53 protein-coding genes and 1 pseudogene (1 of these 54 cut by a window edge) are annotated in these 55708 nt (G+C 67.8%); 13 read left to right on the plus strand and 41 right to left on the minus strand.

Annotated elements, in window-relative coordinates:
• The 3 genes and pseudogenes from HHL15_RS20590 to HHL15_RS20600 all read left to right on the plus strand — a co-directional run.
• A pseudogene (locus tag HHL15_RS20590) lies at positions 1-145 on the plus strand (IS5/IS1182 family transposase); the annotation flags it as partial.
• Between the two features lie 360 nt (positions 146-505).
• Entirely contained in the window at positions 506-1636 is a 1131-nt protein-coding gene (locus HHL15_RS20595) for a hypothetical protein (protein WP_169147695.1), read from the plus strand.
• 201 nt (positions 1637-1837) lie between these two features.
• Positions 1838-2461, plus strand: a complete 624-nt coding sequence (locus HHL15_RS20600; protein WP_169147696.1) for a hypothetical protein — start codon at positions 1838-1840, stop codon at positions 2459-2461.
• A 275-nt stretch (positions 2462-2736) separates the two neighbouring features.
• Here the strand turns inward: HHL15_RS20600 and HHL15_RS20605 are convergent, their stop codons facing one another.
• From HHL15_RS20605 to HHL15_RS20620, 4 genes are all read right to left on the minus strand, one after another.
• Positions 2737-4377, minus strand: coding sequence for a DUF1302 domain-containing protein (locus tag HHL15_RS20605; protein ID WP_169147697.1), 1641 nt, complete (start codon positions 4375-4377; stop codon positions 2737-2739).
• Between the two features lie 28 nt (positions 4378-4405).
• Entirely contained in the window at positions 4406-5791 is a 1386-nt protein-coding gene (locus HHL15_RS20610; protein WP_169147698.1) for a DUF1329 domain-containing protein, read from the minus strand.
• 186 nt (positions 5792-5977) lie between these two features.
• Entirely contained in the window at positions 5978-7678 is a 1701-nt protein-coding gene (locus HHL15_RS20615; protein ID WP_169147699.1) for a class I adenylate-forming enzyme family protein, read from the minus strand.
• 77 nt (positions 7679-7755) lie between these two features.
• Entirely contained in the window at positions 7756-8841 is a 1086-nt protein-coding gene (locus HHL15_RS20620; protein ID WP_169147700.1) for an MBL fold metallo-hydrolase, read from the minus strand.
• Positions 8842-8968: 127 nt separating this feature from the next.
• Between HHL15_RS20620 and HHL15_RS20625 the strand changes: the two genes are divergently transcribed.
• Positions 8969-10312, plus strand: coding sequence for a spinster family MFS transporter (locus tag HHL15_RS20625; protein ID WP_169147701.1), 1344 nt, complete (start codon positions 8969-8971; stop codon positions 10310-10312).
• Between the two features lie 96 nt (positions 10313-10408).
• Positions 10409-11518, plus strand: a complete 1110-nt coding sequence (locus HHL15_RS20630; protein ID WP_169147702.1) for a Rieske 2Fe-2S domain-containing protein — start codon at positions 10409-10411, stop codon at positions 11516-11518.
• Positions 11519-11614: 96 nt separating this feature from the next.
• Here the strand turns inward: HHL15_RS20630 and HHL15_RS20635 are convergent, their stop codons facing one another.
• The 18 genes from HHL15_RS20635 to HHL15_RS20720 form a co-directional block, all read right to left on the minus strand.
• Positions 11615-12457 carry an OST-HTH/LOTUS domain-containing protein gene (locus tag HHL15_RS20635; protein WP_169147703.1) on the minus strand — a complete coding sequence of 281 codons (843 nt, stop codon included), beginning with the start codon at positions 12455-12457 and terminating at the stop codon, positions 11615-11617.
• 1317 nt (positions 12458-13774) lie between these two features.
• On the minus strand, positions 13775-14032 hold the full coding sequence (gene infA / locus HHL15_RS20640) for a translation initiation factor IF-1 (protein ID WP_169147704.1): 258 nt from the start codon (positions 14030-14032) through the stop codon (positions 13775-13777).
• Positions 14033-14092: 60 nt separating this feature from the next.
• Positions 14093-14455, minus strand: a complete 363-nt coding sequence (locus tag HHL15_RS20645; protein ID WP_169147705.1) for a hypothetical protein — start codon at positions 14453-14455, stop codon at positions 14093-14095.
• 350 nt (positions 14456-14805) lie between these two features.
• Positions 14806-15009: a cold-shock protein gene (locus tag HHL15_RS20650; RefSeq protein ID WP_169147706.1), complete on the minus strand. Its 204-nt coding sequence runs from the start codon at positions 15007-15009 to the stop codon at positions 14806-14808.
• 264 nt (positions 15010-15273) lie between these two features.
• A complete protein-coding gene (locus tag HHL15_RS20655; RefSeq protein ID WP_169147707.1) occupies positions 15274-16476 on the minus strand; it encodes an acetyl-CoA C-acyltransferase in 1203 nt (400 codons plus the stop codon).
• A gap of 10 nt (positions 16477-16486) precedes the next feature.
• The gene (locus tag HHL15_RS20660) at positions 16487-16966 is read right to left on the minus strand and encodes a MaoC family dehydratase (protein ID WP_169147708.1); all 480 of its coding nucleotides are present in this window, start codon (positions 16964-16966) and stop codon (positions 16487-16489) included.
• Between the two features lie 10 nt (positions 16967-16976).
• Positions 16977-17762, minus strand: a complete 786-nt coding sequence (locus HHL15_RS20665; RefSeq protein ID WP_169147709.1) for an SDR family oxidoreductase — start codon at positions 17760-17762, stop codon at positions 16977-16979.
• Between the two features lie 38 nt (positions 17763-17800).
• Positions 17801-19345, minus strand: coding sequence for an amidase (locus tag HHL15_RS20670; RefSeq protein ID WP_169147710.1), 1545 nt, complete (start codon positions 19343-19345; stop codon positions 17801-17803).
• A 2-nt stretch (positions 19346-19347) separates the two neighbouring features.
• Entirely contained in the window at positions 19348-20223 is an 876-nt protein-coding gene (locus tag HHL15_RS20675; protein ID WP_169147711.1) for an SDR family oxidoreductase, read from the minus strand.
• Between the two features lie 145 nt (positions 20224-20368).
• A complete protein-coding gene (locus HHL15_RS20680; protein WP_169147712.1) occupies positions 20369-21550 on the minus strand; it encodes an acetyl-CoA C-acetyltransferase in 1182 nt (393 codons plus the stop codon).
• Positions 21547-22611 (minus strand): acyl-CoA dehydrogenase family protein, encoded by a 1065-nt coding sequence (locus HHL15_RS20685; protein ID WP_169147713.1) that lies wholly within the window; start codon positions 22609-22611, stop codon positions 21547-21549. Before HHL15_RS20685 ends, HHL15_RS20680 begins: the two co-directional genes overlap by 4 nt.
• A gap of 8 nt (positions 22612-22619) precedes the next feature.
• A complete protein-coding gene (locus HHL15_RS20690) occupies positions 22620-23795 on the minus strand; it encodes an acyl-CoA dehydrogenase family protein (RefSeq protein WP_169147714.1) in 1176 nt (391 codons plus the stop codon).
• A 9-nt stretch (positions 23796-23804) separates the two neighbouring features.
• Positions 23805-24557 carry an enoyl-CoA hydratase family protein gene (locus tag HHL15_RS20695; RefSeq protein WP_169147715.1) on the minus strand — a complete coding sequence of 251 codons (753 nt, stop codon included), beginning with the start codon at positions 24555-24557 and terminating at the stop codon, positions 23805-23807.
• Positions 24554-25690 (minus strand): NAD(P)H-dependent flavin oxidoreductase, encoded by a 1137-nt coding sequence (locus tag HHL15_RS20700; RefSeq protein ID WP_169147716.1) that lies wholly within the window; start codon positions 25688-25690, stop codon positions 24554-24556. Before HHL15_RS20700 ends, HHL15_RS20695 begins: the two co-directional genes overlap by 4 nt.
• 8 nt (positions 25691-25698) lie before the next feature.
• Entirely contained in the window at positions 25699-26616 is a 918-nt protein-coding gene (locus tag HHL15_RS20705; protein ID WP_169147717.1) for an enoyl-CoA hydratase, read from the minus strand.
• 24 nt (positions 26617-26640) lie between these two features.
• Positions 26641-27441 (minus strand): CoA-transferase subunit beta, encoded by an 801-nt coding sequence (locus tag HHL15_RS20710; RefSeq protein ID WP_169147718.1) that lies wholly within the window; start codon positions 27439-27441, stop codon positions 26641-26643.
• Between the two features lie 11 nt (positions 27442-27452).
• Positions 27453-28328, minus strand: a complete 876-nt coding sequence (locus tag HHL15_RS20715; protein WP_169147719.1) for a CoA transferase subunit A — start codon at positions 28326-28328, stop codon at positions 27453-27455.
• A 31-nt stretch (positions 28329-28359) separates the two neighbouring features.
• On the minus strand, positions 28360-29259 hold the full coding sequence (locus tag HHL15_RS20720) for a VOC family protein (protein WP_169147720.1): 900 nt from the start codon (positions 29257-29259) through the stop codon (positions 28360-28362).
• Between the two features lie 185 nt (positions 29260-29444).
• Between HHL15_RS20720 and HHL15_RS26605 the strand changes: the two genes are divergently transcribed.
• Together HHL15_RS26605 and HHL15_RS20730 are read left to right on the plus strand one after the other, a co-directional pair.
• Positions 29445-30008 carry a GNAT family N-acetyltransferase gene (locus tag HHL15_RS26605; RefSeq protein WP_206198890.1) on the plus strand — a complete coding sequence of 188 codons (564 nt, stop codon included), beginning with the start codon at positions 29445-29447 and terminating at the stop codon, positions 30006-30008.
• 15 nt (positions 30009-30023) lie between these two features.
• Positions 30024-30515, plus strand: a complete 492-nt coding sequence (locus HHL15_RS20730) for a hypothetical protein (RefSeq protein ID WP_169147721.1) — start codon at positions 30024-30026, stop codon at positions 30513-30515.
• Between the two features lie 191 nt (positions 30516-30706).
• Here the strand turns inward: HHL15_RS20730 and HHL15_RS20735 are convergent, their stop codons facing one another.
• From HHL15_RS20735 to HHL15_RS20750, 4 genes are all read right to left on the minus strand, one after another.
• A complete protein-coding gene (locus HHL15_RS20735; RefSeq protein ID WP_169147722.1) occupies positions 30707-31648 on the minus strand; it encodes a bifunctional OB-fold nucleic acid binding domain-containing protein/MaoC family dehydratase in 942 nt (313 codons plus the stop codon).
• A gap of 3 nt (positions 31649-31651) precedes the next feature.
• The gene (locus HHL15_RS20740) at positions 31652-32863 is read right to left on the minus strand and encodes a thiolase family protein (protein ID WP_169147723.1); all 1212 of its coding nucleotides are present in this window, start codon (positions 32861-32863) and stop codon (positions 31652-31654) included.
• A 197-nt stretch (positions 32864-33060) separates the two neighbouring features.
• Positions 33061-33234 (minus strand): hypothetical protein, encoded by a 174-nt coding sequence (locus HHL15_RS20745; protein WP_169147724.1) that lies wholly within the window; start codon positions 33232-33234, stop codon positions 33061-33063.
• Positions 33235-33370: 136 nt separating this feature from the next.
• Complete coding sequence (locus HHL15_RS20750; RefSeq protein WP_169147725.1) at positions 33371-35233, minus strand: long-chain-acyl-CoA synthetase; 1863 nt, start codon at positions 35231-35233, stop codon at positions 33371-33373.
• A gap of 247 nt (positions 35234-35480) precedes the next feature.
• Between HHL15_RS20750 and HHL15_RS20755 the strand changes: the two genes are divergently transcribed.
• The 4 genes from HHL15_RS20755 (at position 35481) to HHL15_RS20770 (ending at position 40108) form a co-directional block, all read left to right on the plus strand.
• Entirely contained in the window at positions 35481-36311 is an 831-nt protein-coding gene (locus HHL15_RS20755; RefSeq protein WP_169147726.1) for an alpha/beta fold hydrolase, read from the plus strand.
• 5 nt (positions 36312-36316) lie between these two features.
• Positions 36317-38449 carry an oxidoreductase gene (locus HHL15_RS20760; RefSeq protein WP_169147727.1) on the plus strand — a complete coding sequence of 711 codons (2133 nt, stop codon included), beginning with the start codon at positions 36317-36319 and terminating at the stop codon, positions 38447-38449.
• A gap of 165 nt (positions 38450-38614) precedes the next feature.
• Positions 38615-38848 (plus strand): ribbon-helix-helix domain-containing protein, encoded by a 234-nt coding sequence (locus HHL15_RS20765; protein ID WP_235943552.1) that lies wholly within the window; start codon positions 38615-38617, stop codon positions 38846-38848.
• Positions 38849-39589: 741 nt separating this feature from the next.
• Positions 39590-40108 (plus strand): O-acetyl-ADP-ribose deacetylase, encoded by a 519-nt coding sequence (locus HHL15_RS20770; RefSeq protein ID WP_169147729.1) that lies wholly within the window; start codon positions 39590-39592, stop codon positions 40106-40108.
• A gap of 29 nt (positions 40109-40137) precedes the next feature.
• On the opposite strand, the gene HHL15_RS20775 is transcribed toward HHL15_RS20770, so the two are convergent.
• From HHL15_RS20775 to HHL15_RS20815, 9 genes are all read right to left on the minus strand, one after another.
• Positions 40138-41559, minus strand: coding sequence for a DHA2 family efflux MFS transporter permease subunit (locus tag HHL15_RS20775; RefSeq protein ID WP_169147730.1), 1422 nt, complete (start codon positions 41557-41559; stop codon positions 40138-40140).
• Between the two features lie 57 nt (positions 41560-41616).
• Positions 41617-42768 (minus strand): acyl-CoA dehydrogenase family protein, encoded by a 1152-nt coding sequence (locus HHL15_RS20780; RefSeq protein WP_169147731.1) that lies wholly within the window; start codon positions 42766-42768, stop codon positions 41617-41619.
• A 13-nt stretch (positions 42769-42781) separates the two neighbouring features.
• Complete coding sequence (locus HHL15_RS20785; RefSeq protein WP_169147732.1) at positions 42782-44011, minus strand: acyl-CoA dehydrogenase family protein; 1230 nt, start codon at positions 44009-44011, stop codon at positions 42782-42784.
• 24 nt (positions 44012-44035) lie between these two features.
• Positions 44036-45202, minus strand: coding sequence for an acyl-CoA dehydrogenase family protein (locus tag HHL15_RS20790; protein WP_169147733.1), 1167 nt, complete (start codon positions 45200-45202; stop codon positions 44036-44038).
• A 10-nt stretch (positions 45203-45212) separates the two neighbouring features.
• Complete coding sequence (locus HHL15_RS20795; RefSeq protein WP_169147734.1) at positions 45213-46391, minus strand: lipid-transfer protein; 1179 nt, start codon at positions 46389-46391, stop codon at positions 45213-45215.
• 16 nt (positions 46392-46407) lie between these two features.
• The gene (locus HHL15_RS20800; RefSeq protein WP_169147735.1) at positions 46408-46827 is read right to left on the minus strand and encodes a MaoC family dehydratase; all 420 of its coding nucleotides are present in this window, start codon (positions 46825-46827) and stop codon (positions 46408-46410) included.
• Entirely contained in the window at positions 46799-47932 is a 1134-nt protein-coding gene (locus HHL15_RS20805; RefSeq protein WP_169147736.1) for an acyl-CoA dehydrogenase family protein, read from the minus strand. Before HHL15_RS20805 ends, HHL15_RS20800 begins: the two co-directional genes overlap by 29 nt.
• A 10-nt stretch (positions 47933-47942) precedes the next feature.
• On the minus strand, positions 47943-48929 hold the full coding sequence (locus HHL15_RS20810; protein WP_235943554.1) for a bifunctional MaoC family dehydratase N-terminal/OB-fold nucleic acid binding domain-containing protein: 987 nt from the start codon (positions 48927-48929) through the stop codon (positions 47943-47945).
• Between the two features lie 76 nt (positions 48930-49005).
• Positions 49006-49797 (minus strand): SDR family oxidoreductase, encoded by a 792-nt coding sequence (locus HHL15_RS20815; protein WP_169147737.1) that lies wholly within the window; start codon positions 49795-49797, stop codon positions 49006-49008.
• Between the two features lie 185 nt (positions 49798-49982).
• On the opposite strand from HHL15_RS20815, the gene HHL15_RS20820 reads away from it, so the two are divergent.
• Together HHL15_RS20820 and HHL15_RS20825 are read left to right on the plus strand one after the other, a co-directional pair.
• Entirely contained in the window at positions 49983-50819 is an 837-nt protein-coding gene (locus HHL15_RS20820) for an SDR family NAD(P)-dependent oxidoreductase (protein ID WP_169147738.1), read from the plus strand.
• A 207-nt stretch (positions 50820-51026) separates the two neighbouring features.
• A complete protein-coding gene (locus HHL15_RS20825) occupies positions 51027-51530 on the plus strand; it encodes a hypothetical protein (protein WP_169147739.1) in 504 nt (167 codons plus the stop codon).
• A 16-nt stretch (positions 51531-51546) separates the two neighbouring features.
• Here the strand turns inward: HHL15_RS20825 and HHL15_RS20830 are convergent, their stop codons facing one another.
• From HHL15_RS20830 to HHL15_RS20855, 6 genes are all read right to left on the minus strand, one after another.
• On the minus strand, positions 51547-52608 hold the full coding sequence (locus HHL15_RS20830; RefSeq protein WP_169147740.1) for an alkene reductase: 1062 nt from the start codon (positions 52606-52608) through the stop codon (positions 51547-51549).
• Positions 52609-52621: 13 nt separating this feature from the next.
• Positions 52622-53389, minus strand: coding sequence for an SDR family NAD(P)-dependent oxidoreductase (locus tag HHL15_RS20835; RefSeq protein ID WP_169147741.1), 768 nt, complete (start codon positions 53387-53389; stop codon positions 52622-52624).
• Between the two features lie 47 nt (positions 53390-53436).
• Positions 53437-54132, minus strand: coding sequence for an EthD domain-containing protein (locus tag HHL15_RS20840; RefSeq protein ID WP_169147742.1), 696 nt, complete (start codon positions 54130-54132; stop codon positions 53437-53439).
• Positions 54132-54761, minus strand: coding sequence for a nuclear transport factor 2 family protein (locus HHL15_RS20845; RefSeq protein ID WP_169147743.1), 630 nt, complete (start codon positions 54759-54761; stop codon positions 54132-54134). The genes HHL15_RS20840 and HHL15_RS20845 overlap by 1 nt, the downstream gene beginning before the upstream one ends.
• 11 nt (positions 54762-54772) lie before the next feature.
• Entirely contained in the window at positions 54773-55507 is a 735-nt protein-coding gene (locus tag HHL15_RS20850; RefSeq protein ID WP_169147744.1) for an SDR family NAD(P)-dependent oxidoreductase, read from the minus strand.
• Positions 55508-55691: 184 nt separating this feature from the next.
• Positions 55692-55708, minus strand: the 3' end of a protein-coding gene (locus HHL15_RS20855) for a DUF1329 domain-containing protein (protein ID WP_169147745.1). Its footprint extends 1351 nt past the window's final position; 17 of the gene's 1368 nt are visible here — the last part of the coding sequence; its start codon lies off the right edge, out of view; it ends in the stop codon at positions 55692-55694.

Here is a 55708-nt window from a genome sequence, read left to right on the forward strand (position 1 = left end):
CTTCGGGTGGCTGAAGACAGTGGGCGGAATGAGAAAGACCCGCTTCATCGGAGAAGCCCGAACCCAGATCGCCGCCTACCTGTCGGCGGCGGCGTACAACCTGCTGCGAATTGCGAAATTGCAGAGCGCGGGGAGTGCGGCATGAAGCGGCTCCCGGAATTGGGCGGAAGCCCATTCCCCGGCCCATTCGACGGGCATCAAAACGGGATTGGGAATCCAACTCCGGGAATGAAGTCATGAGAAATCAAATAGCGAGAGGTACGGTTGGCGCGGTTTCTCGGCGTTTTTGCATCGGCCTGCTAACAATTCCGTCGAGAGGGACCGCCCGCAAACTGCGTTCGCGGGTTCCCCTCGCGGCCTCGGCGGCCCCTCACGTCAAACGTTGAACGACAGCTTTCCTCAACGCTCAACGGCGGCATTGGGTCGATAGCAGCCCCCAATTTCCTGAACCCGATTCCCCTCCACATTCGCCCCCACCAAGCCTCCGACCCGAACGAGCAACCCCATGCGTACCAAGCACCTGAGAAAATGGATCACCACCACGGCCATCGCCGCGCTGATGCCGCCTCTCGCCGCCCAGGCGTTCCAGGTGCTGCCACGGATCAGCGACGTCGATCGCAAGCTCAGCAGCCTGGGCAGCCACAGCATTCTGGATGGCATCGGCCAGTGGTTTGTCGGCAACGCGCTCCCGATGATCAAGAACCCGGTGCATGAGGCCATCACCCTCAACGCCCTGGCGTGCAGCGCACCGACAGGCTCCGAGCATGAATGCGTCACGACGGATGCCGTGCGCGAGCATCAGGTGATGCTCTATGGGGTCCGCTGGCCGGATGATCCGCCTTTCGCCCTGAACCGCGCCTCACCGCCCCGTCTCTCCGACTGCGATGTCAGGGTCACGCTGCGTTCGACCGCTCAGCCGAAGTGCTGGCAAGGGCTCTTCGCCGATGCGGCAAAGACCGCGAAGCAAAAGACGGCCAGCAAGCCTTCCGAGCCGGCCTTCGGCCCCGGCGACTACCTGCTCTACCGATCCCATTTCGGCGATCTGCAGTTCTTTCACGCGATGGCGACCCACGACGGAGAAGCCGCTGCGGATACCGCGCTGCGCATGAAGATGTGGGCACAGTTCCTGTGGGGGGTGGCCACCCGCAGCATTCCCACAGACCGCTTCATCCGCAAGCTGGAGCCCGCGGAACTCGGGCGTTACTTCCCCGGCGACATGACCGCCACCAATCTGCTGGCGACCGGCATCGTGGAGGTCCGCAAGGATCTGGACAAGGTCGCCCTCGGCGCCCTGCTGCACATGCTCCAGGACAGCTTCTCCCAAGCCCATGCAGACCGCCTTCCGGAGAGCGGCGCATCGTGCGAGAACATTCCCCGCTTCCCGCAACCAGGCAAGATCACTCAGTTCTACAGCTACGCAGGTCAGGTCGGCAAACTGCACGACCACGAGGACACGTTCGACGCCCTGGGCTTGCAGACGCTGCAAGGCAGCCCCAACGTCGTCGATGCGAGCCGGGCCTTCCTGAGCCTCTGGAAGGAAGGCGCGTCGTGGTCGGAGGCGGAAAAGTATTTCGATTGCGCATTTGCGCTGCAAGACCCGGAAGCGAAGGCGGGGCCGGGGCCGTTCACCGAGTAGCTCCGTGCCCCCGCGCTTCCAGACTTCAGCGCATTCAAATCAACTTTCTAGCTCTGCAAGAAATCCACGGGAGCCTCCATCTTTGTCGGATGAATCCTTTGGGCATCTTGTTCGCCGCCAGAATTGATTAATTTTGTGACAACCCCTAATTTTTATTCATAAAGGATTACTCTATAGGCATACACTTGGCAAGGAGCAGGTATGCCTTATATTTTCTCAAAATATCTAAAAGGAAGTAACAGGAGTCTGCTCCTGCTGGTTCTATCCATGTTCTTTTTTTCTGGCTGCGCAGGAATTGCGCGGACAGACTCCGCAGGAAATGAAAAACACCCGGACATGAGATCCGCAAAGCTGGCCTCCAAGCCCATCGGGCGGATTGAATATGATAGCTTCAGGAGCTTGAAAATAAGTACTGAATCGCCATACCTGGAGAGTGAATCACTGAAGGGACGGTATGAGATCGTCAGCATTCAGGGCAAGAAAGGGCAGCAATTCTTGATAACGACCACGGGAATCTGTGACTGCCTCGGATTCAGAAAGTGGTCAGTTGTTCCTTTTTCCTATTTGCTTGATGGCGATGGAGGTATCGTTCTGGCGGGGAAGTCGACTACTCCAATGGCCCAAACTCTGGCCGGTGCATTTCCAGAAGATGGCGATTATTATCTGATGATCGTTGCAGACAGCACGAGTGCAGGAAAGAGAATCGGCGTGATCAGTGGAGGCCTGGCTGTTCCTGGGCGGCCTTACGTACCCGATATCATCACATTGCCAATGACCTCCCACCCGACCGGTCTTGTGCAAGTTCATTACCACAAGAGTGAATAATGCACGGCACCAAAGCACAGCAAAGCCAAGTAGGTCGGGTTAGCGCAGCGTAACCCGACATTACTGTCCAGAATCAACGCGCTATCACCCTCGGTGGTGCTATTGCGAATCTTGTACAGATCGTTGCCGACGTGTTTGAGCATGAGCGGGGCAGATCATGCGCTGTCGGGTTACGCTCCGCTAACCCGACCTACACCGGCTCTCCCTTCCCGGCCTCGTCAACGCAAAAAACGCCCGGCAAGCCGGGCGCTCCTTATCTCATCAAACCGCTTCGCTCAGAACGAATACTTCATCACCAGCGACAGCTGGTCCCGGTCCGTCAGCGGGCGGAATTCCCGCATGCTGGCCACTTCCGCGTTGCCGAAATAGCCCATGTAGGTCAGCCCCACCTGGAAGTTGCGCTGGTAGGTGAAGGTGGCGCCGATGCTGGCGCGCATGTCGCCTTCGCCGCCGACGCCGCCGGTGATGGTGCGGCCCTTGAGCTGGCGGGAGAAGCTGATGGGGACGCTGAGGTCCCAGCCTTCGATGATGCCCGGGTAGCCCAGGCTGAGGGTGCCGGAGGCGGCGAGGCCGTAGTTGGCGCCGAAGAACAGCTCCTTGCTCTTGGGGAAGACGGTGGCGCTGGCGGCGCCCGGGGCGTTGATCTCGTCGACGCTGCCGATGGTTACGTAGGCGACTTCGGCGGTGAGGGTGGTCTGGTCGGCCAGGGCGGTGCGTTCGAGGTTCCAGATGGTGTTGAGGTTGGCCTGGAAGATGTCGCCGCGGGTGGGCGTGGGCAGGTAGCTGCTGGCAGCCTGCGGAGCACGCGGGTTGACCAGGGTCTTCACCAGCACCGGGGCGCCCTGCTTGTACGACAGTTCGCCGGCGATGGAGGCGGCGCCCACCGAGGTGCTGAAGGTGGCGCCGATCAGCTTGATGTTGTCGAAGTAGCGGACGTTGTAGGCGCCGCCGCCCAGGGCGCCGGAGCTGGCGCTGAAGGCGTTGATGACGGGCAGCGGGGAGCGGTCGTGGTAATTGAGGTAGTACAGGCCGACTTCGGTCTCCTCGGTGAGGCGGTAGCGGCTGCCCACGCCCCACTGCGGGGTGTTGCCGGGGTCGATGTCGCGGCCGCGCTGGCCGTAGGAGCACACGGAGCGCCCGCCGACCGTGCGGTAGGGCTGCAGGCAGGTGCCGCCAGGGCCGGTGGAATCGGCGCTGCTCAGGTAGGAGCCCGGTGCGGGGGCGATGGTGGAGTGGAAGCCGAACTGCAGGTGGCCGAGCAGAGACCAGCGGGGCGACATCTCGATCTGGGTCGAGACCTGGTCTTCGGGCAGCAGCTGGTCCTTGGTCTCGGTGCCGACGATGCCGGTCTTGGTGCCGTCGGCAGGGCCCTGGGCCAGGGAGATGCTGGGGAAGAACAGGCCTTCGCCCCACGATACGACGTGGCGGCCGAGGCGCACGTTGGCGCGGCGGCCGTTGCCCAGGTCGTAGGTGTCGAAGACGTAGGCATCCAGCAGGCGGGTGTAGCCGCCATGGAAGCGGCGGGCGTCGCGGGTGAATTCATCCACCGCGCCCGGCTTGTTCACCGGCCCGGCGTTGTCGTTGCTCTGGCGATAGACGTCGTCGTAGAAGGTGGAGGCCGACAGCACCAGGCCATTGACGCCATTGGTGTAGCTGGTGTCGAGCAGCAGGCTGAGGCGGTTGGCGGTGAGGCTGCCCTTGTCGAAGTTGTTGTTGCCGTCGTTGCCGCCGGAGTAGGCGGCGATCTTCGGGTCGCGGTTCTCCATGCGGGTGGAGAGGGTGTAGGTGGAATTCACGCGCCAGTCGAGCTTGTAGCCGTTGTCGAACTCGATGGCTTCGCCGGCAAAGGCCGGCGCGGCAAGACCGGCGCCCAACAGGGCAATGGCCAGCGGGCGCAGCGTGGTGTGCAGTGTCATTGTGCTTGTCTCCCTGAGCTGAGCGAGGTCAGTTGCCGGCGGAGCGCAGGGCGGCCGGGGTGAATTGGTCTGCGTTCATGTCGCCCTTGTTGAGGACGGGGCCGATGTCCCGCTCCTGGAACAGGTTGTAGGCCACGTAGCTGCCGGAGTTGAGGTCGTGGTAGAAGCTGGTGCCGGCGTGCCACGCGTTCATGTCGAAGGCGTAGTAGTAATTGATGACGGCGTGCTGCCAGAGCTGGCCACGGGTGTCGTAGTAGTCGCCGGCGACGGCGTGCCAGGTGTCTTCGTCGATGAACATGACGCGCTTGCCGAAGGGGTGGCGGTAGCCGTCCTTGAGCTTGCCTTCGAGCACCCACACGCGGCGCAGCTCGTAGCGCTGCAGATCGGGGTTGGGGTGGCCGGGCTTGAGGAGGTCGGGGTACTTGACGCTCTTGTCATGCACTTTGTAGGCGTTGGCGGGGATGTACATCTCGCGCTTGCCGTGCAGGATCCATTCGTAGCGGTCGGGCGCGCCGTTCATCAGGCGGTCCTGGTCGATGGTGAGCTTGCCGCCGGAACCGGCCAGCGGGGTGTCGTAGCCGTACTGCGGCAGCTGGCGGACGCGGCGGGTGCCGGGGTCGTAGTTCCAGGCGAGGCGCTTGCCCTTGGCAAAGTTGACCGGCTCGATGGAGGTTGTCATGGTGCCCTTGTCACGCTCGGGCAGCAGGGTGCCGGTCATGGCGTAGGCCATGGCGCCTTCCATGGGCTTGCCGAGGTTCTCGGGGGTGGTGACGACGTTCATGTTGCGGTTGAACTGCCGGCCCCAGGTGATGACGCCCTTGGAGTTGACGTCGGCGATGTCGCGGCCGCGGTTGTCTTCGGTGTAGGCGCGGTAGGGGAAGTTGTGGTTGGCCAGCACTTCCATGGCCTGCTTGGGGATGGGGAAGGGAATGGCGCCCATCACCCCGGTGAAGCCGAAGCCGTTGTCGATGAGTTCGGCTTCGCGGGCGTTCTTCCTGGCCAGTTCGCAGATCTTGTCGGGGTAGCGGAATTCGCGGCGGCCCTGGTAGACCGGGATCTTGTACGAATTGGGGAAGCGCGCCAGCAGCGCCTTCTGGCCGTCGCTGAGGCGGTTGGCGTACTGCGCCACGTTGGCCTGGGTGATGACGAAGAGCGGCTTGTCGGCAGCGTAGGGGTCGACCGGATGCTGGCCGACGTGGGGGGTGTACTTGATGCCGGGCGGCGTGCCCAGCCACTTGCCGGAGAAGGCCGGAATGCTGCCGTCCTTGTTGGGGCCGGCTTCGGCGCCGACACAGGTCAGCTCCTTGCCGAGCCTGGCGGCTTCATCCTCGGGCACCTTGGCGCTGACGTTCGCGGCGGCGAGCGACAGGGCGATGGTGGTCAATGCGGGGACCCATGGCTGGGTTTTTTTCATTTGGGTGTCTCCTTCCGGGTGCGAATGGCTTCTTGAGCGGAACGGTGGGTGTGCAGATGAAATGCCGCTGGCGGCGGGGTGTGCCCCCTTGTTTCATCTGGAACCATTCTTCGTGGAAGCGGAAGGCGGAACATCGTCCGAGAGGACTAGCCGCCCCCGTTGCAGGGGCGGCAGAGACTGCGGGCTTTAACCGGTGTGCTTCAGATACTCGCGCTTGAGGTCGGCCTTGAGCAGCTTGCCGGCGGGGTTGCGCGGCAGGGCGTCGTGGCGGATGAAGATGCGGGCCGGCACCTTGTAGCCGGCCAGGTGGGCGGCCACGTGGGTCTGCAGGTCGGCTTCGGTGAGGCGGCTGCCTTCCCGCAGCACCACGGCGGCGGCCACGGCTTCGCCGGTGCCCTCGTCGGGCATCGCAAACACCGCGGCCTCGCTCAGGTCAGGGTGCTGCAGCAGGCAGGATTCCACCTCGGCGGCGGCGATCTTCTCGCCCGAGCGGTTGATCACGTCCTTGATGCGGTCCACCACGAAGAGCAGCCCTTCGTCGCTCACGTAGCCCACGTCGCCGGTGTGGAACCAGCCGTCGCGCACGGCGCGGGCGGTGGCGTCGGGGTCGTTCCAGTAGCCCTGCATCAGCGTCACCCCGCGCAGGCAGATCTCGCCCATGCCGCCGGGCGGCGCAGCCCTGCCCCCGGCGTCCACGATGCGCAGGTCCACGATCGGCGACACCAGGCCCGAGGCACGGGGCGCGTGGCGGAACACTGCGCCGGAGGCCGCCGCGCCGACGCCATTGCTCTCGGTGAGGCCGAAGCCGATGCCGGACATCTCACCCTGCGGGCGCTTGAGCACTTCGTCGATGGCGCGCTGGGGCAGCCCGGCGCCACCAAACCCGAGGCCGCCGAGCTTGCCGGTGACCGCCGGGTCGTCGAAGCGGGGTTCGGCGAGCAGTTGCATGACCATGGACGGCGCCCCGTTGAACTGGGTGACCTGCTCCCCGGCGATCAAGTCCAGCGCCGTGGCCGGGTCCCAGCGGTGGGTGAACACCAGCCGGCGGCCGTTGCGCAGGGCATTCAGCAGCTGGGCGTGCAGGCCGCTCACATGGAACAGCGGCACCGCGGTGAGGGTGGTGGGCGGCAGGCCGCGGGCCATGATCTTCGCCACCGCCTCCGGCGAGCTCATCGCCGACACGGCGCCGATGAAGTCGATGTTGAACAGGGCCTGGCACACCGCCCGCTGGGTGGACAGCACGCCCTTGGCGCGGCTGGTGGCGCCGGAGGTGAACAGGATCACCGCGGGGTCATCCGGGCCCACCTCCACGCTCGGTAGCGCATCGGCAGGCTGGGCGGCGAAGGTGGCGTAGGCCTGGGCACCCTCGCTGTCACGATCCATGTCGGTGACGATCATCAGCGCATCGGGCGCGCCTTCGCCGGCAATGCGGGCCTGGCGTTCCGGGTCACAGAACACGACCTTCGCCCCCAGATCGGCCAGCGCCGCGTGCAGTTCCTCGCGCAGGCCGAAGCTGTTGAGGGGCGCCGGCACGGCTCCGATCAGGGCACTGGCGACAAAGGCCACACCCCACTCGGGGCGGTTGCGCATGGCAATGGCGATGCGCTCGCCCGGGCGTACGCCAGCAGCGTGCAGGCGGGCCGCCACCGCATCGGCCTCGGCAAAGAAGCGGGTGAAGGTCCAGGTTTCGCCCTGGTACTTGATGTAGGGCTTGTCCCCATGGCTGCGGGCCGCGGCGAGCAGCGCCGGCAGGGTGGGAAAGGCATTGCGGTAGCGGCGCTCGAGATGCTCGCCCACCGGGCATTCGATCACTTCGAAGGGGGCACCGGGGGCGGTGAGCTGCGCCCGGGCCTGGCGGGCCAGGTCCAGGGCTGTGGTATCGGTCATGGTCTTGTCTCCTCGTCGGCAGTGGGCTGCCGCTTGTTTTCTAAGGTGTTGAGTGCGCCGGCGCGACTGTAAGCCCTTCAGGCCGCCATGGCGAATCGGTAGACGCCATCCTCGTCGAGGCTGCGCACGATCTGCCCGGCGTAGCGCAGCCAGGCCAGGTGGGCCAGGCTCTCGCCCACGGCCATCATCTCCTCGGCGGCCTTCAGGCTGCGCGGGAACAGCACGCCCATCGCCTCGAAGGCCGACAGGCGGGCGCCGTCGGTCAGCGCCGCCAGCAGCAGGTCGAACTGCTGCTGGTGGTGGGCCTGCAGCTCGGCCACCCGCGGCCGCAGCCCGCGGAAGACGCGCTCGTGGGACGGCAGCACCAGGGTGTCGGGCGACAGGCGGTCCAGCCGCTCGAGGGACTCCAGCCACAGCTGCAGCGGGTTGCCCTCCGGCTCCATGCTGGAGACCAGCACGTTCGAGGTGATGCGCGGCAGCAACTGGTCGCCGGCGATGAGGATGGCGTCCTCCGCGCTGTACAGGCAGGCGTGCTCGGGCGAATGCCCCTCGCCCACGATGATCCGCCAGCGGCGGCCGCCGATCTCCAGGCAGTCGCCGGCCCGCAGGCGGCGGAAGCTCTCGGGCTGGGGCGGCATGAAGGGGTCCTTGCGCAGACCGGCCAGCATGCGTGCGATGCGCTCTTCCGGCATGCCGGCGCGCTGGTGGAACAGCACCAGCCCTTCGGGCGGCGGGTCCGGCAGGCGGTCGCCGAGGGCGCGCATCATGAAGAACTCGCCGTGGGTCATCCACAATGGAATGGCGTAGCGATCGGTAAGCCAGCGGGCCAGCCCGGCGTGGTCGTAGTGGAAGTGGGTGCACAGCAGGCCCTTGAGCGGCAGGCCTTCCAGCCGGGTGGCCACCACCTGCTCCCACAAGGCCTTGCAGGCCGGGGTGTGCAGGCCGGTGTCGATAATGATCCAGCCGTCTGCGTCCTTGAGCAGGTAGATGTTGATGTGGTCGAGCTGCATCGGCATGGGCATCCGCAGCCACAGGATGCCCGGCGCCACCTCGACCACCGAGGCGTCCGGCGCGGGCGGTTCGAAGGGAAAGATGATGGGATGCGGGGTGGGCTGCACGCCGGGCGGCGCGGGGGCAAGCGGGTCTGAGACGGTGTCGGCCATGGGCCCTCCTGGGTTCATGCGCCGAATCTAGGCGCCGGGGCCTCCGCACAAAACGTCCAAAAGGACGATGCCCCCGTTGCCGGAGATCCACAGTATCCCTAGCCTGTCACCAGCCCGGAGTCACTCCATGAAGCAGGAATCCCTCCCCATCGCCAGCGCCGTCCCGGTCGTCCCGGTCGTAAACTGGCGGACCCATCTGAGCCTGCTGCTGCTGGCCCTGGTGTATGTGTTCTCGTATATCGACCGCAACGTCATCGCCATCCTGATCGAGCCGATCAAGCGGGAGTTCGGCGCCTCCGACACGGCCATGGGCCTGCTCACCGGCCTGGCCTTCGGGGTGCTCTACGCGGTGATGGGCATCCCCCTCGGGCGGCTCGCCGACCAGGGCTTCAACCGGCGCAACCTGGTGGCCATGGCCTGCGGCCTGTGGAGCCTGGCCACCATGGCCTGCGGCATGGCCGGCCAGTTCTGGCAGCTGATGATCGCCCGCATGACGGTGGCCATCGGCGAGGCGGGCGGCATGGCCCCGTCCATGTCGATGGTGTCGGATCTGTACCCCAAGGAACGCCGCTCGATGGTCATCAGCCTGTTCATGATGGGGCCGCACATCGGCATGATCCTGGCCATGGCCCTCGGCGGCTGGATCGCTCAGCAGCATGGCTGGCGGGCCACCTTCCTGTTCTTCGGGGTGCCCGGCATCGTGCTCGCCGCCTTGCTCTGGCTGCTGGTCCGGGAGCCGCGCCGCGGTGGCTTCGACAGCGGGCCGGCGGCCATCGCCAGCCCTGCCCTGCCCCTCTTTGCCCAGCTGCGCGAGCTGCTGCGCATCCGCGCCTTTCTGCTGGTGTGCCTGGCCTGCGGGCTGGGTGGCATTGCCGGCTACGGCTACGGCATCTGGGGGCCGAGCTTCCTGATGCGCAGCCACACCCTGCCCCTGGCCCAGGCCGGCCTGCTGTTCGGCCTGGCTAGCGGCCTGGGCGCCGCCGGCGGGGCCATCTTCGGCGGCTGGTACTGCGACCGGCTGACCCGCCGCGACCCACGCTGGCAGATCCGCCTGCCCATGCTCGGCGCCATCCTGGGCCTGCCCATGGGCTTCGCCTTCCTGCTGTGGCCGGCCGGCAACTGGCAGCTGGGCAGCCTGGCCATCCCCCACGCCATGATCTTTGCGGTGGGCTTCGGCTTCTTCAACGCTTGGTGGCCGCCCCTGTGCTACGCCGCCACCAGCCACATGATGGCGCCCAACCAGCGGGCCCTCGGGGCAGCCCTGCTCAACCTCTTCCTGACCCTCTTCGGCGCCGGCCTGGGTCCGCTCCTCTCCGGCGCGCTGAGCGACCTGTTCGTCGGCCGCTTCGGGCCGGGCAGCCTGCGCTACGCCCTGCTCCTCACCCTGTGCCTGCTGGGGATCTCCGCGCTGTTGCTGGGCCGCGCCATCCAGGACTACGTGCGGCGCCTCGACGCCCTCAAGGCCGGCTGAGCGCCCATCGTCCGAACGGGGGATGTCCCGCCCCGGCCGCCTCCCCACAATCGGACGCGCATCCACACCCACACCACATCACGAAAAGGAGCCTCCATGGCCACCACCAAGGACTATCGACTCGGCGAATTCACCTTCCCCCGCGGCTGGTTCATGATCGCCGACGCAGAAGAGCTGAACACCCACAAACCCCTGGCGGTCCGTTTCCTCGGCAAGGACTTTGCCCTCTACAGGGGCCGCGAAAGCGGCAAGGTGGTTCTGCTGGACGCCTACTGCCCGCACATGAAGACCCACCTGGCGGCCCCCAACGACACCTCCTACGTGGTGCTGGACGGCGGTGGCAGCAACGTCGAGGGTGACGGCATCCGCTGCCCCTACCACGCCTGGCGCTTCGGCCCGGACGGCAAGTGCAACGACATCCCCTACCATGAAGGCAGCATCCCGGCCACCGCCAGCGTGAAGTCCTGGCCGGTGGTGGAGAGCCTGGGCGCCATCTGGCTGTGGCACGACCCGGAAGGTGGCGAACCCGAATGGGATCACCCCAGCCTGCCCCAGTGGGACGACCCGGCCTGGGTGCGCTGGAAGTTCGACCACCTGGGCATCCTCGAGCAGCACCCCCAGGAAGTCATCGACAACATCTGCGACTACGGCCACCTCAGCCCGATCCACGGCTCCACCGTGGAAAAGTACGAGAACGAGTTCAAGGGCCACAACGCCATCCAGCGCCAGTGCGGCCCGCACCGCACCCTGGTGGGCCCGGACGGGGTCAGCCCGATCCTGCACACCATCACCATCTATCACGGCCCCGGCGTGCTCATCTCCCACCTCACCGGCCTGTACGACGCGGTGATGATGATCACCCACACCCCGGTCGAAGACGGCTCGGTGAAGGTCTGGCACGCCCTGCTGGTCAAGTCGCCCGGCGGCAACGACACGGCCACCCTGCCCGATACCATCGCCGCCCGCCAGTTCCAGGAATCCGCCCGCCTCGCCTTCGCCCAGGACTTCGAGGTGTGGACCAACAAGGGCCCCTGCCTCAACGGCCTCTTCATCCCCAGCGACGGCCCCTTCATGAAGGCCCGCATCTGGTACAAGCAGTTCTACAACCCGCGCGCCATGAAGCAGGAGTTCCTGGAGCAGTGCGAGGGGTATTACGTGCCGAAGGGCGCGGTGCCTTATACGGACAAGGAGCCCGTGGCCGCCTGAGGGATGGCCTGATCCTTGATGCATGAAGCAGGAAGCCGCAGGAATGCGGCTTCCTGCGTTTGGAGGGTGCTCCTTCTTGCCCCGCGCGCGCCGGCGTCAGTGACGCTCCCGCAAGCGGAATAGTGTGCGGGAGCCGCCCTTCGGCATGCCCTCGTCCATGACGTCGAACAGTTCCGAGCCGATGAGCAGCTGCTTGAGACTCTTGAATCCATAGCGCTCAACCAAGTGTGCCAACTCATCGGGATGCTCCTTCGCAGCCACCTGCCCCGCAGTGGACAAATACGTCCAGCCATCGGTGCGCTTGTCCCGCCCATGGACCTCGCAGAACAGGCTGATCAGGGGAGACCGTTGCAGCCAGGCCAACTCAAACTGCCGCTCAAACTCCGGGCTTGCGACGAGCTCGGCCATGGACTTCCTGCCTTGCTCTATCCGCAGCGAAATCTCCTTCAGATGGTCGAACATCGGCGAGACTTTATCGCGCTGGACATCCAGGTAGGCCAGCGCGTCATTCAGCGCAGTCTCATCTCCCGGTTTCCAACGAGGCAGGAAGTGATGGACAAGCTCATTGCGTTGCTCGGTCATCAGCTTGAGATCCGCCCGCATTCTCTGAACGAACGCATCCTCGACTTCCATCGTGAACTTGAAACGGAAGGCACACTGCGCAGTCTCCGGCACCCCGAACTCCGGTATCTCCAACCCCGCTTCCACCAGTACATCACTCAGGTAGTTTCGGACAAGCGTCCCAAGCGTCTGCTGCGCGGGCCTTCCCCCGACAACAGAAGTCTCGACTAAGGCACTCGCGCCATCAGATCGGACATACGTGCTATTGCTGTTCTCCAAGATGAACTTCAGGAACAGCTCGATCTGCTGAAAAATAACGAGATTCCGCCCTACACGGCGCAGGACCTCGTCACTGGTGGGGGTGCGATCGTTGGACATGGAAGATCGTGGGGCTGCAAATGAAAAAAGAAGGCGTAGCTCTAAGACAATTGGAGAAGTTGGTGTATTGAATGGCGGCTTGTCGGCCGGAACAGTCGTTCATGCTCTGCGCACCGAGCGGCTTCTTTGGGACAGACAACCGCCGCTCAGTGTAGTACAAGACTGATGGGCAGCTTTCAACGCGAGCGACAGGCTTCACAAAGACGATTAGTGGCGCGACCTGCAGAGCTTTGCCTTGGTCGAGCGTGCTCACCGTATCGGCGACAGGACGAGCATTGAACGCCGCTATTACGTCAGCAGCCTGGCCCTGCGCATGAACGGGGGGTCACAGTCGTCACCTCCTAGCATCCCACCCGTAAGCATCCAGAGACCCTCGACAAGCACCTTTACCGAAGCCGCAATCTGATCGAACGCTGGTTTTGTCGCGTTAGCCAATCCGGTGTATCGCAACCCGCTACAACAAGCTGGCATCGCACTTCGCATCGTTCATCCGCTTATGTGCGGCTGTCATTTTGGGGGCGTGAATATCCACACACCCTAGTGCTGGAGAGCCCACGCAACGCCCTCGGTCGATGCGTAGTGCAATGCCGCGGTCTGGCTCGTGAAACTGGGCTTGAAGCGCATGATCCGGGTCGTGCTGGATGTCCCCCTGCCCGAATGTATCGATACCGATGCCGCAAAGCCGCCGTCGGGGTTGGGTTTTGTCATGGGGGCGACGCGAAAGCGGCCTACTGCAATGTGTGAGTTGTTGTGCATGTTTCCAATATGTTCTGGGGAAATATCCATCGTTATTGCAATGGATCAAGAGTGGGATTGAAGTGAAGCCTCTTGCGTCAGCGCAAAAAACCGGCTTTTCCGGGAGGACTTCAGAAGTGCGGCGCGACACCGCTTTCCGTCTGAATACACGACGGGATAAAGGTGAATGCGGTGTGTTCGGATGCGGCTGCCCGCACGGCAATTTCCTGACAGGCAGGTTCCGCGACCATGGCATGTCTCGATCGCAAGCTTGCCTCACGGCGGAGCTGCTTTGGGGGCTTCTTGAAGAGGGTCGGGCGTGAAGCAGAAGTACAGGCCGCCTGAGCCCAGCGAAGAAGGCTCCGGCATGGCGGGCTTCAAAGGGCAAAGGCCGTGCAGCAGCGCTCCGCTCCTGGCGCAAAGCGCATCCGAAGCGGCCATCGCCAGCCGGCCACTGGCTCAGCGGCGGGGGTACGCACTCACGGAGAACCCCAGCGGCCTGTGCCGATGTATCGCTCTGCTCATCACCGATGTCCCTGCCCGCAGGAAACGGTCTGAGCCGGTGTGGGCAGAGCCAGGCGCTTAACGGCGCTTCGGCCGTGCCGCGAGGGGTGCGCGGCCCTCGATGTGGCGGAAGGTGATTCGACCCTTGCTCAGGTCGTAAGGGGACAGCTCCAGAGAGACCTTGTCGCCGGCCAGAACGCGAATATGATTCTTGCGCATTTTTCCGCCGCTGTAGGCCACAAGCATGTGCCCGTTATCGAGGGTGACGCGAAAGCGCGAATCCGGCAGCACTTCCATCACGACACCTTGCATTTCCAGTAGATCTTCTTTGGCCATGGTCATTTCTCCAGGGGTAAGTTAAGTCAAGCCCTAAAGAAACGGGGCCGGGGGCAATGCTCATTCGGTCGGAGCAAAGCCGTAATAGGATCCGTAGGGGGACGGATCCGGGGCGTAGGCGGCAAGCTTGATGGCGTCCGCCAGGGTGACCTGGTCGGTGAAACCATCGACGCCACCCGCCTCCTTGAGCCATCGCGCTTCGACTTCACTGTCGCTCAGGCCATGCAGATCAAGGTTCTTGTTCAATCGCTCCGAGCGGTATTCGAAAGCCGTGTCATGGGCAATGAACAAGGTATGGGGGCATGCGGTGATGCGGGTCTCATCAACCGGGTCCGCACCCATGACCCGCGTACCGCAGAACGGGCAATGGACAGGGGTGTAGTAAAACGTTCTCAGCTCGGTTCGCTGAATGCCAGTTGTCATGCTGTGCTCCATATGGATGGAGAGGCGCGCCTTGAGTGCTGCCCGATCGCTCGCGCCTTGCCGCTGCTTCCTGCGGATGGCGATGAAGCGCTGAACGAGGCCAGCCTGCCCATGGGCGATGACCGGATGGATGTGCCAGGCACCATCAGGCGTCCTCGCAGGGCAAGTGCAATACACGCATCGGAACGGAGCGTCTGAACCTTCGCTCTGCGTCCTGCTCTGGATTGATTGTTTTTTGCCGGGTCCGCATGGGAATCAGGGCGATTCCATGCCTGTGCCGACCATGATGTCGGCACAAGTACTCGCAGGCCGCCGAGAGGATTCAGCTGCCTTGAATGTCGCCGCAAGAGTCAGGCGATCTGGATGTTGCTTGCCTGCTTGCCCTTCGGGCCATTCGTAACGTCGAAATTGACGCGCTGGCCTTCGGTCAGGCTCTTGAAGCCCGCGGACTGAATCGCGGAAAAGTGGGCGAAGAGATCGTCGCCACCTTCATCGGGGGTAATGAAGCCAAAACCTTTGGAATCGTTAAACCACTTCACAGTACCTTTTGTCATATTTTTAGTCTCCGAAAAATGACGGGGCATGGCCCCAGAATGGAGCGAGATCAAAAGGGCGAAGCAAAAATGGGGGGGTGCCGCCGCAGGACTGCGGACGCTAGACCAACAAAATCACAACACGACTAGAAATCGCGAGAATTGGTTATACGTGCTGCCAAGTGATATGGCAAGCGAAATCTCGATTCCGGCAATCCGGTGCCAATACGCTGAAATCCGGAGGTTCGGCCAGCCCGCCCCATCAGGAACAGGCCTTCTCCGTACTCAGCACACCTCGAACAAGCCCGCCGCTCCCATCCCCCCACCAATGCACATCGACACCACCACATAGCGCACGCCCCTGCGCCGCCCTTCGAGCAGCGCGTGGCCGACCATGCGGGCGCCGGACATGCCGAAGGGATGGCCGATGGCGATGGCGCCGCCGTTCACGTTGAGGCGCTCGTTGGGGATGCCCAGGGTGTCGCGGCAGTGGAGGACCTGGCAGGCGAAGGCTTCGTTGATCTCCCACAGGCCCACGTCGCTCACCGCCAGGCCGAATCGCTCGAGGAGCCTGGGGATGGCGAAGACGGGGCCGATGCCCATTTCGTCGGGGGCACAGCCGGCCACGCTGATGCCCCGGTAGATGCCCAGCGGGGCGATGCCCCTGCGCTCGGCTTCGTCACGGCTCATCACCAGGGCAGCGGAGGCGCCGTCGGAGAACTGGGAGGCGTTGCCGGCGGTGATGAACTCGCCCTGGGCGATCCATTTGCCGTCCTTCCACACGGGCTTGAGCTTTTGCAGGTCTTCCAGGGTGGTGGAGACGCGGTTGCATTCGTCCTTGGTGGCGGTCACGTCTTCGTGGCCGGTCGGGTTGCCTTCCTTGTCGAAGACGAGCTTGCGGGCGGCCAGGGGCACGATCTCGGCGTCGAACAGGCCGGCGGCCTGGGCGGCGGCGGTGCGTTGCTGGCTCTGCAGGGCATAGGCGTCCTGGGCGTCGCGGCTGATGCCGTAGCGGCGGGAGACGATCTCGGCGGTCTCCAGCATCGGGATGTAGGCGCTGGGCACCACCTCCTGCACGGCCAGGGACTGGGCCCGGTAGGTGTTCTTGTGCTTGGTCTGGGTGAGGGACAGGGACTCGACGCCGCCGGCAATCGCGATCTTCATCTCGCCGGCCAGGATGTTCTTGGCGGCGACACCGATGGTCATGAGGCCGGAGGCGCACATGCGATCCAGGGCCATGCCGGGCACGCTGTCCGGCAGGCCGCCGGTGTAGGCGCACAGGCGGCCGATGTTGTAGGCCTGGGTGCCCTGCTGCACGGCGGCACCCATGATGACGTCCTCGACGGCGCCCGGCTCGATGCCGGCCCGCTCGACGACGGCGCGCACCACGTGGCCGCCCAGCACGGGGGCCTCGGTGTCGTTGAAGGAGCCCCGGAAGGACTTGCTCAGCGCGGTGCGCGCGGTGGAGACGATGACGGCTTCGGTCATGGCAGTGCTTTCAGGAAACCGCCGGAGCGGTGGAGTGGAAGGTGTAGCGGCTGATCGTGTCGATGACGCAGCCAGGGCGGTCGCCGCCCTCGATCTCGATGCTGACGCGGACGGTGGATTGCACCGCCTCGCCCAGCGCCTCGACCTTGAGGATCTCGCCGCGGCCGCGGATGCGGGCGCCGACCTTGACGGGCGCCGGGAAGCGCACCCGGTCGGTGCCCACGTTGACACCCATCTTCATGTTGTCGATGTGGATCAGCAGGGGCAGGAAGTGATTGACCAGGGACAGGATCAGGTAGCCGTGGGCGATGCAGCCGCCAAAGGGGCCGTCCTTGGCGCGCGCCGGGTCCACGTGGATCCACTGGTGGTCGCCGGTGGCGTCGGCAAACAGGTTCACCCGCTCCTGGGTGATCTCCAGCCAGTCGGTGGTCCCCAGGTCGGTGCCGGCGGCGGCCAGGAGCTCGGCCGCGCTGCTGAATACGTGTGCCATGGGGCCTCCGTCAGGCGTGCTGGGAGCTGACCGACAGCACCTCGCCGGCCATGTAGGAGGCGTAGTCGCTGGCCAGGAAGACCATCACATTGGCCACCTCCCACACCTCGGCGGCGCGGCCGAAGGCTTCGCGGCCGGCCAGCTGGGCCAGCAGCTCCTCGCTGGAGGCTTTCTTGAGAAAGTCGTGCAGCGCGATGGACGGCGACACGGCGTTGATGCGCACCCCGTACTCGGCGGCCTCCAGCGCGGCGCAGCGGGTCAGGGCCATCACCCCGGCCTTGGCGGCGGCGTAGTGGGCCTGCTCCTTCTGGGCCCGCCAGCCCAGCACGGAGGCGTTGTTGACGATCGCCCCGCGGCCGCGCGCCTGCATGGCGGGAAGCATGGCGCGGGTCATGCGGAAGGTGCCGGTGAGGGTGATGTCGAGCACCCTGCTCCACTCCTCGTCGCTCATGTCCACCACGCGCTTCTGGCCCCCCAGGCCGGCGTTGTTGATGAGCACGTCCACACCGCCCAGCCGGGCTTCGGCGGCGGCCACCAGGGCCTGCACCTCTTCCTCGACGGTCACGTTGCAGAGCTGGCCATACACCTCGGCGAGGCCGGTTTCTTCCTTGAGCTTGGCGACGGCCTCTTCGAGGCGGCGCGGGTGGATGTCGGAAATCATCAGGGCGCGGCAGCCTTCTTCGGCGCAGCGCCGGGCGGCCGAGAAGCCGATGCCGGCGCCGGCGGCGGCGGTGATCAGCACCGAGCGGCCCTTGAGCAGGCCGTGGCTGGGAACATATTGGGGGTTGAGGCTCATGGATCTGTCTCCTGGAGGAATCGTTGTCGTTGTGGGGGTCAGGCCGGCCGGCGGTCGCGCCAGGGGGCGGCGGCCTCCAGCTGGGCGGCCAGGGCCAGCAGGCGGGCTTCGCCGCCGAAGGGGCCGGCGAACTGCACGCCGATGGGCAGGCCGGCGGCGTTCCAGTGCAGGGGCACCGACATGGCCGGGTGGCCGGACATGTTGAAGATGGCGGTGAAGGGCGAGGCCAGCACGGCGGCCTTCACGAAGCGCTCCCAGGGCTGAGCCAGGGACAGCTCGCCCAGCAGGGGCGGCGGCGCGGCGGTGACCGGGGAGAGGATCAGGTCGTAGCCCTCGAAGAACTCATCGAGGGTGCGGCTGGCCTGGTCGAACACCGAGCGTGCAGCGAAGACCTGCTCGGCGCTGTAGCCCTTCGCCAGCTGCAGGCTGCGCCAGTTGAGGGGCTCCAGCTCATCCTCGCGCACCGGGCGGCCGAGGGCCTTCTCGCGGGCCTGCACGGTGGTGAGCATGCCGGTGCCGGTCATCACGCCCATGCCGGCGAACATCTCCTGGATGGGCAGGCGCGGCGCGGCGGGCTCAACGTGGTGGCCCAGGCGGGCGCACAGGGCGGCGGCCTTGCGCACGGCTTCGAGGCAGTCGGCGTGCACGCCCATGCCGAAGGGGTTGCCCTCCATCAGGGCGATGCGCAGCCCACCAGGCGCCTTACCCCTTGGCGCCTTGCGGATGGCGGCGAGCAGATCATGGGTCGGCGGCAGCACCCGGGAGCCGGGCTCCGGGCCCTGGCTGAGCTGCAGCAGCAGGGCCGAATCGCGCACGCTGCGGCTGATCACGTTGTGCACCGACAAGCCCATCCAGCCCTCCAGCGCCCTGGGGCCCATTGGCACCAGGCCGCGGCTCGGCTTGAGGCCGAAGACGCCGCAGTGGCTGGCCGGGATGCGGATCGAGCCGCCCCCGTCGCTGGCGTGGGCCACCGGCACGATGCCCGCCGCCACGGCCGCTGCCGAGCCGCCCGACGACCCACCGGTGCTGTGCGCCGGGTTCCAGGGATTGCGGGTGGCGCCGAACAGGCGGGATTCGGTGGTGCCGGTCTGGCCGAACTCCGGCGAGGTGAACTTGGCGAAGATGTTGAGGCCGGCGGCCTGGTAGCGCTGTACCAGGGTGGAGTCATGGTCGGCCACGGCGTCGCGGAAGAACACGCTGCCGTGGGTGGTCACCGTGCCCTTGAGGGACAGGTGCAGATCCTTCAGGCCGAAGGGCACACCGGCCAGCGGGGGCCGGGCCAGGCGCTCCGCCCTGCCGGCGCGGGATAGGGCCTGGGCGCGTTCGCGGGCCATTTCATAATGGCGGACGGCCACCGCATTGAGCGGCGCACTGGCCTCGGCGCGGGCGATGGCCGATTCCAGCAGCTCGGCCGGGGTGAGCTGGCCATCGCGGATCAGGCGCGCCAGGTCGGTGGCATCCCGCTCCTCGTAGGGGGTCGCCGACCTGGCGGTGGCGGCCTGGGGCGCGGCTGCCGCCAGCCCCAGGGCTGCGGCGCCTTGCAGGAAGCCGCGCCGACCCGTGTCCACGTGTCCTTCGTCCATGCTCAGGTCCCCCAGACTTTCTGCGCCGGCACCGCCTGGGCCAGCAGGGTGGCCACCACATCCTCCACCTCGGCCACGCTGAGGCGCGCGCCCTTGTCCTTCTGGGGGCCGGTACGCCAGCCGTCGCATACAGAGATGCGCCCGCCCTGGCTCTCGAAGACCTGGCCGGTGACGTGGGCGGAGCGGCTGCTGCCCAGCCACACCACCAGGGGCGCCACGTTGTCGGCGGCCCAGGCATCGAAGCCGGATTCGGGGGCCTTCACCACATCGGGCATGGCGCTCTCGGTCATGGAGGTGCGGGCGGCGGGGGCCAGGGCGTTGGCGGTGACGCCGTAACGGGCCAGCTCGGCGGCCTGCACCAGGGTCAGCGCGGCGATGCCGCCCTTGGCCGCGGCGTAGTTGGACTGCCCCACCGAGCCCTGCAGGCCGGCACCGGAGCTGGTGTTGATGATGCGCGCGTCCACCCTGTTGCCGGCCTTGGCCTGGTCACGCCAGCGCTTGCCCAGGATATTGGCGAGGCAGAAGTGGCCCTTGAGGTGCACCCGCATCACTTCGTCCCAGTCCTCCTCGGACAGGCTGATGAACATGCGGTCGCGCAGGATGCCGGCGTTGTTCACCACCACATGCACTTCGCCGAAGGCCGCCACGGCGGCATCGACGATGCGCTGGGCACTGTCGCTGCGGGTGATGTCATCACTGTTGGCGATCGCCTGGCCGCCGGTGGCGGCAATCTCGGCCACCACCGCCTCGGCGGCGGCCTGGCGGATGTCGTTCACCACCACCTTGGCACCCTCGGCGGCGAAGGCCAGCGCATACGCCCGCCCCAGCCCGCCGCCGGCGCCGCTAATGATGACGCTACGTCCTTCACAAATACCCATTCTCAGTCTCCAATTCAATTCTGGTCGAGGTGGTGCAGGCGGCGTAGCGAGCGGCCCGAGGTCGCGAGGAGAAGCGCAGCCGTACATGAGTACGGCGAGCATCGCAGTCGCGAGATCGGGCCGCGCAGTAGCCGCATGCGGCGCCTCAAAGTCTCTCGATGATTGTCACGTTAGCCTGCCCGCCGCCCTCGCACATGGTCTGCAGGCCGAAGCGGCCGCCCGTGCGCTCGAGCTCGTGGAGCAGGCTGGTCATCAGGCGCGCACCGGTGGCGCCCAGGGGGTGGCCGAGGGCGATGGCGCCGCCATTCGGGTTGGTGCGGGCCGGGTCGTAGCCGGTCTCCTTGAGCCAGGCCATGACCACCGAGGCGAAGGCCTCGTTGATCTCCACGCTGTCGATGTCCGACAGGCTCATGCCGGCCTTTTTCAGGGCCGCCCGGGTGGCCGGGATGGGTGCGGTGAGGTGCCAGATCGGGTCGTCACCGAGCACGCTGAGGTGGTGGATGCGCGCCCGCGGAGTCAGCCCGTAGCGCTTCAGCGCAGCCTCCGACACCACCAGCAGGGCGGCCGAGGCGTCGCAGGTCTGGCTCGACACGGCGGCGGTGATGGACGGGTAGTCGGCGCCCACCGGCTCCAGGGCGGCCATCTTGTCGAGGGTGGTGGCGCGGGGCGTCTCGTCCCGCTCGACGCCTTCGAGCGGCACGATCTCCCGGGCAAAGTGACCGGCCTCGATGGCGGCCAGGGCACGGCGGTGGCTCTCCAGGGCGAAGGCCTCCATGTCGGCACGGCGGATGCCCCAATGGTCGGCGATGCGCTGGGCGGCGTAGAACTGGTTGACCGGCTGGTCGCCGAAGCGCGCCCGCCAGCCCTTGCTGCCCGAGAAGGGGTCGGGGAAGCCCAGGGGCTGGCCGGCCAGCATGGCCGAGGAGATGGGGATCTGCGTCATGGTCTGCACGCCGCCCACCGCCACCACGTGCTGGGTGCCGCTCATCACCGCCTGGGCGGCAAAGTGCAGGGCCTGCTGGCTCGACCCGCACTGGCGGTCCACGGTGGTGCCGGGCACGTTGAGCGGCAGGCCGGCGGCAAGCCAGGCGGTGCGGGCGATGTCGCCGGCCTGGGAGCCGATGGTGTCCACGCAGCCGAAGATCACGTCGTCGTAGTCTTCGGCGGGGATGGCGTTGCGCTCCACCAGGGCCTTGAGCACATGGGCGCCCAGGTCGATGGCATGGACGTGGGACAGGCCGCCCTTGCGCCGGCCGGTGGGGCTGCGCAGGGCGTCGACGATATAGGCTTGGTTCGTGGAGGCCTGGTTGGTGGGGGCTTTGATCATGCTTGCACCTCGAAAGTGTGGCCGGGGCCGATGGCGGCGCCGTCGGCGAGGATGGACTCGGCCACCCGTGACTTGTGGAAACCGCGGTCGCCCCAGGACGCATCGAGGGCCCAGGTCCGCTTCATGAACATCTGCAGATCCACCTCCCAGGTGTAGCCCATGGCCCCATGCACCTGGATGCCGTGGCGGGCCGCCAGCCAGGCGGCTTCGCCGCACACCAGCTTGGCGTGGGAAGCATGCACCGGCGCGTCGGCCCCGCCATGAGCCAGGGCGTGGGCGGCCCGGTAGAGCACCGGCTTGGCGAACTCGATGCGGGTGGCCACGTCGGCCAGGTGGTGTTTGACCGCCTGGAAGCTGCCGATGGGCTTGCCGAACTGCTTGCGCTGGGCGGCGTAGTCCACCGCCAGGTCCAGCATGCGCTGGGCCAGGCCGAGGAGCTGGCCGGCCACCGACAGGGTGCCGCGGTCCAGGGCTTCGGCCCACAGGCGACGCCCGGCCTCGCCGGCCGCGATGCGGGTGGCCGAGCTGGGCTCCCAGGCCAGGCTGGCCAGGCGGCGCGACAGGTCGATGCTGGGGTTGGGCGTCACGTCCACCAGGGCGCGCGGCACCAGGTGCACCTCGTCGCCATGGGGCAGCAGCAGCAGGTCGGCGGTGGCGGCGTCGGCCACCAGGGGGTTGACCGGATGGCCGATGGCGATGCGCACGTTGCCGGCGGCGATGCGGCCGAGGACTTCCTCGCGCCCGGCACTGCCGGCGGGCAGCGCGGCAAGCAGGCCCGCGGACACATAGGCGGTGTCGGCCAGGGAGTCGGGGATGGCGTAGTAGCCCAGTTCCTGGGTCATCAGTGACCAGGCCACGTCGTCCATGCCGAGGCCACCGCAGTCCTCCGGCACCGACAGGGCGGTGAGGCCCTGCTCGGCCAGCTTGCCGCGCAGTTCGGGGGAGCGGCCGGGGTCGGTCTCCCAGATCTCCCGCAGCATCTCGGGAGCGGCTTCGGTCATCAGGAAGCGGCTCATCGCCTCCCGGAAGGTGAGCTGGTCGTCGTTGAAGGTGAAGTCCATGGCCGGCCTCAGGATTTGGGCAAGCCGAGCATCCGCTCGGCGATGATGTTGCGCTGGATCTCGTTGGTGCCGGCGTAGATCGGCCCGGCCTGGGCGAACAGGAAGCCATCCAGCCAGCCCGCGGCGTCCGTCCCGGCGTCCGGGGCCTCGGCCAGCAGCTCGCCGCGGGCGCCGAGGATGCGCATCGCGGTTTCGTGCATCTTCAGGTCCAGCTCGGACCACACGATCTTGTTGGTGCTGGCCTCGGCGCCGATCTTCGCGCCCTTGGCCAGCCTCCCCACCGTGTGATAGGCGGACAAGGCATAGGCCTCGGCGCCCATCCAGGCTTCGCAGACAGCGTCGCGGATCGACGGATCCCGGTCGGCGCTGTCCCGGTTGGCCTGGTACAGGGCCACCAGCTTGCGGGCAGTGGCCTGGAAGCGGGCCGGCGAGCGCAGCAGCAGGCCGCGCTCGAAGCCGGCGGTGGCCATCGCCACGTGCCAGCCCTGCCCTTCCTCGCCGATGCGGTTGTCCACCGGCACCTTGACATCGTCGAAGAAGATCTCGGCGAAGGCCTGCTTGCCGTTGAGGGCGATGATCGGGCGGATGGTCACGCCCGGCGCATCGAGGGGCGCCAGCAGGTAGGACAGGCCATGGTGGCGGCTGGAGCCGGCCTCGCTGCGGAACAGGCCGAACACCCAGTCAGCGAAAATGGCCCGGGTGGACCAGGTCTTCTGGCCGTTCAGGATGTAGTGGCTGCCGTCCCCGGACAGGGTCGCCTTGCTGGTGATGGCGGCCATGTCGGAGCCGGCATTGGGTTCGGACCAGCCCTGCGCCCACATGTCGTCGCTGGCCGCCATGCGCGGCAGGAAGCGCTGCTTCTGGGCCTCGCTGCCGAACTCCATGAGGGTCGGGCCGAGCAGCAGCTGGCCGTTCTGGTTGACCCGCATCGGGGCCCCGGCGGCGTAGTACTCCTCCTCGAAGATCAGCCATTCGATCAGGTCGCAGCCGCGCCCGCCCAGATGCTCCGGCCACATCACCATGGACAGGCGGCTTTCAAAGAGGCGGCGCTCCCATTCCCGGTGCTGCTCGAAGCCCTCGCGGGTGTCGTAGCTGGCCAGCGGCGCCTTGGGCACATTGCGCGCCAGCCAGCTCCGCAGCTCGGCGCGGAAGGCCTTCTGCTTGGGGGTGTAGGCAAGATCCATGGCTGCGCCTCAGAAGGTGGCGTCGCGCTTCTCGACGAAGGCGCGGCGGGTTTCGGCGGAATCCGGGCTGGTGTAGGCCTGCAGGGTGAAGCCCTGCTCCCAGCGGTACTTGTCTTCCAGGTTGCCGTCCTCGATGCCGTTGAGGGCCTCCTTGGCGATGCGGATCATGGCCGGGCTCTTGGCGGCGATCTTGCGGGCGATCTCCAGCGCGGCATCGCGCAGTCCGGCGCGGGGCACCACCCGCTCGATGAAGCCGTAGCGCTCGGCCTCGCGGGCGCCGATCTTGTCGCCGGTGAAGAACAGGTAGCGCACCTTCTGCACCGGAAACAGACGCTGCAGGTGGGCACCGCCGCCCATCGCGCCGCGGTCGACTTCGGGCAGGGCGAAGGTGGCGCAGTCGGAGGCCACCACGATGTCGGCCGCCCCGGTGATGCCGATCCCGCCGCCCAGCACAAAGCCATGCACGGCCACGATGACCGGCACGGGGCTGCGGTGCACTGCCTTGAAGGTGGCGTAGTTGCCGCCATTCACGGCCACGATGCGCTCCGGGTGGGCGTCCAGCTCCTTGATGTCCACACCGGCGCAGAAGCCCCGCCCTTCGGCGCGGATGACGATGACGCGGACTTCCGGGTTGGCGCCCAGGGCGTCGAGGTGGCCGGCCAGGGCGAACCACTCCACGCTGTCGAGGGCGTTGACCGGCGGTTTGTCGATGACGAGCTCGGCGATGCCGGCGTCGATGGAAATACGGAAGGCCTGCGTCACGTTGCGGTCTCCAGGGAGGATGGGGTTTGTCGGGGGGTGCTGTCGCGATCTGTGTCGCTGCCGCTGTCCAGGCGCCCGTACAGGGCGGCCAGGCAGGCCTCGGCCTCGGTGGCGATCTCCTCGACCACCTGCCGGGCACTCTTCAGCTCGCCGATGGCCGCGGCCACCTGGCCGCTGGGCAGGATGCCCTCGTCGGGGACGCCCTCGACCATCGAGCGCTGCAGCAGCACCGGCTGGTTGGCGGACATCACCGTCTGGGACACGGCACCCGCATCCTCGCGGATGGCCCGGCGCAGCACATCGACCATATGGCCTAGGCTCATGCCGGTCTGCTGCTTCCACTGCCATGCGCTCTTCAGGGCGATGCGCAGGCGGCCGAGCGGGCTGGCGGCCTCCAGGCGGCGGATGAAGGGGTTGTCGATCATGCGGTGGCGCATGCCGTCCACCGCCAGGGTCACGCGGATCTGCTGCGGGTCGTCCACCTTCAGGTAGCGGGCCAGGGTGGCCGGCGGGGTGGGCGAATCGGTGCTCATCATGAAGCGGGTGCCCATGGCAATGCCGGCCGCGCCGGCCGCCAGCGCGCCGGCCAGGCCGCGCCCTGTGGAATAGCCGCCGGCGGCAATCACCGGCACCTTCACCGCGTCGAGCACCTGGGGCAGCAGGATGCTGGAAGGCACGCCGCCGGTGTGGCCGCCCCCCTCCCCCCCCTGGATGGTGATCATGTCGGCGCCCAGCTCGACAGCCTTCAGCGCGTGCTTGACCGCCCCCACGGTGGGGATGCACAGCACGCCGGCTGCCTTGAAGCGGGCGATGGTCTGCTTGTCCGGCCCGCGGCCGTAGCTGACGGCCTTGAGGCGGTACTGGATGGCCAGGTCCACACACTGGGCGGCGTTGTCCTGGAACATGTGGAAGTTGAGGCCGAAGTTGCTGCCGCCGGTGGCGGCGATCACCTTCCTGATCTCCGCCTCCAGCTGGTCGGCGGCGATGGTGGCGCCGGCCAGGAAGCCGAAACCGCCGGCCCGGGTGGTGGCGATCACCAGCCCGGCGTCGGCCACCCAGCCCATCGCCGTCTGCACGATGGGGTAGCGGCAGCCGAGCCTCTCGGTCGCAGCGGTACGCAGCAGGGGACTCATGTCCGTGCTCATGCTTCGTCCTTTTCTGCCGCACGCTTGTTGGCGGCGGCCATGGCCTTGCCGTCGAAGCCGCCGAGGCGGTCGCCGGAGATCAGCTCGTTGTGGGTATGGGCGAAGTGGTGCCAGGCGAAGGTGGCGTCCATGGCGCTGCGCTTGCCCTGCAGGTCTTCCACGTGGTTGATGGCCTGCTTGGTGAGGGCCAGGCCCATGCGCGGCTGGCTGGCGATGCGGGCGGCCAGGGCGTAGGTGGCCTCCTCCAGGCCGGCCCGCGGCACGACCCGGTTCACCATGCCCATCTGGTAAGCCCGTTCCGCGCCCATGCGCTCGCCGGTCATCAGGAACTCCTTGGCGATGCGGGGATTCAGCTCATAGGGGTGGGCGAAGTACTCCACCCCCGGGATGCCCATGCGCACCACCGGATCCTGGAAGAAGGCGTCGTCACTCGCAACGATCAGGTCGCACACCCAGGCCAGCATCAGCCCGCCGGCCACGCAGGCGCCCTGCACCATGGCGATGGTGGGTTTGGGCAGCTCCCGCCAGCGCCGACACATGTTGAGGTAGACCTCTTGCTCACGGGCGTAGAGGTATTCGCCGCCGGGCTTGTTGGTGTGGTCCCACCATAGGTGCACCCGCTCGAAGGGCTTGTTGATGTCGCGGCCCGGGGTGCCGATGTCGTGCCCGGCGGAGAAGTGCCGGCCCTCCCCGCGCAGCACGATGACCTTCACCGCGTCATCGTCCACCGCCCGGCGGAAGGCGGCGTCCAGGGCGTAGGTCATCTGGGAGTTCTGGGCGTTGTTGAAGTCCGGCCGGCTCATGGTGAGGCTGGCGATGCCGTCGGCGACGGCGTACTTCACCGGTTCGCCGGTCTCGTAGTGGGCCGTGTCCTGGCGGGACACGAAGCCTTCGGCGCTGCTGGGGGCGTTCATGGATGTCTCCTGGTCGCGCCGGCCTCAGGCGGCCGGGCGGATGCCCGGCGGGTTGCCCTTGAGCTGGGCGGCACGCAGGTCGTGGGGGTCGAGGCGGCGGATGATCTCCAACTGGGCAGCGCCGGGATGCGGCGTCTCGCCCAGGCCCTCAGCCTTGAGCAGCGGGAAGCCGGTCTTCTCCTGCACCTCCTCGAAGCTCACCCCGGGGTGCAGGCTGCGCACCCGGGCGCTGTTGCCGGGGCCTTGCCAGTCCATCACGCACAGGTCGGTGACGGCGACGCGGATGTCCATCAGGTCGCGGCGCACGCCGTCGTCCCAGCGCTCGGGCTTGAAGCCGACGCCGGACACCATGTCCACCTCGCCGGCCACGAAGACGCGCGGGCTGTGGTTGGGCACGAAGAAGGAGTTGATGTGGTTGATGCTGTTGCCGGGCAGGCCGCGCACCCCCAGCATGGCCGCCTTGGGCTGGCGGTAGTCGCCCACGCAGGACAGGTTGGTCTGGGCCCAGCGGTCGATCTGGGTGGGGCCGACCATGGCGTGGCGGCGGCCGCCCCACACGCACTCGAAGACCCGCTCGAAGGACATGTAGCCGCTGTACTTCGGCACGTAGTCACCGCGGGGGCCGACGGGGATGGGATCTTCGACCAGGAAGGCCTCGCTGTCGGTCATCAGCAGCTCGGGGCTGTGGGTCAACTTGGCCAGGCCGGCGCCCAGGCGGGGAATGATGCCGAGGCCGGAGGCCAGCACCTCGCCGTTGTCGCGCCAGGCTTCCGAGGCGGCGACGATCATCAGCTCGGCCAGGGTGAAGGGCGTGTTTTCGTTCATGTCTGGTCTCCTCAGAACACCGGCAGGGGCAGCCCGGCCATGCGTTCGATACCGCCGTTGCGGTCCTGGTAGGCGGCTTCGCCGGGCTGCACGAATTCCTCCATGTAGGCCTGCCAGCCGCCGGGTTCGGTGGCGCTGGCCACGTAGCGCTTGAAGTGGCTCATGTCCCAGCCGTAGTCGGAGGGACAGGAGGTGGGGTGAGCGCCGCAGGGGGCCTCCACCACGCCGCTCACCAGGTAACGCTCGAAGGTGTTGAAGCGGGCCTGGGCGGCGTCCAGCTGCAGGCGCTCCTCCACCCGCTCCGCGGACACGTAGCAGGCCTCGGCGGCGCGGGCGAAGAGGTGGTCGAAATAGGGATCGGGGCCAGTCACCAGGGTGTTGCCGAGGCGGTCGGCCACGTTGACGTGGAGGATCGCCGCATCCAGCTTGAGGGCCGGCATGGCGAGCAGGGTCTCGCCATCTTCATAGGGAGACCGGATGGTCCGGATCTCCGGGTTGAGGCGGGTCACGTCGGTGGCCAGGCCGCAGCGGGTGGGCAGGAAGGGCAGGCGCATGCCAGCGGCGCGCAGGCCCCACTGGAACATGCCCTCGTCCAGCTCCATCAGCTCCAGGCTGCCGCTCTCGCGGATCTTGCGATACCAGGGTTCGAGGGGGATCGCGTCGAGGGTGGCGAAGCCGAAGACCAGCTTCTTCACCTTGCCGGCGGCGCACAGCATGCCGACCTCGGGGCCACCGTAGGCCACCACGGTGAGGTCCTTGAGGCTGGAGCGCAGGATCTCGCGGACGATGGCCATCGGCTTGCGACGGGGGCCCCAGCCCCCGAAGCCGACGGTCATGCCGTCGCGCAGGCGGGCGACGGCATCCGCCGCCGTCATCTGTTTGTTCATGTCGGGTCCTTGCTTGGGTGGGGAGGCCGGGTCAGGCCTGTTGCCGCTGGCCGGCGCTGAAGTCGTGGCCCCAGATGCTGACGCGGGTGAATTCGAAGGGGCTGTGCCCGGCCCAATCCACCTGCAGGCCGCCGCAGCCGAACTCCAGGTCGAAGCCGGACGGGGTCTTCATGTAGAAGGAGGTCATGCGGTCGTTGAGGTGCTGGCCGAGGGTTGCCGAGATGGGCACCTGGCGGGCCGTCATGCGGTCGTGGGCGCGGCCCACCTCGGTCATCGAATCCACCTCCACCATCACATGCACGCAGCCGCTGGGCACCGGGTACTCGGCGATCGCCAGGCTGTGGTGGCGGGCGTTGTTGCAGTGGAGGAAGTGGATGCGGATCGCCGGGCCGTCCGGGTCCGGGCGGAAATTGAAGATGTCGGAAAGGCCGAAACCGAGCACATCCCGGAAGAAGGCCGCCGAGGCGTCGAAGTTGGGGGACGGCAGTACCGTGTGGCCCATGCCCATCCCGCCGGTGAGGAAACGCGGCACGCCCTGGGGCGAGACGAAGGGCTGGCAGTCGGAAAGATGCCCCCAGCCCAGCTCGTGGCGGTTGCCCGAGGGGTCGGTGAGCAGGGCAATGGCCTGCATGCCACGCTGGCGGCACAGCTCGGGGGCGGCCAGCTCATAGCCGACGCCCGCGTTGCCGAGCGCGACCAGGGCGTCCTTGAAGGCGGCCTCGCCGGCCACCTCCCAGCCGGATGCGACGTAGCGGCGCTGGGCGCCCTCCACCACCAGGATGCGGAAGGGGCGCTCGTCCATCTTGACGTAGAGCCCGCCCCCCGGCGCCGGCGCGGTCATCATGCCCAGCACGTCTTCGGCATAGCGCCGCCATTCGTCCAGCTGGTCGATCTCGGTCACGAAATAGGCCAGGCCGCGGATATCGATCATGTCTGCTCCCCTAGGGTTCTCGGATGTGTGGAGAGCATTGTGCGAACTGGGCGCGCAGGCCTCATCGTCCGTTGAGACTAGCGGCGCCAGGCCACGGCCCGGCGGGCCGGGATCAGGGATCAGGGATCAAGGCGTGGGGCTGCGTCGTGCCGGCATCGCAGCGCAGGAAACGTGAGGACAGCCTGGTGCGTGGCGACAACCGTCTTGACGCGCAACGCGCGGACAAAGGAATATCGCGCTTCCAAACGCGGCACCAGAACATGACTGTGAATATCCGCGAATTTGCTCCTGCCGATGCCTTGAGCGTCAATGCCCTGGCCGTGAAGGCATTCGAGCAATTCCAGAACGCCTACGACGATTGGCCAGCTTTCAAAACAAGAATTGCCGGGATGTCATCCCTGGCTGGCGCTGGGGAATTGCTTGTTGCCGAAATCGACAGACAGATCGTTGGCGCGGTGGTGTACATCGGGCCAGGCATGCCCAAGGCCGACTTTTTCCAAGCCGAATGGCCAATCATGAGAATGCTGGTCGTGTCACCGGATTTTCGTGGCCTGGGCATTGGACGGGCACTGACCGAGAAGTGTCTGCAGCGCGCCAGGCGCGACAAGGCACAGGTTTTTGCCTTGCACTCCAGCGAAATCATGCAGGTGGCCTTGCCCATGTATTTACGTATGGGTTTTCAAATAATGTCGCAAGCACCTTCTATCCATGGAGTGGAATACGGTGTCTATCTCAAGAAGATCGATTGACGGCCCGGGTCCCTGATGCGTGATTCAACACAGGAAGAGCAGCTCGAAACACTGCGGAGCATGGGCAGATCCTGGGTGGGCCTGGCTGCACAGGGCATGTTCGTCGTGCCCGCCCTGATCGTCTTCTACAAGGCATTCACCCTGCGTGAGTACGGCTTGATCCCCATCGGCGCGGGACTCCTGCTGTTTGCAGCGGTCGTTTTTCAGGGCATGCCTCACATTCGACGGGCCATCCAGGGCATCGATAGCGATGATCGATGTGAGGGCACAGCCCAGATCTCGATCGAGGAGTCTTCGGAAACGACCTATTACAAGGCCATCGTCACGACACCCCTGCGTGGCCGGTGGGTATTCCACTTCCAGCCGCAGGGCTGGACGCCGGAAGAGGTCGTACTCCCGGTCGAATGTCGCTTCATTGACGGCGTCGAGTGGCCCGTTCTAGTGGTGGCCGAACCGGGGCTGATTTCTCCGCGCGAAGTCCCCAAGGCCCTGATGCGGGAGACCTGACAGTGCCCCGCACAGGCCCCGACGCCTGGATACCAGTACGCATGCAGCGCTTGCCGGCGCAAGGAGCTCAAGCCAGCTGCAGCGGGATCCCGGGCCGGTTTGCGATGAAAAAAACGCCAGCCTCAAGAGGCTGGCGCAAAGTTGGAGGACAACGGAACAACAACGGGGGAAACGAAGGAGGCGGCCGGGCCTTACATGTAGAGGATCACCAGATCATTGATCACGCTGGGCCGCTCGGCGCCGACCACGTGGGTATGCACCTCCAGGGTGAGCTGGGTGCCGCTCTTCAGCCGCTCCACCCGCTTGACCCGGGCGCGGGCCTGGATGCGGGCGCCGGCGGGGACGGGGGATGGGAAGCGCAGGCGGTCGGAGCCGTAGTTGACCATGTTGGTGAAGCCGGTGATCTCGAAGCCGAGCGGGATCTTCATGCGTGACTGCAGCACCTGCACCAGCGCACCGTGGGCGATGGTGCCGCCAAAGGGGCCTTGCTTGCGGGCCTTGTCCGGGTCGGTGTGGATCCAGTAGTCGTCGCCGGAGAGGCGGGCGAATTCGTCGATCAGGGCCTGGTCCACCACCACCTCGTTGCTCCACGGGGTGAAGCTGTCGCTGACCAGGGCCTGCAGGGCGGCCTCGTCGCTGAGCGGCACCTTGACCACGGTGACGGCGGGCGCCGGGGAGGCCGGCTGCTCGGTGGCGGGCGCCTGGCCCCTGGGCGTGATGGTCTTGTCGGTACCCGTGAAGCGCAGCAGCGTGCTGCCGTCGTCACGCACCCGGTCGAACACGGGCTTGAGGCGCATGCCGACGCGGATTTCATCCTCGGCCAGGCCGACCAGGGTGGTGTTGATGCGCACCCCTTCGTCCAGTTCCACCACGGCCAGCGCCTGAGGCATCTCGTCGGCAAAGTCCGGCAGGGTGGGAATGCGGGTCAGGGTGTAGGTGTACAGGCTGCCGGCACCGCTCACCTCATGCCAGGCGACATCGTGGGACCAGCACTTGTCGCAGTGCCGGCGCGGGTAGAAGATCCAGTGGCCGCAGCTGTTGCAGCGGGGAATGGTGAGGCTGCCGCGCTTGAGGCCGTCCCAGAAGGGGGCCGAGATGTCGGTCGGTGCGGGCATGGGTTTGTTGGTGGACATGCTTCAAGCTCCCTGGAGAATCAGTGCGCCCTGCTCGCTCATCACGCCGCCGGTGCCGGATACGAACACCGTGTCGCAGCGCTTGAGCTGGCGCTCGCCGGCGCGGCCGGAGATCTGGGTGAAGGCCTCGATGACCTGGGACATGCCGCCCGCGCTGCCGGCCTGGCCGAAGCTCAGCTGGCCGCCGTGGGTGTTCATGGGGAAGTCGCCCCGCCAGGTCAGGTCGTGCTCGCGCACCCAGCGCATGCCTTCGCCCTTGGGCGCAAAGCCGGCATCCTCGAGGGTCAGCAGCACGGTGATGGTGTAGCAGTCGTAGATCTGCGCGGCATCCACGTCGGCGGGCTTGATTCCGGCCATCGCGAAGGCGCGGGCGGCGGCGGGGCCGATGGGGGTGCGGGTCATGTCGGCGGCGTAGGTGGGCGACTTGAAGCTCAGGTGCTCGCCGAAGCCCTTGATCACCGCGCCGCGGTGGCTGGCCTTGGCGGCCAGCTCCTTCGAGGCGACGATCACCGCCGCACCGCCGGCCACCGGCATGACGATCTCGAGCACGCGCAGCGGGTCGGCCACCATCTTGCTGGCCAGCACCTCCTCGGCGCTGAGGGGCTTGCCGAAGAACATGGCGTCCGGGTTGGCCAGGGCGTTGCTGCGCTGGTCCACCGCGATCTTGGCCATGGCCAGCGGGTCGTAGCCGTACTGGGCGGCGTAGCGCTGGGCGATCATGGCGTAGCCGGTGTTCTGGCCCATGTGGCCGTAGGGCAGGTCGAACTCCGCCTCTGGCGCACCGAAGGCGGTGCTGTGGCCGCCATAGCGCATGGCCCGGGCCATCCAGGCCGGGTCCTCGTCGGGCCCCAGCGGCGCCATGCGGGCCGGCAGCACGCACAGGACGGCCTGGCACAGGCCCATCTCGATGGCCATCGCGGCACGCCACACCATCGCCACGGAGGTGCAGCCGCCCAGGTCCACCACCTCGGCGAAATTCAGGTTGAGTCCCAGGTATTCAGCCGCCATCGCCGGCACGAAGACCGAGGCTTCGTGGAACTGCGGGCCGTTGATGACCAACCCGTCGATGTCATCCGCCTTCAGGCCGGCATCGGCCAGGGCCCGCGAAGCCAGGTCGGCGACCTGCTCCAGGTGGAACATGCGCGGTGCGGTCTGATACTTCTCCGGCCTGTACTGTGCCGCACCGACGATTGCAGCGTTTCCCTTGAGTGCCATGTGTGCATCACCTCTGTTGTTCAGCCGGCAGCGGCCGGTCCATGGCTGCACGATGCCACAGGGCGATGCGGGGGAAATCGTTCAAATCGACTAGGCCGGCTGCGGCATGCCCTGCCGCGCACCGGCCCGGCCGTGAACGCACGAACTCCCTCGTGCCCCAGAGGCAGGAGGGAGTCCACGGGACAAGGAAGGCGGTGCTAGCGGGCCATAAGCGCCGCATACATGTGGTGGGTGCCGGAAGCGACGGCCTGGACGGGGGGGCACTGGGAGTCGGCCCCCTTGCAGCCATTCGCGGCGTCGGACTTCCTGTCGAAGGCGCTGATCCCCAGGCAGCTCAGGGCAACGCTGATGGCGCAGGCTTTGATGAACATGATGTGATCTCCTCCGGCCCCTTGAGGGCACTTTAGTGTTTTGGCGCTGGTTTTGCGCTGGGTTTGTGTTCTGGCAGATTGCGGCGGGGCGCCGGGCCCGGCATCGTCCAAACGGACTAGGCGGCCGACCCCGACCTCACCCCTCCGGCTGCGCCCGGAACGGGGCGTAGCCCACCCGGGCAAGCACGTCCTCGGACCAGGGGACGTAGCCGCCCTGCGCCTCGTCGCGCACATACAGCGGGTCGTCGAAGGCGGTCGGGTCGTAGCCCTGGCGTTGCAGGTCCACCTTGCGCAGCTTGAAGGAGGCCGTCATGTCGGCCTCGCGCGAGACGCGCACGAACTGGGGCGCCGCGTAGCGTGGCAGGCGGGCCTCGGTGAGGGCGTAGAAGGCCGCCGGGTCGAAGGTCCGGCCCGGCTGCATGACGATGGCGGCCATGCCGGCGCGGCCTTCGTGGGCCGGCACCTGCACGCCGTAGATGTTGATGAGCTCGACCCCCGGGCAGTCGGACAGGGCGTCGGCCACCTCCTGGGTGGACACGTTCTCGCTCTTCCAGCGGAAGGTGTCGCCGATGCGGTCGACGAAGTAGAAGTAGCCGTCCTCGTCGTAGCGCAGCAGGTCGCCGGAGCTCCAGAAGGCGTCGCCTCGCTGGAAGACGTTGCGCAGGATCTTCTTCTCGGTGGCCTCGGCGGAGGTATAGCCCTCGAAGCGGCCGCCGCCGATCTGCGGGTGATTGACGATGTAGCCCAGCCCCTCCCCCACCTCGCCAGGCTTGCACAGCAGGTAGAAGCCGCGGTCGTCGCGCGGGTGGGTGTCGCTCTCGATGTCGTAGCGCACCAAGCGGAAGTTGGTCTTCTCCCAGTAGGGCACCCGACCGCAGGAGCCGATGCGGTTGTCCACGTTGATCAGGGCGGTGTTGGCCTCGGTGGAGCCCCAGCCTTCGAAGATCTGCACGCTGCCGAAGCGCTCGATCCAGCGCTGCCAGATCTCCGGTGTCAGCCCGGCGCCCATCATGCAGCGCAGGCCGTGCCGGCGGTCGTCGGGGCTGGCCGGCTGGTTCATCAGGTAGCGGCAGATCTCGCCGATGTACTGGCACACGGTGATGCCCTGGTCGCGCACATCCTTCCAGAACTCCCGGGTGCTGAACTTGCGCCGCAGGGCGATGGCCGCGCCGGCGCGCAGCGCGGTGGAGGTGACGGAGGTGGCGGCGGCGCCGTGGTAGAGCGGCAGGCAGCAATAGAACACGTCGTCCTGGGTGGCCCCGATGGTCACCTCCATCACGTCGCCGGAGCTGAGCCAGCGCATGTGGCTGTAGCGGGCCGCCTTGGGCAGGCCGGTGGTGCCGGAAGTGAAGATCAGCAGGGTCGGGGTCTCGGCGGTGATGGCGGCACGGTGGCTGCGCGGGAAGGCGCTGCGCGGGGCGGCCGCCACATCGGCGTCAAAGGTCTTGTCGGCGATGCCGCTGCCGTGGCCCAGGTATGGCTTCTCGACATCGGCCAGGCACCACAGGTAGAGCTCGGGCAGGCCTTCGGTGGCAACGAAGTTGGCCAGGCACTCCTCACCGACCACGGCGGCCCGGGCGCGGGTGGTCTCCAGCGCATGGACCAGCGGGCGGCCGCTGACCTGGGTGTTGATGAAGGCCACCACCACCCCCAGCTTGACCAGCCCGAACCAGGTGAAGAAGAACGCCGGCCGGTTCTCCATGGCCAGGGCGCACACATCCCCCGGGCGCAGGCCACGGGCGAAGGCGGCGTGGGCCACCTGGTTGGCACGGGCATCCAGCTCGGCGTAGCTGAAGCGCTGCCCGCCATGCAGCAGGAAGGGGCGCCCGCCCTGGCGAGCGGCCATCTCCTCGACCCGGTCGGCCAGGGTGTACAGGTCGCCCGGCTTGATCAGGGCGCTGGCGGCGGCGCGGCGGTCCAGGCGCGCCTGGGTGACTTCCCGGGGCACGCAGCCCTGGTTCGGATCGGTCAAATTCGGTGGTGCATCATTTGCGCTCATGCACATGTCTCCCCGGTCTGTGGTGCAGGTTGCGGTGGGCGGGGCTGTGGGCGCCCCTTTCAGGTTCTCGCTGCCCATCATTCGCCTGCCCGCGCCGCGCAACATCGTCCGGAAAGACTAAGTTCGACGGGATTGCCGGCAGCGCCCCCGGCTGGTCTGAACGGACGATGCCGCGGCCCGCAGGTCCGGAGGAGCATCGCTACCGGAGCCCGTCCCTCGGGCGATTGACTACCAGGAGACATGAGCGATGACCCTGCAGGACCTTCCCCTCCCCCTCGACCGCTACGCCGAACTGCCGAACGGCATGCGCCTGCACTACCTGGACTCGGGCCAGGGGCCGGTGGTGGTATGGCTGCATGGCAGCGGGCCGGGGGCCAGCGGCCACAGCAACTTCAAGGGCAACTACCCGGCCTTTGCCGCTGCGGGCTTTCGCAACATCGTGCTGGACCTGCCCGGCTTCGGCCGCTCCGACAAGCCGGCCGACGCCCAGTACAACCTGGACTTCTTCGTGTCCCGGCTGTCGGCCTTCCTGGAGGTGATCGGAGTGAAGCGTTGCACCCTGCTGGGCAACTCCCTGGGCGGCGCGATCGCCCTGGGCCAGGCGCTGGCCCGGCCGGATCTGGTCGAAGGCCTGATCCTGATGGCCCCGGGGGGTGTGGAGGCGCGGGAAACCTACTTCCGGATGGAGGGCATCAAGCGCATGGTGGAAACCTATGCCGCCGGCCCCATGGGGGTGGCGCAGATGCGCCACGTGATGGCGCTCCAGCTCTACGATGCGTCCCTGCTCGACGACGCCCTGCTGGCCGAGCGCGCGGCGGTGGCGGCTACCCAGCCGGCCAACCTTTTCTCGACGATGATGGTGCCCGACATGACGGAACGCCTCCACGAGCTGAAGTGCCCGATCCTCGGCTTCTGGGGCACCAACGACAATTTCAACCCGGCCAGCGGCGCCATGAAGATCCTTGACCACGCCCCCCAGGCCCGTTTCATCATGATCAACCGCTGCGGCCACTGGGTGCAGGTGGAGCACACCGACCTGTTCAACCGCAGCTGCATCGACTTCCTGAAGCGGGGCTGACCAGCATGGGCACTTTCGACAATCTGCTGCGCCCTGGCCACATCGGCCGCATGGAACTGCGCAACCGCATCGTGATGGCCCCGATGGGCTCCAACTTTGCCGAGGCCGACGGGACCTGCGGGGAGCGCATCCAGGCCTATTACGAGGCCCGTGCCGCCGGTGGCGCCGGGCTGCTGATCATGGGCGTGTGCGCCATCGCCTATCCGGCCGGCACCGCCGAGCCTTTCCAGGTGGGGGTCTCCGAGGAGCGCTTCGTCCCCGGCCTGGCGGCCCTGGCCGAGCGGGTGCATCGCCACGGCGCCAAGCTGGCCATGCAGCTGCAGCACGCCGGCAAGACGGCCGTGCGCGACATGGCCGAGGGGCGCGAGCTGTGGGTGCCATCGATGCCACCGCCGCTCAAGACCGACATGATGCAGGCCCTGACCCGCGAAGAACTGGGCGCCTTCATCAGCTCCAGCAAGCGCCGCGAGAGCGGCGGCGTGGCCATCCGGGTGATGGACAAGGCCGACATCGCGCAGATGGCCGAGTGGTTCGCCGCTGCCGCCGAGCGGGCCCGCCGGGCCGGCTTCGACGGGGTGGAGCTCCACGCCGCCCACAGCTACATCATCGCCGGCTTCCTGTCCCCCTATTACAACAAGCGCGACGACGAGTACGGCGGCTCCCTGGAAAACCGGGCGCGCATGCTGCTGGAAGTGATCGCCGCCGTGCGCGCGCGGGTGGGCGCCGACTTTCCGGTGTGGCTGCGCCTGGATGCGGAGGAGATCCGCACCCCCGGCGGCATCACCCTGGACGACGCCAAGGCCGTGGCGCGGATGGCCGAGGCGGCCGGCGTGGACGCGGTGAGCGTGTCGGCCTACGCCAACACCAGCACCGGGGTGGCCTTCACCGAGGCGCCCCTGGTCCAGCAGAAGGCGGGCTTCCTGCCCTGGGCAGCCGAGATCAAGGCCGGGCTGCAGATCCCGGTGATCGCCGTCGGGCGCCTGGAGCCGGAGGTGGCCGATACCGCCATCGGTGCCGGCCAGTGCGACTTCGTGGCCATGGCGCGCAAACTGCTGGCCGACCCGGAGCTGCCCCGCAAGCTCGTCGAGAACCGCCCGGAGGACATCCGCCCCTGCATCTACTGCTACGCCTGCGTCAGCCAGATCTTCATCAACCAGCGGGTCAAGTGCGCGGTGAATCCCCTCACCGGCCATGAGTTCGAGACCCGCCTGAACCCCGTGGCCACGCCTGCCCACATCGTGGTGGTGGGCGGTGGCCCGGCCGGCCTGGAGGCGGCCCGGGTCGCTGCGCTGCGCGGCCACCGGGTGACCCTGGTCGAGCGCAGCGGACGGCTCGGCGGCACCCTCTTCTTCGCCGGCCTGGCCTATGCCGAGAACGGCGCCCTGCTCGACCACCTGGTGCGCCAGGTGAAGAAGCTGCCGATCCAGCTGATGCTGGGCACCGCCGCCACCCCTGCCCTGCTCCGCGAGCTCAAGGCCGATGCGGTGATCGTCGCCACCGGCGCCGAACGCAGCGCCCCGGCCATCCCCGGCGCAGAGCAGGACCACGTGTGGTCCGGCGACGAACTGCGCCGCCTGATGACCGACGACCGGGCCGAGGAGATCGCCAAGCGCAAGCTGTCCTTCGGTCAGCGCGCGCTGATGAAGGCCGGCAGCCTGGCCGGCGTCACCGACAGCAGCGACGCCATCCAGAACCTGTCGCGCCTGTGGATGCCCCTGGGCAAGCGCGTCGCCATCATCGGCGGCGGGCTGGTCGGCCTCGAGCTGGCGGAGTTCCTGGTGGAGCGCGGCCGCCAGGTGAGCGTGCTGGAAGAAGGCCCCAGCCTCGGCCGGGAGCTGTCGATCGTGCGGCGCTGGCGGGTGCTGGACAGCCTGCGCCAGCACAAGGCCGAGCTGCTGACCCAGGCCACGGTGACCGACATCGGCAGCAAGGCGGTGAGCTACACCACCCAGGACGGCGAAACCCGCAGCCTGCCCGCCGATTCCGTGGTGCTGGCCATCGGCGCCCGCCCGGACGACCGGCTGGCCAAGGAGCTGGAAAGCGTCAGGGTGCCGGTGATCACCGCCGGCGACGGCGCCGCCATCGGCTACATCGAAGGCGCCCTGGCCTCCGGCTTCGCGGCGGGCAACCGGGTGTGAGGGCCAGGCCCGGGCAGGGCATGTAATGTGTCAGATGACGGGTCGGGCGGATCCTGGTTCGGGATGCCGCCGGGCCCACCCTACCCTTCATCCCGTCGTCGTCTGGATCGGGAAGACCGGCTTGCCAATTTTTGGCAGGCCCTCTAGCCTGCAGGCATGAGCACGATGAACATTTCCTTTCCCGACGCCCTGAAGTCTTTTGTCGACGAACAGGTCAGCCAGCGCGGCTATGGCACGAGCAGCGAGTACGTACGCGAGTTGATCCGCAAGGACCAGGATCGGGTGCATCTGCGCGGCCTGCTCCTGGCAGGTGCCTCTTCCGCCCCCACAGCGCCGGCCGACGGCGCCTACTTCGAAGACCTGCGGGACCGCGTGCGCAAGGCTGGCCCCAAAGGGTGAAGGCCAAGCCGGTCATCCCGCGGGATCAGGCCAACCCGACGTTGATGCAGCCATTGCCTTCTATCTGAATGAAGGTGGGACGCGAGCCGCCCCAGGCTTCATCGATCACAACAGATCATCCATTCACAGCACCTCAATGCCCGGCACTTCCCGGTACAGGAAAATCGAGGCCGACAGCGCCTGAGTTTACGTCTCCGTACTTCTTAGTCACAAACCACTGGCCTGCTCCGCATGATGAAGACCTCAATCGCACTCATAGTTGTCGCCACAACAGTATCCGCTTGCGGAGGCCTCGAAACGAAGGCTATGCACATCAACCTAGGCGATGCCAAGGAAAAGGTTGTTTCGCTAATGGGTCCTCCTGATGATCGTCAAGTGAAGGATACGAACGAAGCTTGGCAGTACTGCCAAACTGGTGCTGGCTTCGGATGGCACGACTATCGGATCATTTGGTTCAGAAACGGAAAGGTCACCGGACTCAACTCGTACAAGAGCACTCGTCCGGGTTCTTCCTGCATGGCAGACATCAAACAAGTGCGCTGGGAGGATGCCCCGGATACAGTGGTTGAGATTCGGAAACGATAGACGATCCCGCCTGCAGAATGCGGTCTCCTCCTTCCCAAGCCAAGCACCCGTCTGTTGAGTCCGGCTTAGCGAGCGTTAGAGACCAAGCAGGCTACGGTTTTTAGGGCCCCACAGACGCTAGGCGCCGGTTACCCCCCAACGCCATACCCCGTCACCATGCCCGCACGAATCCTCTCCATTGAAGCCGATATCACCACGCTGGCGGTAGATGCCATCGTCAATGCCGCCAACTCGTCCCTGCTCGGGGGCGGTGGCGTGGACGGCGCCATTCATCGTGCCGCCGGCCCCGAACTGGTTCATGAATGCCGGCGACTGGGTGGCTGCAGGACGGGCGATGCCAGGATCACCGGGGGCTATCGCCTGCCTGCCCGTTTCGTCATCCACACGGTGGGGCCCGTCTGGCGCGGCGGCGAGAACGGAGAGCCGGCACTCCTCGCAGCGTGCTACCGACGTTCGATCGAAGTCGCCGCCGCCGAGGGGCTGGCGACGATCGCCTTTCCCAGCATCAGCACGGGCGTTTATGGCTACCCGATCGAACTGGCCGCCCCTGTCGCGGTGGCCAGCGTGCGGGCGGCGGCCTCCGCCTTCCCCGGGATCCGGGAGATCACCTTCGCGTGTTTTTCGGCCGCAGACCTGGCGGTCTACGAATCGGTCCTGGGCCGGCCCGCGCCCTAACCGTCCGGCCATCCCGCCTACCGGCGGCCTCACTCCCGTGGTTTCATCCGCAGCGCCGCTACCGTGGCGAGCAGGAAGGTCGCGGTGAGGAGCAGGAAGGCTTCCGAGTAAGCGGCGTCGATACCGCGAGGGGTCACGCCATACACAGTGATCCGCCATTCCACGAAGACCGCCACGATGGCGATGCCCAGCACGCCGCCAAGCTGGCGGACGTAGTTGTTGACCATCGAGGCCTCGCCCATCAGGCGGGGCTGGAGGTGGCGCAGGGTGGCGAGGGTCAGGGCCGGGATGATCAGGCCCAGGCCGACGCGCCCGATCATCGTGTCCCACAGGATCTCGGCATAGCTCACCGCGCTGCCGCGCAGGCCGAAGTAGAGGAAGGACAGGCCGAAGACCAGCAGCCCGGCCACCGTGATCCAGCGCGGCGAGTGCCGATCGGCCACCACGCCGGCCAGCGGGATGGTGGCGGCCAGCACGAAGCCGGAGGGCATCAGGGCCAGGCCGGCGGGGGTGGCGCCGAAGCCCAGGGCGTTCTGCAGGAAGACCGGGATCAGGTAGCTCGAGGCATACACCCCGACCCCGTAAGCGAAGGACACCAGGATGCCCATCGCGAAGGCGCGCTCGCGGAACAGCTCCAGGGAGAAGATCGGCGCCACCGCCCGCCCGGCGTGGCGGACGAAGAGGCCGGCCGACAGCAGCGCGATGCCCGATTGCACCAGGCTCCAGGTGGCCAGCGGGCCGGCCTCGCGCAGGCTGGCCACCCACTCGATCAGCACCAGGGTCATGACGCTCAGCAGGATCACCCCGTACCAGTCGAAGGGACGCCGCTGGAGGTCGTCCGCCCGGGGCAGCAGGTGGGCCGCCAGCAGGCCGGCGAGCAGGCAGAAGGGCACACTGAGCAGGAAGATCGACTGCCAGCCGAAGTGCTCCAGCAGCACGCCGGCCAGGGTCGGCGCCACCGCCGGAGCCAGCACGATGCCGAAGCTGAGCAGCCCGGTCGCCCTGCCCTGCCGGCCAGGTGGAAAGAGGCGCATCACCACCACCATCGACAGGGGTTGCTGCACGCCGGCGGCGGCCCCCTGCAGCAGGCGGATCGCCACGGTCCCGGCAAAATCGCTGACCAGGGCACCGGCCAGGCTGGTCAGCCCGAGGAACAGCACCGTCCCCAGGAAGACCCGCCGGAAGCCGTAGCGCTCAAGCAGCCAGGGGGTGGGCAGCATGGCCACGGTCATCGCCGCCATGTAGCCGGTGATGACCCACTGGACCCGGTCCTGCCCCATGCCCCAGTAGGCGCCCATCGCCGGCACCGCCACGCTGAAGCTGGTGGTGGCGAGCACCGCGGCGATCACCCCGATGGCCACGGTGAGCAGGGCCAGCCAGCGGTAGCGCTCGCCGTGGCGGGCGAACAGCTCGTCGCGGCTGGGGGCGACGGGCAGGAGGAGGCTCAGCATGGCCGCATCCGGCGGGGGCCGGCGTGGAGCGGCGGGTGACCGACGACCCGCGCCATCTCAGCCCTCCCGGCCGGCGTCGGCGTAGCGCTGGCAATGGAAATCCCCATCGCCGAGGCAGGCCTGGGCCACCCGGATGCGCTTCAGGAACAGACCCACGTCCAGCTCGTCGGTGACGCCCATGCCGCCATGCATCTGCACCGCCTCGCGGCTGACCAGGTGGGCGACCTGGCCGGCCTTCCATTTGGCCAGGCTGACCAGGCGGGCGCGGCCGGCTGCGTCGAGGGAGGCGTCGTCGAGGGCGGCGAGCCCGGCCATGACCGTGCTGCGTGCCAGCTGCAGGTGGGTGTAGCACCAGGCGGCCCGGTGCTGCAGGGCCTGGAAGGAGCCGATCGGCACGTCGAACTGGACCCGCGTCTTCAGATACTCGACGGTGGTGTCAAACAGGGCCTGGGACGCACCCAGCAGCTCGGCGGCCAGGCACACCCGACCCCGGTCGAGGGCCGCGTCCAGGCCGGCCCAGGCTTGCCCCTCGGCCCCCAGCAGGCTGGCGGCCTCCACCTGTACCGCGTCCAGGCGCAGCCGGGCGTGATTTCGGGAATCCACCAGTTTCATCGGCGAGACCCGCAGACCGGCCGCATCGGCGGGAACCAGGAAGAGGCTCAGCCCGGCGATGTCACCTGGCTGCCCGGCGGTACGGGCGAGCACCACGAAGGCGTCGGCGCCGATGCCGTCCACCACGAAGACCTTGTCACCCGTCAGCACCCAGCCCTGCCCTTCACGGCAGGCCGCCAGGGCGGTGTTGGCCGGGGCGTGGCGGGGCTGTTCGTCCACCGCCAGGGCGATGCGCCGGTCGCCGGCGATCAGGGCCGGCAGCCATTCGGCCTGCTGCGCGGGCGAACCGGCCAGCTCCACAGCAGAGCCGCCCAGCACGATGCTGGAGAGCAGCGGTGCAGCACTGAGCTTGCCGCCAATCTGCTCGAAGACAGCGCCCAGGCCCTTGCAGCCGAAGTCCAGGCCGCCGAGGGACTCGGGAAAGGGGATGGCGCTCCACCCCAGGTTCACCATCTCCCGCCACAGGGCCGGGTCGAAGCCTTGGGCCGCCCCCTCGTCACGCAAGCGACGCTGGGCGCTGACCGGGCTCCTGGCGGCCAGGAACTCGCTGGCGGTGTCGGCCAGCAGGCGCTGCTCTTCGGAATAAACCAGACTCATGCTCACCGCCTCCTTACTTGCTCTGTTTGCCTTCGGGCAGCTCGAGCACCCGCTTGGCGATGACGTTCAGCTGCACCTCGGACGAACCGCCGGCGATGGTCTGGGCAAAGCTGCCCAGCCAGGCCTTGCTCAGGGCCAACTCCTGTTCGGTGAATTCATCCCCCTCCCAGCCCAGGGCGCGATGACCCATCAGGTCGAGGAGGATCTCGAACTTGTCCTTCTCCTGCTCGGAGTGCACCAGCTTCATGATGGACATCAGCCCGGACACGTTCTGGCGGGCGCGCATCTCCTCGCCCATGCGCTGCACGGTGAGGGTGTAGCTGTGCTCCTCCATCGACATCGCCACGGCGCGGGCGCGCAGGGCGATGTCGGCCGGCGCGGCGGCTGATGTGGCAGCTGAGGTGGCAGCCCCAACCGGCGGCAGGTAGCGCTCCGCCAGGCTCATCAGGTCGAAGTGGGTCGGCAGGCTGAACTCGCCGAACTTGGACATGGCCCGCCGCTCGTGCTGGAGCAGGGCCTTGGCCAGGGTCCAGCCGCCGTGGAGGGGGCCGATCAGCTGGCCCTTGGGCACGTTCACGTTGTCGAAGAAGACCTGGCAGAAGGACGACTTGCCGCTGATCAGGTCGATGGGCGTGACGGTGATGCCGGGCGACTGCATGTCCAGCACGATCAGGCTGATGCCCTGGTGCTTGGGCGCCGCCGGATCGGTGCGCACCAGGGCGTACATCCAGTCGGACTTGTCGCCGTAGGAGGTCCAGATCTTGGTGCCGTTCACCAGGAAGTGGTCGCCCTGGTCCACCGCCGAGGTCTTCAGGCTGGCCAGGTCGGAGCCCGCGTTGGGCTCCGAGAAGCCCTGGCACCAGCGGATCTCGCCGCGGGTCATGGGCTTGAGCAGGGCCTGCTTCTGTTCTTCCGTGCCGAACTCCAGGATCACCGGGCCGAGCATCCAGATGCCCAGGTTGATCTGCGCCGGGCGGCAGTGGAGGCGGCGCATCTCGGCCTCCAGCACCGCGGTCTGCTCGGCGCTCAGGCCACCACCGCCGTACTCGGCCGGCCAGTCGGGGGCGAACCAGCCCTTGTCGCGCATGCGCTCGAACCACAGACGCTGGTCATCGGACTGGAAGCTGAGCTTCCGGCCGCCGAAGATCAGCGCCCCGTCCGGCGTCGGGGTGCGCATGGCCGGCGGGCAGTTGGCCTCCAGCCAGGCGCGGACTTCCTTGCGGAACTCGTCAATCGTGCTCATCGCTTCATCCTTGTGTGCCCGGGCCTACATGGCCCGGGGCATGCCCAGACCGAACTGGGCGATCAGTCCGCGCTGGATCTCGTTGGTGCCGCCGCCGAAGGTGAGGGTCACCGAGGCGCGCAGTTCGTATTCCAGCTCACCCAGCAGCACGGCTGCCGCCGAGCCGGCGCGCACCAGGCCAGCAGCACCGACGATCTCCGACAGCTTGCGCAGGATCTCGATGGCCGACTCGGAACCATACACCTTGGTGCTGGAGGCCAGCGCCACGTCCATCTGGCCCCGTTCAAGATCCGCCGCAATACGGAAGTTGATCAGCCGCATGGCCTCCAGCCGGGCGTAGCACTCGGCCAGCAGGCTGCGCACCCAGGGTGCGTCGGTGGCGCGCCGGCCGCTCTCGTCCCTGGCCTTGGCCCACAACAGGACGCGGCGGTACAGGCCCACCACCTTGTCGGACCAGGCGCCCAGGCCGAGGCGCTCATGGTTGAGCTGGGAGGTGACCAGTTGCCAACCTCCGTTGAGCCTGCCCACCAGCATGTCGGCGGGGACGCGCACGTTATCGTAATAGGTGGCGGCCGTCGGGTTGCTGCAGGTGGGGATCACCGTGTGGGAGAAACCGGCTTCCTGCGTATCCAGGATCAGGATCGAGATGCCCTTGTGGCGCGGCAGCGCCGGGTCGGTGCGGGCCGCCAGCCAGATGTAGTCGGCGGCCTCGGCACCGGAGGTCCACAGCTTGTTGCCATTGACCAGGAAGTGGTCGCCTTCCAGCCGGGCGGTGGTCTTGAGGGCCGCCAGGTCGGAGCCGGCGCCCGGCTCGGAATAGCCGATGGAGAACAGGATCTCGCCAGCGGCGATGCCCTGCAGGAACTGCGCCTTCTGCTTGTCGGTGCCGAACTCCATGAGGGCCGGGCCGACGGTGCTGATGGTCACGAAGGGCAGCGGCGCTCCGGCGATGTTGGCTTCCTCGAAGAAGATCAGCTGCTCGGTGGCGGTGTAGCCCTGGCCGCCGTGCGCCTTCGGCCAGCCGAGGGCCAGCCAGCCGTCGCGGCCCATCCGGCGGATGGTGTCGCGGTACAGCGTGCCGCCCTCGACACCGCGCAGGGCGGCACGAAGTTCGGGCGTCATCAGGTTCTGGAAGTAGTCCCGCACCTTGAGGCGCAGGGCGTGCTGTTCGGGGGTCAGATCGACGAACATGGCATCCTCCTCAGGCGCAACCCAGGATCAGGCCGCTGGTGGGCACGCCGGTACCGGCGGTGACCAGCACGTTCTCCACGCCGGCCACCTGGTTGGCCGCCGTGCCGCGCACCTGGCGCACCGCCTCGGCAACACCGTTCATGCCGTGGATGTAGGCCTCGCCGAGCTGGCCGCCGTGGGTGTTGATGGGCAGTGTGCCGCCCCGCGCATGGTGGCCGGCGCGCACGAAATCCTTGGCCTCGCCGCGCTTGCAGAAACCGAACTCCTCCAGCTGGGGCAGCACGAAGGGGCTGAAGTGGTCGTAGATCACCGCGGTCTGGAAGGCGTCGGGGCCGAGGCCGGACTGGGCATAGAGCGCCTTCGCCACCACGCCCATCTCCGGCAGGCCGGTGATGTCGTCGCGGTAGTAGGAGGTCATGCTCTGCTGGCCCTCGGTGATGCCCTGGGAGCCCGCCTTGATGACAACCGGCCTCTGCTTCAGGTCGCGGGCCCGTTCGACGGAGGTGATGACCATCGCCACAGCGCCGTCGGACTCCTGGCAGCAGTCAAGCAGGCGCAGAGGTTCGGCGATCCACTTGGACGCCTGGTGCTCCTCCAGGGTGATGGGCTTGCCGTAGAAGAAGGCCGCCGGGTTGGTGGCGGCGAAGTCGCGCACGGCCACCGAGACGCGGCCGAAATCCTCGGTGGTGGCGCCGTAGCTGTGCATGTAGCGCTGGGCGAACATGCCCACCCAGGCCGCCGGGGTGTGGAAGCCGTAGGGCATGTACCAGCCGTAGTTCACGTTCTCGAAGATCGGCGTGGCGCCAAAACCGTAGTCGCCGGTCCCGAAGCGGTACCAGGAGCGCTCGTTCATGGCCCGGAAGACCACCACCGTCTTGGCCAGGCCGGTGGCCACCGCCATGGCGGCATGCACCAGCGGCGCGCAGGCGGCGCCGCCCCCGTGGGGGATCTGGGAGAAGAACTTGACGTTCTTGCAGCCCAGCAGGCGGGCGATCTCGTACTCCGGCACCTTGTCCATGGTGTAGGAGCTGAAGCCCTCCACCTCGGCGGGGTCGATGCCCGCGTCAGCCAGGGCGGCCAGTACGGCCTCCATGGCCAGGCGCAGTTCGGTCCGGCCGGAGTTCTTGGAGAATTCGGTGGCGCCCAGGCCGGCAATGGCGGCGCGACCGGCGATGTTCATGTCGTTCATCTGCATCTGCTCCCGCTCAGGGCAGCACCAGCGTGGCCGTGCCGGTCACGTGGTTGCCCATGGAATTCCTGCCCTTGAGGCTCACCACCACCGTGCGGCTGGCCGCATCGGTGTGGGTCACCTCGCCCGTGAAGCTCATCGTGTCACCCGGGTAGTTGGGCGCGCCGAGCTTGATCTTCAGGTCCTTGAAGACGGCGGCGGGGCCGGCCCACTCTTCGACATAGCGCTGGGCCAGGCCGCTGGTGGTGAGGATGTTCATGAAGACGTGGGGCGAACCCAGGGCCAGTGCGGCGTCCTTGTCGTGGTGGCCGGGGAAGTAGTCTCGGGTGGCGATGGCACCGCTGGCGATGAGGGCCACGGTGATGGGGATCGGAAGCGCCGGCAGGGTCTCGCCGGGGCGCACTGTGTCAAAGCGACGGGTGTTCTGCGAGGTCATATTTCCATCCCAGCGTATCGTTGTTGGCGAGCCAGTCGCCCAGGCGTTCCAGGGTGGCGGCACTGCCGCCGAGGGCCAGGCCGAGGGCCCGGCTCCAGTAGAGGTAGCGGTGGATCGGGTAGGTGAGATCGACGCCGATGCCTCCATGCACGTGCTGGGCACGGTGGCCTACCAGGTGGCCCGTCTCGCAGGCCAGGTAGCGGGTGGCCAGCGCCTCGGGGCCCGCCGGCAGGCCGGCGTCGAGCCGATACACCAGCTGCCACAACGCGGAGCGCAGGGCCTCGATGGCCATGTGGGCGTCGGCGAGGCTCATCTGCACGGCCTGGAAGCTGCCGATCGGGCGCTCGAACTGGACCCGCTCAGCCACATAGGCCACGGTGCGGCGCAGCTGTTCGGCGCTGACCCCGAGCTGCAGGGCCGCCAGGGCGGCGATGGCCCGCGGTTCCAGCCAGGCCAGGGCGGCCTCCGGCAGCAGGTCGGCGCGGCTCAGCAGGACGCCGTGGCACTGGAGTCCGGCCACGCCTTCACCGTGGGTCAGCACGCCGGCGACCCTGTCGACACCCGGCGCGTCCAGCCGCAACAGCGCCAGGCGCAGGCCCTCCGGGGTGCGGGCAGGCAGCAGCACCGCCGCCGACTCCATGCCCAGGGGCACGGCCGCCACCTGGCCGTGGAGGGCGAAGCCGTCGCCTTCGGCACGCGCCTCCAGGCTTACGCCGGAGGCACTGGCCAGGCCGTCCAGCGCCACACTCAGCAGGCACTCGCCGGCCACCGCCTGGCCGATCAGGGCCTGGTGGGACGGACCGCCGAAGCGGGCCAGGGCTGCGGTGGCGATCTGGTGCCGCCACAGGGGTACCAGGCCCAGGCTGCGTCCCTGGGCCTCGAGCACCAGCATCAGCTCGGTCATCCCCAGGCCGCTGCCGCCGGCCTCCTCGGGGATGGCCAGGGCGTGCAGGCCGGTCTCGACACACTGGGCCCACAGGTCGGCCATCCAGGTCTCGCCGGAGCTGGTGAAGGCGCGCAGGCGGTCGTCGCTGCACAGGTCGCCGAACAGGCTGCCCGCCATGTCGGCAATGGCGCGCTGGTCATCGCTCAGTTGGAAATCCATGGCTGTCTCCTCAAGGCTCGAGCGGCCGGAACATGGGGAGGGTCAGCCCGTCGTCGAAGGTCTGGAACTCCACCTTGACGCGCTGGCCGATGCGGATCTCGTCCCGCTTGACCCCCACCAACCCGGCGATCAGGCGCACGCCTTCGTCCAGCTCGATCAGGCCTACCGGGTTGGGGTAGTCGAAGGGCGGGACCTCGGGGTAGTGCATCACCACGAAGGAGTAGAGCTGACCGGTACCGGCGGCCTCCACGTAGTCCCACTCGAAGGAATGACAGCTGGAACACACCGGCCCCGGCGGATGGCGCAGGCTGCCGCAGCCCTTGCAGCGCTGGATGCGCAGCTGGCCGGCGTCGACGCCTTCCCAGAAGAAGCGGGTGTCGTCGCTGATGCCGGGCCGGGGGCGCTTGTACTTGGGCAGGGCAGCGGCCGCGTTGCCCTCCTCCACTGGTTTGACCGGGTTGGCCAGGTTAGCCGGGCGGAACTTGAAGACGCGGAACAGCAAGGAGCCGACCTTCTCGTCGCCCATCGGCTTCTCGGAGAAGAAGCTCATCACCAGGGTCACGAAGAAGCCGGTGCCCAGGGCGGTGGTCTTCTGCTCGCCCACCGCGTCCAGGCGGGTGGTGTAGTAGAGGCGCTCGCCCGGCTTCACGTAGCGCTCGAAGCTCAGGTCGGAGTTGACCGCCACCACCGAGGCGTAGCCCTGGCCTTCCATCAGCTTGAGGACCTCGTAGGGGTTCTCGGTGGTGGAGCCCGGCGGGTAGTTGTTCATGTGCAGGCCCTCCAGGCACCAGGCCTGGAGCATGGCCGGCGGCGCCACGATGCCACCGTGTTCGGTGGTGGCCGCGTAGGCCGCATCGGTGTAGAGGGGGTTGCTCACCCCCATGACCTCGCACCACTGGCGGATCATGGGTTCATTCACCTGGTCCCAGGCGTAGACCCGGCCGTATTCGCGGCCGACCATTCCACGCACCTCGGACATCCAATCCTGTTCAGCCAAGTTATGTCTCCTGCACGTTAAGGGTTGCCGGAAACGTGGCGCCCGGACGGGGCCCCCGTTTCCTGTTGTCGATGCTTCAGTCGGTGTTGCTGGCCGCCAGAAAGGCCGGACGCTCGCCGCCCCCGTTCATCAGCAGGTTGGCGCCCGCCGCGTAGCCGGCCAGCGGCGAGGCGAGAAACAGGCAGGCGTTGCCGATGTCTTCCGGAGTGGCCAGACGGCCGGCGGGAATCGTCGATGCGACGGCGGCGATGCCGGCCTCGTCGCCAAAATGGAGGTGGGACTGCTCGGTGCGGACCAGACCGGGGCTCACCGTGAGCACCCGCACCTTCGGCGCCCACTCCACCGCCAGCGAGGTGGCCAGGGACACCACCCCGGCCTTGGCCGCCCCGTAGGCCGCGGTACCCGGCGAGGGGCGCAGGGCGCTGATGCTGCCGATGAAGAGGATCGTGCCGCCCTCCTCCTGGCCCTGCATGAGGGCGTTGGCCTGCTGGGCCACGTGGAGGGGAGCGATCAGGTTGAGGCGGATGATGCCCTCGTGAAAACGCGGCGACGCCGTGTCGGCCAGCGCGTGGGGCGCCCCGCCGGCGTTGTTCACCACCACGTCGAGGCGGCCGTGGCGCGCCCGGATCTCCCCGAACAGGGCCTGCAGGGATTCCACCTCGCGCACGTCGGCGGCGATGAACTCGGCTTCGGCCGCGCCCACCGTGGGCAGGCTGTCCGGGGTCTTGCGTCCGCACACCACCACCCGCGCACCCGCCGCCAGGAAACAGCGGGCGATGCCCGCGCCGATGCCCTTGGTGCCCCCGGTGACCAGGACCACCTTGCCGGTGTAATCGAGGACGGGTGCCCCGACTCGCTCGTCTGCCATGTCTGTGCTCCTTCCTTGTATGGATTGGAGTCTAGGGACAGGCCGGCAGGGCCTCGTCGTCTGAACGGACGATGGATGATCGGCCCGGCGCCGACAGTCAACCGGCGGCTGGTCCGAATTGACGATGCCCGCCAGCACCACCGCCCTACACTCGACGCTCCCAGGAAACAGGCAGGAGAGACGACATGAACAAGGTGGCATTCATCACCGGCGCCAGCCGGGGTATCGGCAAGGCCACGGCGCTGGCCTTCGCCCGGGCCGGTTACGACCTGGTCATCAGCGCCCGTACGCTGGATGACGGCGAGCGGCACAGCCATGCCCTGCGCCTGTCCGACGGCAGCGCCCTGCCCGGCAGCCTGGCGGCCACCGCCGCCGGGATCCGCGCGCTGGGCCGGCGGGTGCGCGAGATCCGCCTCGACCTGCTGGACGACACCTCGGTGCTGTCCGCCGCCGAGGTGGCCCTGCGCGCCTTCGGCCGGGTCGACGTGCTGGTGAACAATGCGATCTACCAGGGCAGCGACCTCAACCTGCCCTTCCTCGAACTGGAGCCGGCCACCCTCAAGCGGGTCTTCCAGGGCTATGTGATGGCGCCCTTCCTGCTCACCCGGGCGATCGTCGCCGGCATGCTGGAGAACGGCGGCGGCACCGTCATCAACGTGACCTCCGGCGCAGGCGAGAACGACCCGCCGGTGCCCGCCGCCAACGGTGGCTGGGGCTATGCCTACGGCGCCGGCAAGGCCGCCGTGTCGCGCCTGTCAGGGGTGCTGGTCACCGAACTCGGCGCGCGCGGCATCCGCGCCTTCACGTTGAACCCGGGCGTTGTGGACACGGAGGCCCTGCAGGCCACCATCGGCGCGAAGGGCGTGCAGGCCCTCGGCGGCCGGGTCGCCCCGCCCCAGGTCCCCGCCGATGTGATGGTGTGGCTGGCCGGTTCGCCAGACGCCGATGCCCTGCAGAAACGCACCCTCAACGCCCAGAGCCTGGCCCGGGAGCGTGGGTTGTGGGTACGCGAGGAGGCGTAGCCAGAACGGGTACGTTTGCTGCTAAGGGACGGAGACCTGCCTGCGGCAGCGGCCAGCCCGTCCTTCCGTGTGCGGAAAAGCGGTGCAATCCCCGCCGTCGTCTCCGGCAATCCATGCCGGGGCGGCAGAAAATGCCAGACGGGCACCCCCTCCACTCAGACCGTACGATGGATGCATCGCGCGGTCATCCGACACAGGAGCGCACAGATGAGCATCAGCAGCTTGAGCAGCACCGCCCTCGATGCATTGTCCTGGCTGAACGCGCAGGGCCGGCGCCCGGGCCTGCCGCAGGGCACGGAACCAGGGCGCGCGGCCGCCCCGGAGACGACGGCCACCCTCTCCCCCGAAGCCGTGGCGGCGAGCCGGAACACGGCACGCTCCGCAGGCCTGCAGAAAGTTATGGATGAAGTCCGGGCCGACCCTGCGTTCGGCCGGCAGTACCTCGGCCAGCTAGCCGGCGTCACCACCGACGGCCCGCTGCTGGACATCTCCCATCCGCCCGACATCCGGCTCTCGTCCACCGGCGAGCTGTGGACGGACGAGAAGCAGGCCCAGTACTCGGCGCTCAGCACCCATGTGATGCAGCAGCGGCGGGACATCATCAATGCCGGCCTGGCGGACGGCTCGGCGCCGGATGCGGTGCTGCAGCGCGTCTATGACTTCAACGACGCGCTGCCCCAGTGGTACAAGGACGGCATGAACTGGGCCTAGGCCCGGTCGGTCCGGCTCAGGCCGCTTCCGGATAGTCGGTGTAGCCCGCCGCGCCGGCGGTGTACAGGCTGCGCCGGTCGAAGCCGGCCAGGGGCAGGCCCTCCCGCAGGCGGCGCACCAGGTCCGGGTTGGCGATGAAGTGGCGGGCGAAGGACACCGCGTCGCCCTGCCCGGCCTGGATGGCCGCCTCGGCGCCGGGGCCGTCGAAACCGTCATTGAGGATCAGGCGGCCGGCAAAGTGCTCGCGCCCCAGGCTGAAGGCGTCGATCCCGGCCACCGGGGCGCGCATCACGTGCAGATAGGCCAGGCCCAGGCCGGCGGCCTGGCGGGCCAGTTCCAGATGGGTCTCCGCCGGCTTGTCGTCCGTGATGTCGTTGTAGCTGTTGCCGGGGTTCATGCGCAGGCCGACCCGGCCCGGCCCGATGGCATCGGCCATGGCCGCCAGGCACTCCAGCGGAAAGCGCACCCGCCCGGCCAGACTGCCACCGTACTCATCGCTGCGCCGGTTGCTGCCGGAGGCCATGAACTGCATGGGCAGGTAGCCGCTGGTGCAGTGCAGCTCCACCCCGTCGAAGCCCGCCGCCATGGCATTGCGGGCGGCCTGGGCGAATTCCTCCACCACGCCGCGCACCTCCTGGGTGCCCAGTGCGCGGGGCATGTCGCAAGCCTGCATGCCGGCACTGTCGGTGAAGATGTCCACCCGGGCCTGGATGGCCGACGGTGCGACGGTCTCGACGCCCTCGGGCTTGACGTGACGGCTGCCGATGCGACCGGCGTGCATCAGCTGCAGCACGATGCGCCCGCCACGGGCATGTACGGCCTCGGTCACCCTGCGCCAGCCGGCGATGTGGGCCGGGGTGACGATGCCGGGCTGGCGGCAGTAGGCCTGGCCGGCGGCGCTGGGCCAGGCGCCCTCGGCGACGATCAGGCCGGCCGACGCGCGGGCGGCGTAATGCTCGGCCATCAGGGGGCCGGGCGTACCGTCGGGCTCCGCCCGGTTGCGGGTCATCGGGGCCATCACGATGCGGTTGGCGAGGGCGATGTCCCCCAGCTGGAGGGGATCGAAAAGACGGGCCATGGGCATCCTCCCCTTACAGGGCGGTGACCAGCACGGCGGCACGCCCACCGTCCACCGGCAGGGTGGCGCCGGTGATGTAGGAAGCCTCGTCGCTGGCCAGGAAGAGGATGGCGTTGGCCAGCTCCCGCGGCTTGCCGACGCGCCCCATGGGGATGAGCTTCTCGGTGCTGGCCTTCGAGGCCGGGTCGGCCAGCATGCCGGCAGTGGCCGGGGTCTCGACGACGGCGGGGATCACCACGTTCACCCTGATGCCCTGGGCCGCGCCTTCCGCCGCCGCCGCGCGGGAGAAGTTGATCACCGCCGCCTTTGCCGCCGAGTAGCCGGCCATCCAGGGGGTGCCGAGGGTGCCGCAGATCGACGACAGGTTGATGATGGAACCGCCGTGGGTCTTCATCAGCTGCATGGCGCTGCGGGTGCCCCAGAAGGTGCCGTCCACGGAGGTGCCGAAGTTGGCCTGCCAGTCGGCGCTGCTCATGGCCTCGATGGGCCCCCAGGTGTAGGCCATGGCGTTGTTCACCAGGATGTCGAGGCGGCCGTGGCGGCGGGCGCAGTCTGCCAGCGCGGCGGTGAAGGCGGCTTCATCGCTCACATCGGCGACCACCGCTTCGGCCTGGCCGCCGGCGGCGCGGATCCGGCCGACCACCTCGTCGAGGGGCGCCTGGCGGCGGCCGCAGATCACCACCCGGGCGCCCTCCTCGGCAAAGCGTTCGGCGGTGGCGGCGCCGATGCCGGAGCCTCCACCGGTGATGAAGGCGATCTTGTCTTGCAGGCGTGCAGTCATGGCGTGTGTCCCTTGGGAAATGTGTCGGATGAGGGGTGTCGCGGCGTTCAGGGGCGACGATGGGTGACCCGGGTGAGCAGGGTCACCGAGCGGGCGGGGTCGATGCAGGCGGCCACCACCCGGGGCAGGCGCGCAGGCAGCTCGACCCCGTCGATGGCACGTATCGCGGTGTCGGGGTCGGGGAACCAGGCTTCGAGGATCAGCGCGTAGTCGTAGCCCGGCGGCGGCGTGCCATCCACCCGGTTGATGACGAGCCGGCGGGTGGCGCCGAGGGCCGGGTCGGCCAGCCAGCGCTCGGGGCCCGCAGCGGCCAGGGCGCGGTCCAGGTCGGCCTGGTTGAGCCCCGGGGCAAGGCCCAGGAAGGCGGTCACCACGCAGTCGGTGGGCTCGCCATCGCGCAGCACGCTGGCCTCGGCGATCAGGGTGAAGTCGCGGACCCAGGTCGAAAAAACCCGGGGCTCGTCGGGCCGCATGATGCGCAGGGTCTCCTCGTCGTTCCAGATGTCGTCGGCGGCCTGGCGGTCGCGCAGCTCCAGCAGGTTCACCCCGTCGTAGCCCGCGGAGGCGCCGGCCAGCCGTGCACTGTTGTCGAGGTCGCGGGCGCACTGGCGCACGCTCCGGATCTTGTCGCGGACATTGCTGCACCCTGCCCCCAGGGCCGAGTGCTCGCGCCAGGCCTGGGGAAACTCCTCGGGCCTCAGGGCCGGGTTGCGCCGGGCCAGGTAGATCATCTTCCAGCCCATCAGCGCACCCGGATCTTCGGGTCTGGCGCCCCCTGGCGGAGGGTGGCCAGGAAGGCCTCCGCGGGGGCCGGTGGAGCCACCTCCGGCAGCGCGTCCTTGTCCGGGCGCTGGGCCCAGAAGGCCTGCCAGGACGGGAACAGCTCATGGAAGGTGCCGGCATAGGGCTCACGGCCCGGCCAGCGCATCTTGCGCTCGCCGATGGGCGGCTTGTTCAGGTCGGTGGCGTACCAGTAGCACGGCAGGCGGCGGCGGAAATACCACTGGCCGTCGATGCGCGCGTAGTCGTCCCAGTAGAGCATCTGCATGATCACCCACTCGGGGCCGGTCTCATGCTCGTTCTTGGAGTAGACGACGCCCACCGCTTGGTCGGGGTCGACGAACTCGATGATGTGCTGGCCCACATGGTGGGAGGTGCCGGTGAACTGCTCCCGCAGGGTCTCGTCCACCCAGGCCTTGAGGGCCGCCCGCCCGGTGCCCCGGCGGCCGACCCGGATATCGGGGGCGAAGAGGTTCACGTGGGCGTCCAGGTCGCGCATGTCGAGGGACAGGGAATACTTGCCCGCCAGCTGGCGGATCGCCTCGATGGACTCCAGGCGGTCCAGTCGGGCGGCGAGGCTTGCGTCGCTCATGGCCGGGCTGCTCACAGGAAGCTCATGCCGCCATTCACGGCCAGGTTCTGGCCGGTGATGAAGCCGGCCTCCTCGCTGGCCAGAAACACCGCCGCCGCCGCGATCTCCTCCGGCTCGCCCATCCGGCCCAGGGGGATGGCGCGGATCATGGCCTGGGTCCATTCGTCCGGGATGCCGGCCATCATCGGGGTGTTGGTGGGGCCGGGCACGATGGTGTTGACGCGGATCCCGGTGGGCGCCAGCTCCCGCGCGGCGCTGCGGGTGAGGCCCATCACGGCGGCCTTGGATGCACAGTAGTGGGCCGGCCCCTCGCCGGAGAAGGCGGCGGTGCTGGAGACATTGACGATGGCCCCGCGGGCGCCGCACTTCTGCATCAGCCGCGCGCCTTCACGGCAGCACAGGAAGGTGCCGGTCAGATTGACGCCGATGACCCGCGCCCAGGCCTCGTCCGGGGTGTCCACGAAGGCATCCATCGAGCCGATGCCGGCGCTGTTGATCACCACGTCCACCCGCCCGAAGCGGGCCTCGACGGACTGGAAGGCTTCGACCACCGAGGCGCTGTCGGCCACGTTGCAGCTCAGCGCCAGGCCGCGCGGGCCCAGCCCGGCCACCGCCTGGGCGGCCGCCTCGCCGTTGATGTCGGCCGCCACCACGCTGGCCCCCTCGGCGGCGAAGCGCCGCACCATGGCCAGCCCCATGCCCTGGGCTGCGCCCGTAACGAATACCACCTTGTCGGAAAACTTCATGCCGGCCTCCATGATCGTGTTGAGAGATTGCGACGGGGACAGCAGGCCCCCGGTGTGTGCCCATGATTGAGCCTGGACAGCTTCGCGGCATCGTCCAGGCTGACTAGATGAGCGGGGTGCTGATCAGGAAAAAGGGCGGCCCGCCCGGAGGCGGCCGCCCTCTGAAGGGATTGCCGGGAACGGGTCAGAGACCCATGCGGC

Source organism: Zoogloea dura, from assembly GCF_012927165.1.
Taxonomy (GTDB): domain Bacteria; phylum Pseudomonadota; class Gammaproteobacteria; order Burkholderiales; family Rhodocyclaceae; genus Zoogloea; species Zoogloea dura.

Coding starts and splice junctions, on each gene's coding strand:
- HHL15_RS20835 (WP_169147741.1), bottom strand. CDS start 53,389: ATGACTGCACGCCTGCAAGACAAGATCGCCTTCATCACCGGTGGAGGC.
- HHL15_RS20630 (WP_169147702.1), top strand. CDS start 10,409: ATGGCCACCACCAAGGACTATCGACTCGGCGAATTCACCTTCCCCCGC.
- HHL15_RS20610 (WP_169147698.1), bottom strand. CDS start 5,791: ATGAAAAAAACCCAGCCATGGGTCCCCGCATTGACCACCATCGCCCTG.
- HHL15_RS20710 (WP_169147718.1), bottom strand. CDS start 27,441: ATGAACGAAAACACGCCCTTCACCCTGGCCGAGCTGATGATCGTCGCC.
- HHL15_RS20805 (WP_169147736.1), bottom strand. CDS start 47,932: ATGGATTTCCAACTGAGCGATGACCAGCGCGCCATTGCCGACATGGCG.
- HHL15_RS20795 (WP_169147734.1), bottom strand. CDS start 46,391: ATGAACGACATGAACATCGCCGGTCGCGCCGCCATTGCCGGCCTGGGC.
- HHL15_RS20685 (WP_169147713.1), bottom strand. CDS start 22,611: ATGGACTTCACCTTCAACGACGACCAGCTCACCTTCCGGGAGGCGATG.
- HHL15_RS20720 (WP_169147720.1), bottom strand. CDS start 29,259: ATGATCGATATCCGCGGCCTGGCCTATTTCGTGACCGAGATCGACCAG.
- HHL15_RS20705 (WP_169147717.1), bottom strand. CDS start 26,616: ATGAACGCCCCCAGCAGCGCCGAAGGCTTCGTGTCCCGCCAGGACACG.
- HHL15_RS20680 (WP_169147712.1), bottom strand. CDS start 21,550: ATGATCAAAGCCCCCACCAACCAGGCCTCCACGAACCAAGCCTATATC.
- HHL15_RS20730 (WP_169147721.1), top strand. CDS start 30,024: ATGCGTGATTCAACACAGGAAGAGCAGCTCGAAACACTGCGGAGCATG.
- HHL15_RS20780 (WP_169147731.1), bottom strand. CDS start 42,768: ATGAGTCTGGTTTATTCCGAAGAGCAGCGCCTGCTGGCCGACACCGCC.
- HHL15_RS20670 (WP_169147710.1), bottom strand. CDS start 19,345: ATGGACGAAGGACACGTGGACACGGGTCGGCGCGGCTTCCTGCAAGGC.
- HHL15_RS20735 (WP_169147722.1), bottom strand. CDS start 31,648: ATGTCCACCAACAAACCCATGCCCGCACCGACCGACATCTCGGCCCCC.
- HHL15_RS20625 (WP_169147701.1), top strand. CDS start 8,969: ATGAAGCAGGAATCCCTCCCCATCGCCAGCGCCGTCCCGGTCGTCCCG.
- HHL15_RS20775 (WP_169147730.1), bottom strand. CDS start 41,559: ATGCTGAGCCTCCTCCTGCCCGTCGCCCCCAGCCGCGACGAGCTGTTC.
- HHL15_RS20755 (WP_169147726.1), top strand. CDS start 35,481: ATGACCCTGCAGGACCTTCCCCTCCCCCTCGACCGCTACGCCGAACTG.
- HHL15_RS20600 (WP_169147696.1), top strand. CDS start 1,838: ATGCCTTATATTTTCTCAAAATATCTAAAAGGAAGTAACAGGAGTCTG.
- HHL15_RS20745 (WP_169147724.1), bottom strand. CDS start 33,234: ATGTTCATCAAAGCCTGCGCCATCAGCGTTGCCCTGAGCTGCCTGGGG.
- HHL15_RS20635 (WP_169147703.1), bottom strand. CDS start 12,457: ATGTCCAACGATCGCACCCCCACCAGTGACGAGGTCCTGCGCCGTGTA.
- HHL15_RS20740 (WP_169147723.1), bottom strand. CDS start 32,863: ATGGCACTCAAGGGAAACGCTGCAATCGTCGGTGCGGCACAGTACAGG.
- HHL15_RS20620 (WP_169147700.1), bottom strand. CDS start 8,841: ATGGCCGACACCGTCTCAGACCCGCTTGCCCCCGCGCCGCCCGGCGTG.
- HHL15_RS20820 (WP_169147738.1), top strand. CDS start 49,983: ATGAACAAGGTGGCATTCATCACCGGCGCCAGCCGGGGTATCGGCAAG.
- HHL15_RS20815 (WP_169147737.1), bottom strand. CDS start 49,797: ATGGCAGACGAGCGAGTCGGGGCACCCGTCCTCGATTACACCGGCAAG.
- HHL15_RS20605 (WP_169147697.1), bottom strand. CDS start 4,377: ATGACACTGCACACCACGCTGCGCCCGCTGGCCATTGCCCTGTTGGGC.
- HHL15_RS20655 (WP_169147707.1), bottom strand. CDS start 16,476: ATGACCGAAGCCGTCATCGTCTCCACCGCGCGCACCGCGCTGAGCAAG.
- HHL15_RS20840 (WP_169147742.1), bottom strand. CDS start 54,132: ATGGGCTGGAAGATGATCTACCTGGCCCGGCGCAACCCGGCCCTGAGG.
- HHL15_RS20615 (WP_169147699.1), bottom strand. CDS start 7,678: ATGACCGATACCACAGCCCTGGACCTGGCCCGCCAGGCCCGGGCGCAG.
- infA (WP_169147704.1), bottom strand. CDS start 14,032: ATGGCCAAAGAAGATCTACTGGAAATGCAAGGTGTCGTGATGGAAGTG.
- HHL15_RS20690 (WP_169147714.1), bottom strand. CDS start 23,795: ATGGATCTTGCCTACACCCCCAAGCAGAAGGCCTTCCGCGCCGAGCTG.
- HHL15_RS20765 (WP_235943552.1), top strand. CDS start 38,615: ATGAACATTTCCTTTCCCGACGCCCTGAAGTCTTTTGTCGACGAACAG.
- HHL15_RS20675 (WP_169147711.1), bottom strand. CDS start 20,223: ATGGGTATTTGTGAAGGACGTAGCGTCATCATTAGCGGCGCCGGCGGC.
- HHL15_RS20715 (WP_169147719.1), bottom strand. CDS start 28,328: ATGAACAAACAGATGACGGCGGCGGATGCCGTCGCCCGCCTGCGCGAC.
- HHL15_RS20650 (WP_169147706.1), bottom strand. CDS start 15,009: ATGACAAAAGGTACTGTGAAGTGGTTTAACGATTCCAAAGGTTTTGGC.
- HHL15_RS20645 (WP_169147705.1), bottom strand. CDS start 14,455: ATGACAACTGGCATTCAGCGAACCGAGCTGAGAACGTTTTACTACACC.
- HHL15_RS20785 (WP_169147732.1), bottom strand. CDS start 44,011: ATGAGCACGATTGACGAGTTCCGCAAGGAAGTCCGCGCCTGGCTGGAG.
- HHL15_RS20760 (WP_169147727.1), top strand. CDS start 36,317: ATGGGCACTTTCGACAATCTGCTGCGCCCTGGCCACATCGGCCGCATG.
- HHL15_RS20830 (WP_169147740.1), bottom strand. CDS start 52,608: ATGGCCCGTCTTTTCGATCCCCTCCAGCTGGGGGACATCGCCCTCGCC.
- HHL15_RS20800 (WP_169147735.1), bottom strand. CDS start 46,827: ATGACCTCGCAGAACACCCGTCGCTTTGACACAGTGCGCCCCGGCGAG.
- HHL15_RS20700 (WP_169147716.1), bottom strand. CDS start 25,690: ATGAGTCCCCTGCTGCGTACCGCTGCGACCGAGAGGCTCGGCTGCCGC.
- HHL15_RS20770 (WP_169147729.1), top strand. CDS start 39,590: ATGCCCGCACGAATCCTCTCCATTGAAGCCGATATCACCACGCTGGCG.
- HHL15_RS20750 (WP_169147725.1), bottom strand. CDS start 35,233: ATGAGCGCAAATGATGCACCACCGAATTTGACCGATCCGAACCAGGGC.
- HHL15_RS20850 (WP_169147744.1), bottom strand. CDS start 55,507: ATGAAGTTTTCCGACAAGGTGGTATTCGTTACGGGCGCAGCCCAGGGC.
- HHL15_RS20595 (WP_169147695.1), top strand. CDS start 506: ATGCGTACCAAGCACCTGAGAAAATGGATCACCACCACGGCCATCGCC.
- HHL15_RS20845 (WP_169147743.1), bottom strand. CDS start 54,761: ATGAGCGACGCAAGCCTCGCCGCCCGACTGGACCGCCTGGAGTCCATC.
- HHL15_RS20790 (WP_169147733.1), bottom strand. CDS start 45,202: ATGTTCGTCGATCTGACCCCCGAACAGCACGCCCTGCGCCTCAAGGTG.
- HHL15_RS20825 (WP_169147739.1), top strand. CDS start 51,027: ATGAGCATCAGCAGCTTGAGCAGCACCGCCCTCGATGCATTGTCCTGG.
- HHL15_RS20665 (WP_169147709.1), bottom strand. CDS start 17,762: ATGAGCCTCAACCCCCAATATGTTCCCAGCCACGGCCTGCTCAAGGGC.
- HHL15_RS20660 (WP_169147708.1), bottom strand. CDS start 16,966: ATGGCACACGTATTCAGCAGCGCGGCCGAGCTCCTGGCCGCCGCCGGC.